Source organism: Halomonas sp. EF61, from assembly GCF_040147045.1.
Taxonomy (GTDB): Bacteria; Pseudomonadota; Gammaproteobacteria; order Pseudomonadales; family Halomonadaceae; genus Halomonas; species Halomonas litopenaei.
On record NZ_JAMSHM010000001.1, the window covers coordinates 746,563 to 803,316 of the forward strand.

57 protein-coding genes, 5 tRNA genes, 3 rRNA genes and 1 pseudogene (1 of these 66 only partly in view) are annotated in these 56,754 nt (G+C 62.1%); 14 read left to right on the forward strand and 52 right to left on the reverse strand.

All coding sequences use genetic code 11. The features are described 5' to 3' along the window. Positions 1-94: 94 nt before the first annotated feature. The 43 genes and pseudogenes from rpmJ to NFI08_RS03420 form a co-directional block, all read right to left on the reverse strand. Positions 95-208 carry a 50S ribosomal protein L36 gene (gene rpmJ, locus NFI08_RS03210; protein ID WP_031384759.1) on the reverse strand — a complete coding sequence of 38 codons (114 nt, stop codon included), beginning with the start codon at positions 206-208 and terminating at the stop codon, positions 95-97. A gap of 49 nt (positions 209-257) precedes the next feature. Then, positions 258-1,589 (reverse strand): preprotein translocase subunit SecY, encoded by a 1,332-nt coding sequence (gene secY / locus NFI08_RS03215; protein ID WP_045990842.1) that lies wholly within the window; start codon positions 1,587-1,589, stop codon positions 258-260. Then, positions 1,590-2,024, reverse strand: coding sequence for a 50S ribosomal protein L15 (gene rplO, locus NFI08_RS03220; protein WP_045990843.1), 435 nt, complete (start codon positions 2,022-2,024; stop codon positions 1,590-1,592). Positions 2,025-2,027: 3 nt separating this feature from the next. Next, on the reverse strand, positions 2,028-2,210 hold the full coding sequence (gene rpmD, locus NFI08_RS03225; protein WP_045990844.1) for a 50S ribosomal protein L30: 183 nt from the start codon (positions 2,208-2,210) through the stop codon (positions 2,028-2,030). A gap of 6 nt (positions 2,211-2,216) precedes the next feature. Further along, entirely contained in the window at positions 2,217-2,717 is a 501-nt protein-coding gene (gene rpsE, locus NFI08_RS03230) for a 30S ribosomal protein S5 (protein WP_045990845.1), read from the reverse strand. Positions 2,718-2,728: 11 nt separating this feature from the next. Continuing rightward, positions 2,729-3,079 (reverse strand): 50S ribosomal protein L18, encoded by a 351-nt coding sequence (rplR, locus tag NFI08_RS03235; protein WP_045990846.1) that lies wholly within the window; start codon positions 3,077-3,079, stop codon positions 2,729-2,731. 9 nt (positions 3,080-3,088) lie between these two features. After that, complete coding sequence (gene rplF, locus NFI08_RS03240) at positions 3,089-3,619, reverse strand: 50S ribosomal protein L6 (RefSeq protein WP_045990847.1); 531 nt, start codon at positions 3,617-3,619, stop codon at positions 3,089-3,091. 9 nt (positions 3,620-3,628) lie between these two features. Beyond that, positions 3,629-4,021, reverse strand: a complete 393-nt coding sequence (gene rpsH, locus NFI08_RS03245) for a 30S ribosomal protein S8 (protein ID WP_045990848.1) — start codon at positions 4,019-4,021, stop codon at positions 3,629-3,631. A 32-nt stretch (positions 4,022-4,053) separates the two neighbouring features. After that, positions 4,054-4,359, reverse strand: a complete 306-nt coding sequence (gene rpsN, locus NFI08_RS03250) for a 30S ribosomal protein S14 (protein ID WP_045990849.1) — start codon at positions 4,357-4,359, stop codon at positions 4,054-4,056. Between the two features lie 10 nt (positions 4,360-4,369). Next, positions 4,370-4,909 carry a 50S ribosomal protein L5 gene (gene rplE / locus NFI08_RS03255; protein WP_045990850.1) on the reverse strand — a complete coding sequence of 180 codons (540 nt, stop codon included), beginning with the start codon at positions 4,907-4,909 and terminating at the stop codon, positions 4,370-4,372. Between the two features lie 18 nt (positions 4,910-4,927). Next, positions 4,928-5,245, reverse strand: a complete 318-nt coding sequence (gene rplX, locus NFI08_RS03260) for a 50S ribosomal protein L24 (RefSeq protein ID WP_045990851.1) — start codon at positions 5,243-5,245, stop codon at positions 4,928-4,930. A gap of 14 nt (positions 5,246-5,259) precedes the next feature. Then, a complete protein-coding gene (gene rplN, locus NFI08_RS03265; RefSeq protein WP_009723896.1) occupies positions 5,260-5,631 on the reverse strand; it encodes a 50S ribosomal protein L14 in 372 nt (123 codons plus the stop codon). A 48-nt stretch (positions 5,632-5,679) separates the two neighbouring features. Then, on the reverse strand, positions 5,680-5,940 hold the full coding sequence (rpsQ, locus tag NFI08_RS03270) for a 30S ribosomal protein S17 (protein ID WP_045990852.1): 261 nt from the start codon (positions 5,938-5,940) through the stop codon (positions 5,680-5,682). Between the two features lies 1 nt (position 5,941). Next, entirely contained in the window at positions 5,942-6,133 is a 192-nt protein-coding gene (gene rpmC, locus NFI08_RS03275; protein ID WP_045990853.1) for a 50S ribosomal protein L29, read from the reverse strand. Next, positions 6,133-6,546 carry a 50S ribosomal protein L16 gene (rplP, locus tag NFI08_RS03280; protein WP_045990854.1) on the reverse strand — a complete coding sequence of 138 codons (414 nt, stop codon included), beginning with the start codon at positions 6,544-6,546 and terminating at the stop codon, positions 6,133-6,135. The genes rpmC and rplP overlap by 1 nt, the downstream gene beginning before the upstream one ends. A gap of 15 nt (positions 6,547-6,561) precedes the next feature. Further along, a complete protein-coding gene (gene rpsC, locus NFI08_RS03285) occupies positions 6,562-7,260 on the reverse strand; it encodes a 30S ribosomal protein S3 (RefSeq protein WP_045990855.1) in 699 nt (232 codons plus the stop codon). A gap of 11 nt (positions 7,261-7,271) precedes the next feature. After that, a complete protein-coding gene (gene rplV / locus NFI08_RS03290; protein ID WP_045990856.1) occupies positions 7,272-7,604 on the reverse strand; it encodes a 50S ribosomal protein L22 in 333 nt (110 codons plus the stop codon). 18 nt (positions 7,605-7,622) lie between these two features. Beyond that, on the reverse strand, positions 7,623-7,898 hold the full coding sequence (gene rpsS, locus NFI08_RS03295; protein ID WP_045990857.1) for a 30S ribosomal protein S19: 276 nt from the start codon (positions 7,896-7,898) through the stop codon (positions 7,623-7,625). 33 nt (positions 7,899-7,931) lie between these two features. After that, positions 7,932-8,762: a 50S ribosomal protein L2 gene (gene rplB / locus NFI08_RS03300; protein WP_108133879.1), complete on the reverse strand. Its 831-nt coding sequence runs from the start codon at positions 8,760-8,762 to the stop codon at positions 7,932-7,934. Positions 8,763-8,779: 17 nt separating this feature from the next. Continuing rightward, positions 8,780-9,076 (reverse strand): 50S ribosomal protein L23, encoded by a 297-nt coding sequence (gene rplW, locus NFI08_RS03305; RefSeq protein ID WP_045990859.1) that lies wholly within the window; start codon positions 9,074-9,076, stop codon positions 8,780-8,782. Further along, positions 9,073-9,681, reverse strand: a complete 609-nt coding sequence (rplD, locus tag NFI08_RS03310) for a 50S ribosomal protein L4 (protein ID WP_045990860.1) — start codon at positions 9,679-9,681, stop codon at positions 9,073-9,075. The genes rplW and rplD overlap by 4 nt, the downstream gene beginning before the upstream one ends. Positions 9,682-9,695: 14 nt before the next feature. Then, positions 9,696-10,334 (reverse strand): 50S ribosomal protein L3, encoded by a 639-nt coding sequence (rplC, locus tag NFI08_RS03315; protein WP_045990861.1) that lies wholly within the window; start codon positions 10,332-10,334, stop codon positions 9,696-9,698. Positions 10,335-10,486: 152 nt separating this feature from the next. After that, positions 10,487-10,798: a 30S ribosomal protein S10 gene (gene rpsJ, locus NFI08_RS03320; protein WP_045990862.1), complete on the reverse strand. Its 312-nt coding sequence runs from the start codon at positions 10,796-10,798 to the stop codon at positions 10,487-10,489. Positions 10,799-10,958: 160 nt separating this feature from the next. Then, a complete protein-coding gene (gene tuf, locus NFI08_RS03325) occupies positions 10,959-12,152 on the reverse strand; it encodes an elongation factor Tu (protein WP_045990863.1) in 1,194 nt (397 codons plus the stop codon). Between the two features lie 28 nt (positions 12,153-12,180). Beyond that, on the reverse strand, positions 12,181-14,301 hold the full coding sequence (gene fusA / locus NFI08_RS03330) for an elongation factor G (RefSeq protein WP_045990864.1): 2,121 nt from the start codon (positions 14,299-14,301) through the stop codon (positions 12,181-12,183). A 30-nt stretch (positions 14,302-14,331) separates the two neighbouring features. Then, positions 14,332-14,802: a 30S ribosomal protein S7 gene (rpsG, locus tag NFI08_RS03335; RefSeq protein ID WP_023007554.1), complete on the reverse strand. Its 471-nt coding sequence runs from the start codon at positions 14,800-14,802 to the stop codon at positions 14,332-14,334. A 112-nt stretch (positions 14,803-14,914) separates the two neighbouring features. Next, positions 14,915-15,289 (reverse strand): 30S ribosomal protein S12, encoded by a 375-nt coding sequence (rpsL, locus tag NFI08_RS03340; RefSeq protein ID WP_045990865.1) that lies wholly within the window; start codon positions 15,287-15,289, stop codon positions 14,915-14,917. A 148-nt stretch (positions 15,290-15,437) separates the two neighbouring features. After that, complete coding sequence (gene rpoC, locus NFI08_RS03345; protein ID WP_045990866.1) at positions 15,438-19,655, reverse strand: DNA-directed RNA polymerase subunit beta'; 4,218 nt, start codon at positions 19,653-19,655, stop codon at positions 15,438-15,440. Between the two features lie 87 nt (positions 19,656-19,742). Continuing rightward, on the reverse strand, positions 19,743-23,822 hold the full coding sequence (gene rpoB / locus NFI08_RS03350; RefSeq protein WP_108133878.1) for a DNA-directed RNA polymerase subunit beta: 4,080 nt from the start codon (positions 23,820-23,822) through the stop codon (positions 19,743-19,745). A gap of 234 nt (positions 23,823-24,056) precedes the next feature. Continuing rightward, positions 24,057-24,431, reverse strand: coding sequence for a 50S ribosomal protein L7/L12 (gene rplL / locus NFI08_RS03355; RefSeq protein ID WP_108133877.1), 375 nt, complete (start codon positions 24,429-24,431; stop codon positions 24,057-24,059). 80 nt (positions 24,432-24,511) lie between these two features. After that, a complete protein-coding gene (rplJ, locus tag NFI08_RS03360; RefSeq protein ID WP_045990869.1) occupies positions 24,512-25,015 on the reverse strand; it encodes a 50S ribosomal protein L10 in 504 nt (167 codons plus the stop codon). Positions 25,016-25,268: 253 nt separating this feature from the next. Continuing rightward, positions 25,269-25,961, reverse strand: a complete 693-nt coding sequence (gene rplA, locus NFI08_RS03365) for a 50S ribosomal protein L1 (protein WP_045990870.1) — start codon at positions 25,959-25,961, stop codon at positions 25,269-25,271. A 2-nt stretch (positions 25,962-25,963) separates the two neighbouring features. Then, the gene (gene rplK, locus NFI08_RS03370; protein ID WP_045990871.1) at positions 25,964-26,395 is read right to left on the reverse strand and encodes a 50S ribosomal protein L11; all 432 of its coding nucleotides are present in this window, start codon (positions 26,393-26,395) and stop codon (positions 25,964-25,966) included. A gap of 141 nt (positions 26,396-26,536) precedes the next feature. Next, positions 26,537-27,070, reverse strand: coding sequence for a transcription termination/antitermination protein NusG (nusG, locus tag NFI08_RS03375; protein ID WP_045990872.1), 534 nt, complete (start codon positions 27,068-27,070; stop codon positions 26,537-26,539). Positions 27,071-27,078: 8 nt separating this feature from the next. After that, entirely contained in the window at positions 27,079-27,447 is a 369-nt protein-coding gene (gene secE / locus NFI08_RS03380; RefSeq protein ID WP_349587223.1) for a preprotein translocase subunit SecE, read from the reverse strand. A 72-nt stretch (positions 27,448-27,519) separates the two neighbouring features. After that, positions 27,520-27,595, reverse strand: a tRNA-Trp gene (locus NFI08_RS03385). 143 nt (positions 27,596-27,738) lie between these two features. Then, a tRNA-Thr gene (locus NFI08_RS03390) sits at positions 27,739-27,813 on the reverse strand. Positions 27,814-27,854: 41 nt separating this feature from the next. Beyond that, positions 27,855-27,928: transfer RNA gene (locus NFI08_RS03395), tRNA-Gly, on the reverse strand. Between the two features lie 118 nt (positions 27,929-28,046). Further along, a tRNA-Tyr gene (locus NFI08_RS03400) sits at positions 28,047-28,130 on the reverse strand. Between the two features lie 210 nt (positions 28,131-28,340). Continuing rightward, positions 28,341-28,451, reverse strand: a pseudogene (locus tag NFI08_RS03405) (type III pantothenate kinase); the annotation flags it as partial. A 55-nt stretch (positions 28,452-28,506) separates the two neighbouring features. Continuing rightward, a complete protein-coding gene (locus NFI08_RS03410; RefSeq protein WP_045990874.1) occupies positions 28,507-29,346 on the reverse strand; it encodes a type III pantothenate kinase in 840 nt (279 codons plus the stop codon). Continuing rightward, a complete protein-coding gene (locus tag NFI08_RS03415) occupies positions 29,343-30,380 on the reverse strand; it encodes a biotin--[acetyl-CoA-carboxylase] ligase (RefSeq protein ID WP_349587225.1) in 1,038 nt (345 codons plus the stop codon). The genes NFI08_RS03410 and NFI08_RS03415 overlap by 4 nt, the downstream gene beginning before the upstream one ends. A gap of 368 nt (positions 30,381-30,748) precedes the next feature. Continuing rightward, a complete protein-coding gene (locus NFI08_RS03420) occupies positions 30,749-31,429 on the reverse strand; it encodes a FadR/GntR family transcriptional regulator (protein ID WP_222517136.1) in 681 nt (226 codons plus the stop codon). Between the two features lie 153 nt (positions 31,430-31,582). On the opposite strand from NFI08_RS03420, the gene NFI08_RS03425 reads away from it, so the two are divergent. Then, positions 31,583-32,722 (forward strand): trans-sulfuration enzyme family protein, encoded by a 1,140-nt coding sequence (locus NFI08_RS03425; RefSeq protein WP_349587228.1) that lies wholly within the window; start codon positions 31,583-31,585, stop codon positions 32,720-32,722. Between the two features lie 21 nt (positions 32,723-32,743). Continuing rightward, positions 32,744-34,237, forward strand: coding sequence for a Na+/H+ antiporter NhaC (gene nhaC / locus NFI08_RS03430; RefSeq protein ID WP_349587230.1), 1,494 nt, complete (start codon positions 32,744-32,746; stop codon positions 34,235-34,237). Positions 34,238-34,382: 145 nt separating this feature from the next. Here the strand turns inward: nhaC and NFI08_RS03435 are convergent, their stop codons facing one another. The 6 genes from NFI08_RS03435 to tyrS form a co-directional block, all read right to left on the reverse strand. Beyond that, a complete protein-coding gene (locus NFI08_RS03435; protein WP_124805273.1) occupies positions 34,383-34,946 on the reverse strand; it encodes a type 1 glutamine amidotransferase domain-containing protein in 564 nt (187 codons plus the stop codon). An 864-nt stretch (positions 34,947-35,810) separates the two neighbouring features. After that, positions 35,811-35,926, reverse strand: a 5S ribosomal RNA gene (gene rrf / locus NFI08_RS03440). Between the two features lie 95 nt (positions 35,927-36,021). Next, positions 36,022-38,909 (reverse strand): 23S ribosomal RNA (locus tag NFI08_RS03445). Positions 38,910-39,109: 200 nt separating this feature from the next. Then, positions 39,110-39,185, reverse strand: a tRNA-Ala gene (locus NFI08_RS03450). A gap of 113 nt (positions 39,186-39,298) precedes the next feature. Then, positions 39,299-40,836 (reverse strand): 16S ribosomal RNA (locus NFI08_RS03455). Together the 16S, 23S and 5S rRNA genes with 1 tRNA gene alongside form the textbook arrangement of a ribosomal RNA operon. 1,029 nt (positions 40,837-41,865) lie before the next feature. After that, positions 41,866-43,068 (reverse strand): tyrosine--tRNA ligase, encoded by a 1,203-nt coding sequence (gene tyrS / locus NFI08_RS03460; RefSeq protein WP_045993280.1) that lies wholly within the window; start codon positions 43,066-43,068, stop codon positions 41,866-41,868. A 178-nt stretch (positions 43,069-43,246) separates the two neighbouring features. Here tyrS and NFI08_RS03465 point away from each other — a divergent pair, with 178 nt between their 5' ends. Then, complete coding sequence (locus tag NFI08_RS03465; protein WP_349587234.1) at positions 43,247-44,380, forward strand: anhydro-N-acetylmuramic acid kinase; 1,134 nt, start codon at positions 43,247-43,249, stop codon at positions 44,378-44,380. A gap of 29 nt (positions 44,381-44,409) precedes the next feature. Here NFI08_RS03465 and NFI08_RS03470 read toward each other — a convergent pair whose 3' ends face one another. After that, on the reverse strand, positions 44,410-45,516 hold the full coding sequence (locus tag NFI08_RS03470; RefSeq protein ID WP_108448703.1) for a type IV pilus twitching motility protein PilT: 1,107 nt from the start codon (positions 45,514-45,516) through the stop codon (positions 44,410-44,412). Between the two features lie 66 nt (positions 45,517-45,582). Between NFI08_RS03470 and NFI08_RS03475 the strand changes: the two genes are divergently transcribed. The 7 genes from NFI08_RS03475 (at position 45,583) to NFI08_RS03505 (ending at position 51,522) form a co-directional block, all read left to right on the forward strand. Further along, positions 45,583-46,278 (forward strand): YggS family pyridoxal phosphate-dependent enzyme, encoded by a 696-nt coding sequence (locus tag NFI08_RS03475; RefSeq protein ID WP_108448702.1) that lies wholly within the window; start codon positions 45,583-45,585, stop codon positions 46,276-46,278. Between the two features lie 78 nt (positions 46,279-46,356). After that, entirely contained in the window at positions 46,357-47,181 is an 825-nt protein-coding gene (proC, locus tag NFI08_RS03480) for a pyrroline-5-carboxylate reductase (protein ID WP_045993283.1), read from the forward strand. A gap of 20 nt (positions 47,182-47,201) precedes the next feature. Next, on the forward strand, positions 47,202-47,795 hold the full coding sequence (locus NFI08_RS03485; protein WP_045993284.1) for a YggT family protein: 594 nt from the start codon (positions 47,202-47,204) through the stop codon (positions 47,793-47,795). A gap of 63 nt (positions 47,796-47,858) precedes the next feature. Next, the gene (metX, locus tag NFI08_RS03490) at positions 47,859-49,034 is read left to right on the forward strand and encodes a homoserine O-succinyltransferase MetX (protein ID WP_045993285.1); all 1,176 of its coding nucleotides are present in this window, start codon (positions 47,859-47,861) and stop codon (positions 49,032-49,034) included. Beyond that, positions 49,024-49,620 (forward strand): methionine biosynthesis protein MetW, encoded by a 597-nt coding sequence (gene metW / locus NFI08_RS03495; protein WP_045993286.1) that lies wholly within the window; start codon positions 49,024-49,026, stop codon positions 49,618-49,620. The genes metX and metW overlap by 11 nt, the downstream gene beginning before the upstream one ends. Before the next feature lie 107 nt (positions 49,621-49,727). Continuing rightward, complete coding sequence (locus tag NFI08_RS03500; RefSeq protein ID WP_162816430.1) at positions 49,728-50,198, forward strand: DUF4426 domain-containing protein; 471 nt, start codon at positions 49,728-49,730, stop codon at positions 50,196-50,198. After that, positions 50,188-51,522 (forward strand): RNA polymerase sigma factor, encoded by a 1,335-nt coding sequence (locus tag NFI08_RS03505; protein ID WP_349587242.1) that lies wholly within the window; start codon positions 50,188-50,190, stop codon positions 51,520-51,522. The genes NFI08_RS03500 and NFI08_RS03505 overlap by 11 nt, the downstream gene beginning before the upstream one ends. 25 nt (positions 51,523-51,547) lie before the next feature. Here NFI08_RS03505 and sfsA read toward each other — a convergent pair whose 3' ends face one another. Then, entirely contained in the window at positions 51,548-52,309 is a 762-nt protein-coding gene (sfsA, locus tag NFI08_RS03510) for a DNA/RNA nuclease SfsA (protein ID WP_349587244.1), read from the reverse strand. Continuing rightward, a complete protein-coding gene (locus NFI08_RS03515) occupies positions 52,306-53,472 on the reverse strand; it encodes an aminotransferase class I/II-fold pyridoxal phosphate-dependent enzyme (protein ID WP_349587247.1) in 1,167 nt (388 codons plus the stop codon). The genes sfsA and NFI08_RS03515 overlap by 4 nt, the downstream gene beginning before the upstream one ends. A gap of 283 nt (positions 53,473-53,755) precedes the next feature. Here NFI08_RS03515 and dksA point away from each other — a divergent pair, with 283 nt between their 5' ends. The 4 genes from dksA to NFI08_RS03535 all read left to right on the forward strand — a co-directional run. After that, complete coding sequence (gene dksA, locus NFI08_RS03520) at positions 53,756-54,193, forward strand: RNA polymerase-binding protein DksA (protein ID WP_045993290.1); 438 nt, start codon at positions 53,756-53,758, stop codon at positions 54,191-54,193. Between the two features lie 116 nt (positions 54,194-54,309). Then, complete coding sequence (gene gluQRS / locus NFI08_RS03525; RefSeq protein ID WP_349587249.1) at positions 54,310-55,227, forward strand: tRNA glutamyl-Q(34) synthetase GluQRS; 918 nt, start codon at positions 54,310-54,312, stop codon at positions 55,225-55,227. A 7-nt stretch (positions 55,228-55,234) separates the two neighbouring features. Beyond that, on the forward strand, positions 55,235-55,411 hold the full coding sequence (locus NFI08_RS03530) for a hypothetical protein (protein WP_045993292.1): 177 nt from the start codon (positions 55,235-55,237) through the stop codon (positions 55,409-55,411). Beyond that, on the forward strand, positions 55,401-56,754 hold the 5' end (the start) of the coding sequence (locus tag NFI08_RS03535; protein WP_349587253.1) for an ATP-binding protein. Its footprint extends 1,643 nt past the window's final position; only the first 1,354 of its 2,997 coding nucleotides appear in the window; it begins with the start codon at positions 55,401-55,403; the stop codon falls past the right edge of the window. Before NFI08_RS03530 ends, NFI08_RS03535 begins: the two co-directional genes overlap by 11 nt.

Sequence of the window (56,754 nt, forward strand, 5' to 3'; positions counted from 1 at the left end):
CTCGGTTAATCAACTACAAAAGGCGCAATAGCATACCCCCTTCCCGTCATTAGGGCAAGGGGTATGCCAGCACCCGGTTCAATTCAGGCCAGGATTAACCCTGGCGCTGCTTGTGCCGCGGCTCGGTGCAGATGACGCGAACAGCGCCATTGCGACGAATGATCTTGCAATTGCGGCACATTTTCTTCACGGAAGCTCGAACTTTCATCGTTCTCTCCAAAATCGGCTTGCGGCGTGCCAAATCGGCCTGCGGCGCCTTAGCGCATGATGCCGCCGCTACCGTAGCCTTTCAGGTTGGACTTCTTCATCACCGACTCATACTGGTGCGACATGAGGTGCGACTGCACCTGGGCCATGAAGTCCATGATGACCACGACCACGATCAGCAGCGAGGTACCGCCAAAGAAGAACGGCACGTTCCACGCTACGATCAGGAACTGGGGCATCAGGGAAACCGCAGTGATGTAGAGAGCGCCGAACAGGGTCAGACGAGTCATGACCTTGTCGACATAACGAGCGGTCTGCTCGCCAGGACGAATCCCCGGCAGGAAGGCACCCGACTTCTTGAGGTTGTCGGCCACATCCTTGGGGTTGAAGACCAGCGCTGTGTAAAAGAAGCAGAAGAATACCACCGCCGCCGCGAAAAGCAAGATATAAAGGGGCTGACCTGGGGCCAACGCCTGGGACGCGCGCTGCAACCATTCCATGCCGTCGCCCGCACCTACCCACTGACCGAGGGAGGCGGGGAACAACAGGATGCTCGAGGCAAAGATGGCCGGAATGACACCCGCCATGTTGACCTTGAGCGGCAGGTAGCTGCTCTGCCCTGCATACATCTTGTTGCCTACCTGGCGGCGCGGGTAGTTCACCGTGATCCGGCGCTGGCCGCGTTCGATGAACACGACGAACGCCACGGTGGCGATACCCAGAAGGCTAAGCGCCAACAGCGGCAACACATTCCACGCGCCCTCGTTGCGGGCAAGCTCGAAGGCTTGAGCCACAGCTCCGGGCAGGCCGGCGACGATACCCGCGAAGATCAGCAGCGAAATGCCGTTGCCGATGCCCTTCTCGGTGATCTGCTCACCCAGCCACATCAAGAACACCGCGCCACTCACGAAGGTGATGATCGCGGTGAAATAGAAGCTGAGATCGGCCGTATAGGCAATGCCTTGGCTGGCCAGACCCACGGACATGCCGGTGGCCTGAACCAGGGCCAGCACCACCGTGCCGTAGCGCGTGTACTGGCTGATCTTGCGGCGGCCGCTCTCGCCCTCCTTCTTCAACTGCTCGAGGTGGGGCGAGACGGCGGTCAGGAGCTGCATGATGATCGACGCCGAGATGTACGGCATGATGCCGAGGGCGAGGATACTCATGCGCTCCAGGGCACCGCCCGAGAACATGTTGAACATGCCCAGGATGGTGCCCTGCTGCTCCCTGAACAAGGCAGCAAGCTGGTCAGGATTGATACCGGGAACGGGTATGTGGGCACCGATACGGTAGACCACGATGGCGAGGAGCACGAAGCGCAGACGCGCCCACAGTTCACTCAGACCGCTGCCCATCGCCGGCATGTTTCCTGACTTGGCCATTTAGTCCTCTACCTTGCCACCGGCGGCTTCGATCGCTGCGCGGGCACCCTTGGTGACCCGCAGACCGCGAACGGTGACCGCCTTGTTCAGATCGCCGGAAAGGATCACCTTCGCATGCTGCGTGGAATCCTTCAGCACATTGGCTTCCTTGAGGCTTTCCAGGGTGACTTCGTCACCCGCGACCTTGGCCAGCTCGGCCAGGCGGACTTCCTCGGAAACCAAAGACTTGGCGGAGGTGAAACCAAACTTCGGCAGACGACGCTGCAGGGGCATCTGACCGCCCTCGAAGCCGGGCTTCACGCTGCCACCGCTGCGCGACTTCTGGCCCTTGTGGCCACGGCCGCCGGTCTTGCCCAGACCGGAACCGATGCCACGACCGACGCGCTTTTCAGCGTGCTTGGAGCCCGGTGCCGGGCTCAGGCTGTTAAGTTTCATGGATTACTCTCCCTCAACACGCACAAGGTAGTTGACCTTGTGGATCATGCCGCGAACGGCAGGGGTGTCTTCCAGTTCAACCGTGTGACCGATGCGGCGCAGGCCGAGGCCCTTCATGGTGGCCTTGTGCTTGGCCAACGTGCCGATGGTGCTGCGGGTCTGGGTAACCTTGATCGTAGCTGCCATGGTGTATTACCCCGTGATCGCTTCGACTGAGAGACCGCGCTTGGCGGCCACGTCTTCCGGCGACTGCATGGAAGCCAGGCCATTCACGGTCGCGCGGACCACGTTCACCGGATTGGTGGAGCCATAGCACTTGGCCAGGACGTTGTGCACGCCGGCCAATTCCAGCACGGAGCGCATGGCGCCGCCGGCGATGATACCAGTACCGTCAGAGGCCGGCTGCATGTACACCTTGGAGGCGCCATGACGTGCCTTGACCGGATACTGGAGGGTACCGCCGACCAGGTTCACCTTGATCATGTTGCGGCGCGCCTGGTCCATCGCCTTCTGAATCGCGACCGGCACTTCACGTGCCTTGCCACGACCGAAGCCGACGCGACCGTTACCGTCGCCCACGACAGTCAGAGCGGTGAAGCCGAAAATACGGCCACCCTTGACCACCTTGGCGACACGGTTGACCTGCACGAGCTTTTCCTGCAGATCGCCGTTTTGCTGTTCGTTCTTCGCCATCGTAAAACCCTTTAGAATTCCAGGCCGCCTTCACGTGCGGCGTCGGCCAGGGCCTTCACACGACCGTGGTACTTGAAGCCAGCGCGGTCGAAGGCCACCTGGGTGATGCCCGCTTCCTTGGCGCGTTCAGCGATCAGCGCACCAACTTTGGCTGCGGCGTCTGCATTGCCGGTCGAACCCTCGCGCAGGCTCTTGTCCAGCGTGGAAGCGCTGGCCAGGACCTTGCCACCATCCGGCGAGATAATCTGCGCGTAGATGTGACGGGGGGTACGATTGACGCACAGGCGAGACACGCCCAGCTCGCGGATCTTCGCGCGAGCGCGGCGGGCACGACGGAGACGAGATTCTTTCTTCGCGTTCATAACCCTGCCTTACTTCTTCTTGGCTTCTTTACGGCGGACCTGCTCATCCGCGTAACGCACACCCTTGCCCTTGTAGGGTTCAGGCGGACGGAAAGCGCGGATTTCCGCTGCGACCTGGCCGAGCTTCTGCTTGTCCGCGCTCTTCAGCACGATGACGGTGTTCTTCGGCGTTTCCGCCGTGACACCTTCAGGCAGTTGATAGTCGACCGGGTGAGAGAAGCCCAGTGTCAGGTTGAGCGTCTGGCCTTTCGCTTGAGCGCGATAACCGACGCCGATGATTTCGAGAGACTTGGTAAAGCCCTCGGACACGCCGGTGACCAGGTTCTGAACCAGGGCACGGGTGGTGCCGACCATGGCCCAGCTCTTAGCAGATTTGCTCGGCTGGAAGGTCAGCTGGCCATCTTCCTGCGCGACCACGACATCGTCGTGAACGGGCATGGAGAGGGTGCCCTGACCGCCTTTGGCGGTCAGCGTGGCGCCGTCGATCTTGACCTCGACGCCAGCGGGCACTTTAACCGGATATTTGGCTACGCGGGACATTCCAAACTCCTAGAATACGGTGCAGAGGACTTCGCCGCCGACACCAGCCTGACGCGCGGCACGATCGGTCATCACACCCTTGGAGGTGGTGACGATCGCGACACCCAGGCCATCGGCGACCTTCGGCAGCGCATCCTTGCCCTTGTAACTACGCAGGGACGGCTTGGAAACCCGCTGCAGATGCTCGATGACCGGCTTGCCTTCGAAGTACTTGAGGCTGACGGTCAGCTCGGGCTTGGCTGATTCGCTCACGGCGAAGTCAGTGATGTAACCCTCTTCTTTCAGCACGCGGGCCACTTCAACCTTGATCTTGGAGGACGGCATGGTGACCGTCTCCTTGGTGGCCTGCTGCGCATTGCGGATACGGGTAAACATATCCGCCAGAGTGTCTTGCATGCTCATTTAACTTGCGCTCCTGATGATTCTACGTGGCGTTACCAGCTGGACTTCTTCAGTCCGGGCACGTCGCCACGCATGGCGGCTTCACGCAGCTTGTTACGGCCAAGGCCGAACTTGTTGTAGTAGCCGTGCGGACGGCCAGTCACGCGGCAGCGGTTACGCTGACGCACGGGGCTGGAGTCACGCGGCAGCGACTGCAACTTCAGCTGCGCATCGAAGCGCTCCTCATCGGAGCTGTTCACGTCCTGGATGATCGCCTTGAGCTCAGCACGCTTGGCAGCATACTTCTCAACCAGTTGCGTGCGCTTCAGTTCACGCTCAATCATGCTCTTCTTTGCCATGATCCCACCCCTATTTCTTGAACGGGAAGTTCAGTGCACTCAAGAGCGCACGACCTTCGTCATCGGTGTTGGCAGTGGTGGTGATGGTGACATCCAGACCACGAATCCGGTCGATCTTATCATACTCGATCTCCGGGAAGATGATCTGCTCACGCACCCCCATGCTGTAGTTGCCACGACCGTCGAAGGACTTCGGGTTGAGACCACGGAAGTCACGAACGCGGGGGATCGCGATATTCACCAGGCGATCGAGGAAGTCCCACATGCGCTCACTGCGCAGTGTGACCTTCACGCCGATCGGCCAGCCTTCACGCACCTTGAAGCCCGCGATGGACTTACGTGCCTTGGTCACCATCGGCTTCTGACCGGAGAGCTTCTCCAGGTCGCCGACGGCAGCGTCGATCAGCTTTTTATCGCTGGTCGCTTCGCCGATACCCATGTTCAGAGTCACCTTGGTGATCCGGGGTACCTGCATAACGTTGGCGTAGCTGAACTGCTCTTTCAGTTGAGCCACCACCTCGTTTTGATAACGTTCTTTCAAGTTCGCCATTTTGCTACCCGACTCGCGTTAGGCGTCGATCTGCGCTTGCGTCGACTTGTAGATACGTACCTTGGTACCGTCTTCCTTGATCTGGAAGCCGACGCGATCCGCCTTACCGGTCTCCTGATTGAAGATGGCTACGTTGGACGCGTGAATCGGAGCCTCGCGCTCGACGATACCGCCCTGATTGCCGGCCATGGGGTTCGGCTTGGTGTGACGCTTGATCATGTTCACACCCGCTACCACGAACCGCTCGTCCTTGAGGACGCGCTTCACGGTACCGCGCTTACCCTTGTCCTTGCCGGCGATGACGATCACTTCATCATCACGTTTGATCTTTTGCATGTCGCCTCGCTCCCTTACAGCACTTCAGGCGCTAAGGAAATGATCTTCATGAACTTCTCGTTGCGAAGTTCACGCGTCACCGGCCCGAAGATACGGGTACCGATCGGCTGCTCGTTGGTGTTGTTCAACAAGACGGCCGCATTTCCATCGAAGCGAATCAGCGAACCGTCGCTGCGACGGACGCCACTGCGGGTCCGGACAACTACCGCCTTCAGCACCTGGCCTTTCTTGACCTTGCCGCGCGGAATAGCTTCCTTCACCGTGACCTTGATGACGTCACCAACGCGAGCGTAGCGGCGGTGTGAACCACCCAGCACCTTGATGCACTGCACCCGGCGCGCTCCGCTGTTGTCGGCGACATCCAGCATTGTCTGAGTCTGAATCATCGGTTTTCTCCAAACCTAAACTGACTGCACGAGGTTAAGGCCGTGGCCTTAACCCTTGGCCTGTTCGACAACCTCGACCAGGGTCCAGGCCTTCTTCTTGGACAGCGGACGGCATTCCTGGATGGATACCGTGTCACCGGCCTTGGCCTGGTTGGTCTCGTCGTGGGCGTGCAGCTTGGTGGAGCGCTTAACGTATTTGCCGTAGATCGGGTGGCGCTCACGACGCTCGATCATTACAACGATGGACTTGTCCATCTTGTCGCTCACCACCTTGCCGGTGAGCGTACGGGCTTTTTTCTCTTCGGCCATCTCAGACACCTGCCTTCTCGTTGAGCACAGTCTTCACGCGGGCGATATCCCGACGAACCTGCTTGAGCAGATGAGTCTGGCTCAGCTGGCCGGTGGCCTTCTGCATGCGCAGGTTGAACTGCTCGCGGAGGAGTTCGAGGAGCTGCTCGTTGAGCTGCTCGGCGGACTTTTCACGAATTTCCTGGGCTTTCATCACATCACCGTCCGTTTCACAAAGGTGGTGGAGACCGGGAATTTCTGGGCGGCCAGTGCGAAAGCTTCGCGGGCCAGTTCCTCGGAAACGCCTTCGATCTCGTAAAGGACACGACCGGGCTGGATCTGTGCGACCCAGTACTCGACGGAGCCCTTACCTTTACCCATCCGGACTTCCAGGGGCTTCTTGGAAATCGGCTTGTCCGGGAAGACACGGATCCAGATCTTGCCGCCACGCTTGACGTGACGGGTGATGGCACGACGGCCAGCTTCGATCTGACGGGCGGTGACACGACCGCGGCCGGTGGCCTTGAGGCCGAACTCGCCGAAGCTCACTTTGCTTCCGCGATGCGCCAGGCCACGGTTGCGGCCCTTCTGCACCTTACGGAATTTTGTACGCTTGGGTTGTAACATCGAATCGCTCTCCCCTTACCTGGAACCTTTCTTCTTGGAGGGCGCTGCCTGGCTCTGCTTCGCCTTGGCGCGGACCTCCTCGATGCCCCCGAGGATTTCACCCTTGAAGACCCAGACCTTGACACCGATGATGCCGTAGGTGGTCTTGGCTTCGTAGGTGGCGTAATCGATGTCCGCACGCAGGGTATGCAGCGGAACACGACCTTCGCGGTACCACTCGGTGCGGGCAATTTCCGCGCCGCCGAGGCGACCGGAGAGCTGCACCTTGATGCCGCCAGCGCCCAGACGCATGGCGTTCTGGACAGCGCGCTTCATGGCGCGACGGAACATCACACGGCGCTCGAGCTGGCCGGCAATGTTCTGTGCGACGAGCTGAGCATCCAGCTCGGGCTTGCGAACTTCCTCGATGTTGACGTGAACAGGCACGCCCATCATCTCGGTAACGTCGCGACGCAGGCGATCGACATCTTCGCCCTTCTTGCCAATCACGATACCCGGACGGGCAGTGTGAATGGTGATGCGCGCGTTGTTCGCGGGACGCTCGATGGTGATCTTGCTAACGGAGGCGTTTTTCAGACGCTCTTCCAGGAAGCTACGCACCGCGAGGTCGTTGTTGAGCTTATCGGCATAGGCGCCGCGCTCGGCGTACCAGACAGAGGTATGGTCTTTGACGATACCCAGTCGGATGCCTGTCGGATTGACTTTCTGACCCATCTGGTCGACTCCTACTTCTCGGCTACCTTGACGGTGATGTGGCAAGTGCGCTTCAAAATGCGATCCGCACGGCCTTTGGCGCGCGGACGGATGCGCTTGAGCGTCGTACCCTCATCGACACAGATGGTCGAGACGCGCAGCTCGTCGATGTCCATGCCGTTGTTTTCTTCCGCATTCGCGATGGCGGACTGCAGCACCTTCTTGACCAGCTTGGCCGCCTTCTTCGGTGAGAAGGTCAGCAGGTCGATTGCTTCGGCGACAGGCTTACCGCGCACCTGATCAGCCACCAAACGGGCCTTCTGGGCGGATAAACTGGCGCCACGCAGCTTTGCTGTGACTTCCATCTCTTAATCCTCTCTGGCTTACCGTTTGGCTTTCTTATCCGCCGCATGGCCGCGATAGGTGCGGGTAGCAGCGAATTCGCCCAGCTTGTGGCCAACCATTTCCTCGGAGACGTGCACCGGGACGTGTTGGCGACCGTTATGGACTGCAATGGTGAGCCCGACCATGTTGGGCAGGACCATTGAACGACGCGACCAGGTCTTGATCGGTTTGCGATCGTTCTTTTCCGCTGCAGTCTCAACCTTTTTCAGCAGATGAAGGTCTACAAAAGGACCTTTCTTCAGTGAACGTGGCACAGCCGTTACCTCTTAATGTCTTGGCGTGGGATCTTAACCGCGAGCCTTGCGGCGGCGGACGATCAGCTTGTCGGTGCGCTTGTTCTTGCGGGTCTTGTGGCCCTTGGTGGGCATACCCCACGGGGACACCGGATGACGACCACCGCTGGTGCGGCCTTCACCACCACCGTGCGGGTGATCCACCGGGTTCATCGCGACACCGCGAACAGTCGGGCGCACACCTCTCCAGCGCTTTGCACCGGCCTTGCCAAGTTGACGCAGGCTGTGCTCGGAATTGCTCACCTCACCCAGGGTCGCGCGGCACTCGGCCAGCACCTTGCGCATCTCGCCGGAGCGCAGACGCAGGGTGGCGTAGTTGCCTTCACGAGCCACCAGCTGGGCGCTGGTACCGGCGCTGCGTGCGATCTGAGCACCCTTGCCAGGCTTCAGTTCGATGCAGTGCACCGTGGAACCCAGCGGGATGTTGCGCAGCGGCAGTGCGTTGCCCTTCTTGATCGGCGCATTGACGCCGGACTCGAGGCGATCACCGGCACTCACGCCCTTGGGGGCGATGATGTAGCGACGCTCACCGTCGATGTACTTCAGCAGCGCGATGTGGGCGCTACGGTTCGGGTCATGCTCCAGGCGCTCGACGATGGCCGGAACGCCATCCTTGGTGCGCTTGAAGTCGATGATCCGATAGTGGTTGCGATGACCACCGCCGACGTGGCGAGTGGTGATGCGACCCTGGTTGTTACGACCACCGGACTTGGACTGCTTCTCGAGCAACGGCGCGTAAGCGCGGCCCTTGTACAGTTCCTCACCAACAATCTTGACGACGTGGCGACGACCGGCGGATGTGGGTTTTGTCTTGACGATTGCCATGATCCGTACTCCTGCCTTTACTCGGCGCCAGAGAAGTCTTCAAGCGTCTCGCCGGCGGCCAGTGTCACGTACGCCTTGCGATAACCCTTGCGCATACCAACACCATGCGCGGTGCGCTTGGTCTTGCCCTTCACGTTCAGAACAGAAACGCGATCGACCTTCTTGCCGAACAGCTCCTGGACGGCAGCCTTGATCTCGGGCTTGGTTGCGTCACTCGCCACCTTGAACACGTACTGGTTACGCTCGGCGGCCATGGCGGCCTTCTCGGTCACGTGCGGACCAAGCAGAACCTTGAATACACGCTCCTGGTTCATGCCAGCTTCTCCTCGAATTTGCGCAGTGCGGAGACGGTAGCCAGGACCTTGTCGAAGGCGACCAGGCTGACCGGGTCGGCGGCGGCGACGTCCACCACATCCACGTTGGGGATGTTGCGGGCTGCCAGGTACAGGTTCTCGTCGACTTCTTCGGTGACGATCAGCACCTTCTCCAGGCCCAGGTCGGAAAGCTTGGCGACCAGCTGCTTGGTTTTGGGTGACTCGACAGAGAAGGCATCAACGGCAACAAGACGCTCCTGACGGACCAGCTCGGACAGAATCGAGCGCATGGCCGCACGGTACATCTTGCGGTTGACCTTCTGGGAGTGATCCTGCGGACGGGCCGCGAAGGTCACACCACCGCTGCGCCAGATCGGCGAGCGAATGGTACCGGCGCGAGCGCGACCGGTGCCCTTCTGGCGCCACGGCTTCTTGCCGCCGCCACGGACGTCGGAGCGGTTCTTCTGGGCGCGGGTGCCCTGACGACCACCAGCCAGATAGGCGGTGACGACCTGGTGCACGAGCGCTTCGTTGAATTCTTTGCCAAAGGTAGCGTCGGACAGCTCAACGGTCCCGGCGCTTGCACCTGCAAGATTCAGATTCATTGGAAAGTTCCCCTTCAGCCAGCTTTGACGGCGCTGCGCACGATGACATCACTGCCGGTAGCACCAGGAACGGCGCCTTTGATCAGCAGCAGGTTGCGCTCGGCATCGACACGGACGATTTCCAGGCTCTGAACGGTGCAACGTGCGTTGCCCATCTGGCCGGCCATCTTCTTGCCCTTGAACACGCGGCCCGGGGTCTGGCACATGCCGATGGAACCCGGAGCACGGTGGGACAGAGAGTTACCGTGGCTGTTGTCCTGGGTACGGAAGTTCCAGCGCTTCACTGCGCCTTGGAAGCCCTTACCCTTGGAGGTGCCGGTCACGTCAACGCTTTGACCAGCTTCGAAGAGGGATACGGTGAGTTCGCCGCCCACTTCCGGAGCTTCGTCGCCTTCGCTCAGGCGGAACTCCATCAGGGAACGACCAGCCTCGACACCTGCCTTGGCGTACAGGCCAGCTTGGGCCTTGGACAGATGCTTGGCTTTGCGGGAGCCGGTTGTCACCTGGACCGCGGCGTAGCCGTCGGATTCGACAGACTTCACGCAGGTCACGCGGTTGGGATCAACCTCGATAACGGTTACGGGCACAGACGCGCCGTCTTCGGTGAAGACACGGGTCATGCCGGCCTTCCTACCGACCAAACCGATAGTCATGCTTAGTCTCCTTTAGTGTACGGGGCTATCACCCGCTATGGCTGCCCTTTCCAGAGCATTCCACTAGCACGTTGTGTAACGCCATCCCGGCGTGGCGGCTGCTGAACCTCTACTGGATGAGAGGGACGCTGGGCCGCGAGTGTCTAGTGATATCAGTCGAGCTTGATTTGCACGTCCACGCCAGCGGCGAGGTCGAGCTTCATCAGGGCATCAACGGTCTTCTCGGTCGGCTCGACGATGTCGAGCACACGCTTGTGGGTACGAATCTCGTACTGATCACGGGCGTCCTTGTTCACGTGCGGGGAAACCAGCACGGTGTAACGCTCGCGATTGGTCGGCAGAGGAATCGGACCACGAACCTGGGCGCCGGTACGCTTGGCGGTTTCAACAATCTCCGCGGCGGACTGGTCGATCAGGCGATGGTCGAAAGCCTTCAACCGAATGCGAATCTTCTGGTTCTGCATTTGCCCTAACTCCAATGGAACTTGACGGCGCGAGCCGTCAACCCACGCATTCAAAGGATGCGCATTATATGCGCCGCGCCATCGAGAGTCAAACCCTCAATGACGATGCGCAGAAAAGGGGGCTCCTTGCGGAGCCCCCTTCGGTGATCACCGGTCTGATTTAGACCAGGATCTTGGCCACGACGCCAGCGCCGACGGTACGGCCGCCTTCGCGGATGGCGAAGCGCAGACCTTCGTCCATGGCGATCGGAGCGATCAGGTTGACGACCATCTGGACGTTGTCGCCCGGCATGACCATCTCGACGCCTTCCGGCAGTTCACAGGTACCGGTGATGTCGGTGGTACGGAAGTAGAACTGCGGACGGTAGCCCTTGAAGAACGGAGTGTGACGACCACCCTCGTCCTTGCTCAGCACGTACACTTCCGCCTCGAACTGGGTGTGCGGAGTGATGGTGCCCGGCTTGGCCAGAACCTGACCACGCTCGACTTCGTCACGCTTGGTACCACGCAGCAGGGCACCGACGTTCTCGCCAGCACGACCTTCGTCGAGCAGCTTACGGAACATCTCGACACCGGTAACGGTAGTCTTGGTGGTGTCCTTGATACCAACGATCTCGATCTCTTCGCCCGGCTTGACGATGCCGCGCTCGACACGACCGGTCACAACGGTACCGCGACCAGAGATGGAGAACACGTCTTCGATCGGCATCAGGAACGGCTGGTCGACAGCACGCTCCGGCTCGGGGATGTAAGCATCCAGAGCCTTGATCAGGTTGGCAACGGCGGTAGTACCCATGCCGTTGTCGTCCTTGCCTTCCAGAGCCATCAGGGCAGAGCCGGTGATGATCGGAGTGTCGTCGCCCGGGAAGTCGTACTCGGACAGAAGTTCACGAACTTCCATCTCGACCAGCTCGAGCAGCTCTTCGTCGTCGACCATGTCGGCCTTGTTCAGGAACACGACGATGAACGGAACGCCAACCTGACGAGACAGCAGGATGTGCTCGCGAGTCTGCGGCATGGGGCCGTCAGCAGCGGAACAGACCAGGATAGCGCCGTCCATCTGGGCAGCACCGGTGATCATGTTCTTGACGTAGTCAGCGTGTCCCGGGCAGTCGACGTGAGCGTAGTGACGCTCCTCGGACTGATACTCGACGTGAGAGGTGGCGATGGTGATACCACGCTCACGCTCTTCCGGAGCATTGTCGATGGTGTCGAACTCACGCCAGTCACCGCCGAACACCTCGGCAGAAACGCGAGTCAGGGCCGCCGTCAGGGTAGTCTTGCCGTGGTCGACGTGACCGATGGTGCCGACGTTGACGTGCGGTTTGGAACGTTCGAATTTTTCCTTAGCCACTGCTATGACCTCTTTCGTTAGCTAACGGTTAACCGTTCTGGTTGATGACGGCTTCAACGACGCTGGACGGCGCCTCTTCGTAGTCCGCAAACTCCATGGTGTAGCTTGCGCGGCCCTGGGTCTGAGAGCGCAGGTCGGTTGCGTAACCGAACATCTCAGCCAGCGGCACGGTGGCGCGAATGACCTTGCCGGAGGAAGAGTCATCCATACCCTGGACCAGGCCCCGGCGGCGGTTCAGGTCGCCCATGACGTCACCCATGAATTCTTCAGGGGTCACGACCTCGACCTTCATCACCGGCTCGAGCAGAACTGCCTTGGCCTTGGGAGCGCCTTGCTTGATCGCCATGGAAGAGGCGACCTTGAACGCGGTCTCGTTGGAGTCCACGTCGTGGTAGGAACCGTCGAACAGCGTTACCTTGACGTCGATCATCGGGTAGCCCGCGATGACACCGTTCTGGAGCTGCTCATAGGCCCCTTTCTCGACGGCCGGCACGTATTCCTTCGGAACCACGCCGCCGACGATCTCGGAAGCGAACTTGAAGTGCATCTCTTCGTCGTCGCCCTTGTCTTCGGCCGTCAACGGCTCGATGCGCAGGTGTACGTGACCGTACTGACCGCGACCACCGGACTGACGAACGAACTTGCCTTCCTGCTCGACGCTCTGACGAATCGTCTCACGGTAGGCCACCTGCGGCTTGCCGATGTTCGCCTCGACCTTGAACTCGCGACGCATGCGGTCAACGATGATGTCGAGGTGAAGCTCGCCCATGCCGGAGATGATGGTCTGGCCAGTCTCTTCGTCGGTCTTGACCTGGAAGGACGGATCTTCCTGGGCCAGCTTGCCCAGTGCAATACCCATCTTTTCCTGGTCAGCCTTGGACTTCGGCTCCACGGCCACGGAGATAACCGGATCCGGAAACTCCATGCGCTCGAGAACGATCTTGTCGTTCAGGTCGCACAGGGTATCACCGGTGGTCACGTCCTTCAGGCCGATACAGGCGGCGATGTCGCCGGCCAGAACTTCCTTGATCTCCTCGCGCGAGTTGGAGTGCATCTGGACGATACGACCGACGCGCTCCTTCTTCTGCTTGACGGAGTTGTAGACGCTGTCGCCTGACTTCAGCACGCCGGAGTAGACGCGGATGAAGGTCAGGGTGCCAACGAAGGGGTCGGTCGCGATCTTGAACGCCAGCGCGGCGAAAGGCGCACTGTCATCGGCCTCACGGGTCGCGATGGTGCCGTCCTTGTCGTCGAGCTCACCTTCGATCGCCTTGACCTCGGTGGGTGACGGCATGTACTCGATGACGCCATCGAGAACGGCCTGAACGCCCTTGTTCTTGAACGCAGAGCCACAGGTGACCAGCACGATCTCGTTGTCGAGGGTACGACGACGCAGACCAGCCTTGATCTCGTCGTTGGTCAGCTCGCCCTCTTCGAGGTACTTGTCCATCAGCTCTTCGGACGCCTCGGCGGCGGCCTCGACCATCTGCTCGCGATACTCTTCGGCGGTCTCCTGGAGCTCCGCCGGGATATCGACGAGGTCGTAGTTCATCCCGAAGTTGTCTTCATCCCACAGGATGGCCTTCATCTGGATGAGGTCGATGACGCCCTTGAACTCGTCCTCGGAGCCCCAGTTGATCTGGATCGGCACGACGTTGGCGCCGAGACGATCCTTCAGCTGGTTGACGACCATGAAGAAGTCAGCGCCGCTGCGGTCCATCTTGTTGACGAACACCATGCGCGGAACTTCGTACTTGTTGGCCTGGCGCCAGACGGTCTCGGTCTGCGGCTGCACACCGGAGGAGCCACACAGCACGACGACGGCACCGTCAAGCACACGCAGGGAACGTTCGACTTCGATGGTGAAGTCAACGTGTCCAGGGGTGTCGATGATGTTGATGCGGTGCTCATCGAACTGCTTGTTCATGCCCTGCCAGAAGCAGGTGGTCGCCGCGGAGGTGATGGTGATACCACGCTCCTGCTCCTGCTCCATCCAGTCCATGGTGGCGGCGCCCTCATGGACCTCACCGACCTTGTGGGACAGACCGGTGTAGAACAGGACACGCTCGGTAGTAGTCGTCTTACCGGCGTCGACGTGGGCCACGATACCGATATTGCGGTAACGCTTAAGCGGAGTCTTGCGAGCCACGATGTAACTCCCGTTGGTTGGCGATGCGCTTTAGAAGCGGTAGTGAGAGAAGGCCTTGTTGGCTTCTGCCATGCGATGCACGTCTTCACGCTTCTTGACTGCCGAACCCTTGCCTTCGGCTGCATCCAGCATTTCGCCAGCCAGACGCTGCACCATGGTCTTCTCGCCACGACGGCGAGCGGCGTCCACCAGCCAGCGCATGGCAAGCGCCTGGCGGCGGGACGGACGGACTTCGACCGGCACCTGATAGGTCGCACCGCCGACGCGGCGAGACTTCACCTCGACCATGGGCTGGATGGTTTCCAGCGCCTTGTCGAAGATTTCCAGCGGCTCTTCATTGGAACGCTCGGCAACCCTGTCCAGCGCACCATAGACGATACGCTCAGCTACGGACTTCTTGCCGCTGATCATCAGGTGGTTCATGAACTTGGCCAGACGCTCGGATCCGAACTTGGGATCCGGCAGAATCTCGCGCTTGGCCGCAACTCTTCTTCTAGGCATGATAAGCCCTCGGTTGAAGGGTCCTTCAGGTAAACCCGAGACTCGCGCTTGGCGGCTCGACCTTACTCTTATCAGACCGGGTCAAACTTGGTAATGGAAAGCGACGCAGCCCTTAGGACTTCGGACGCTTGGTGCCGTACTTGGAACGGCCCTGACGACGGTTCTGGACACCGGAGGTGTCGAGAGCGCCGCGAACGGTGTGATAACGCACACCCGGAAGGTCCTTTACTCGACCGCCACGAATCAGGACCACAGAGTGCTCCTGGAGGTTGTGGCCTTCACCGCCGATGTAAGAGGACACCTCGTAGCCGTTGGTCAGGCGCACACGGCAGACCTTCCGCAGTGCGGAGTTCGGCTTCTTCGGGGTGGTGGTGTAGACGCGGGTGCAGACGCCGCGCTTCTGCGGGCAGGCCTGAAGCGCAGGCACGTCGGTCTTCGCGGCCTGACGCTTGCGCGGCTTGCGCACGAGCTGATTAATCGTTGCCATAGCTGTTAGCTGACTCCAATGGGTTGCCTAAGCCTTTTCACAGTGGCGCGGATACACCCACCCCACTGTTAAAGGCTGCGCATTCTACTGGCTGATGCCAAGGCGCGTCAAGCCCGGAGCCGCAAAGGCTCCAGGCTTTTTGCCGACATCAGATCTCGTCGTCGTCCGAGTCCAGCGCGGTGAGCTGGGCGCCCAGCTCCTGCTCGACGTCGTAGGCCGACGGCTGGAGCAGTCGCTCGGTGTCTTCACGCTTGCGACGACGCTCCTCGTGGTGGGTCAGACCGGTACCGGCCGGGATCAGACGTCCCACCACCACGTTTTCCTTCAGGCCGCGCAGGTAGTCGCGCTTGCCGGTGACCGCCGCTTCGGTCAGCACGCGGGTCGTCTCCTGGAAGGAGGCCGCAGAGATGAACGACTCGGTGGCCAGGCTGGCCTTGGTGATACCCAGCAGCAGGCGCTGGTACTTGGCCGGGAACTTGTCATTGGCCTGGAGCACGGCATTCTGCTCCAGCACACGGACCAGCTCGACCTGATCACCCGGAATGAAGTCGGAGTCACCGGCGTCGGTGATCTCGACCTTGCGCAGCATCTGACGCACGATCACTTCGATGTGCTTGTCGTTGATGCCAACGCCCTGCAGACGATAGACGTCCTGTACCTCGGCCACGATGTACTTGGCCAGCTCGGCGATGCCGAGCAGTCGCAGGATGTCGTGCGGGTTGCTCGGACCATCCGAGATCACCTCGCCCTTCTCGACCGTCTCGCCCTCGAACACCGCGATCTGACGCCACTTGGGAATCAGCATCTCGAAGGGGTCGCCTTCGGACGGGGTGATGGTCAGACGACGCTTGCCCTTGGTTTCCTTGCCGAAGCTGATCACACCGCTGATCTCGGCCAGGATGGACGGCTCCTTCGGCTTGCGCGCCTCGAACAGGTCGGCCACGCGCGGCAGACCACCGGTGATGTCCTTGTTGCCGGACGCCTCCACCGGGATACGCGCGACGATCTCACCGATGCCGATGGACGAGCCATTGTCGACGGTGACGATCGCCTTGCCGGGCAGCGGGTACTGCACCGGAGTGTCGCTGCCGGAGACGGTCACCGGCTTGCCGGCGGCGTCGTTGAGCATGATCATCGGGCGCTTGTCGCGACCGGCCATCGGCCGCGCCGCGGACTCGATGATCTCGATCGAGGACAGACCGGTCATCTCGTCGACGCTGCGGTGCATGGTCAGGCCTTCGTCCATGTCGACGTAGTGCACCTGGCCTTCCGCTTCGGCGACGATCGGGTGGGTGTGCGGATCCCACTTGGCCACGGCCTGGCCGGGATCGACCGCGTCACCGTCACGCACCGAAAGCTCGGCACCGTAAGGCAGCTTGTAGTACTCACGCTCGCGGCCATGCTCGTCGGCCACCGCCAGGGCGCTGGAGCGCGACACCACGACCAGCTTGCCGTCGGCACGTTCCACGTACTTGATGTTGTGCAGGCGCACCTTGCCGCCATGCTTGACCTGGACGCTGTCCACCGCAGAGGCCCGCGAGGCGGCACCACCGATGTGGAAGGTACGCATGGTCAGCTGGGTACCCGGCTCACCAATGGACTGGGCGGCGATGACGCCGGCCGACTCACCGATGTTGACCTGGTGGCCACGGGCCAGATCGCGCCCGTAACAGGACGAACACACACCGTGACTGGTTTCACAGGTGATGGTGCTGCGCACGATGATCTCGTCGACGCCCATGGTGTCGAGCTGCTCGCACCAGGCCTCGTCCAGCAGGGTGCCGCGCGGAATCAACACTTCGTCGGTGCTCGGGTCGATGACGTCCTGAGCGACCACACGGCCGAGTACACGCTGGGCCAGCGAGACGATGATGTCGCCGCCTTCGATGACCGGGTGCAGGGTCAGGCCACGCTCGGTGCCGCAGTCGACCTCGGTGATGACCACGTCCTGGGCGACGTCGACCAGACGACGGGTCAGGTAACCGGAGTTGGCGGTCTTCAGAGCGGTATCCGCCAGACCCTTACGCGCACCGTGGGTCGAGATGAAGTACTGGAGTACGTTCAGACCTTCGCGGAAGTTGGCGACGATCGGGGTCTCGATGATAGAGCCATCCGGCTTGGCCATCAGACCACGCATACCCGCCAGCTGGCGGATCTGGGCGGCGCTACCACGGGCACCGGAGTCGGCCATGATGAACACGCTGTTGAAGGAGTCCTGTTCGACTTCCTTGCCTTCGCGGTCGATCACGGTCTCCTTGGAGATGCCCGCCATCATCGCCTTGGCGACCTGGTCGTTGGCACGCGCCCAGATATCGATGACCTTGTTGTACTTCTCGCCCGCGGTCACCAGACCGGAGGAGAACTGGTCCTCGATTTCCTTGACCTCTTCCTCGGCCGCCTCGACGATCTCGGCCTTGGCGTCCGGGATGACGAAGTCGTTGACGCCGATGGAGGCGCCGGACCAGGTGGCCAGACGGAAGCCGGTGTACATCAGCTGGTCGGCGAAGATGACCGCGGCCTTGAGACCGGCGCGACGATACACTTCGTTGATCAGCTTGGAGATGGCCTTCTTCTTCATGGCCTGGTCGACCAGATCGAAGGGCACCCCTTGCGGCAGGATGCGGAACAGCAGCGCACGGCCGACGGTGGTGTCACGCAGACGGCGGTGCTCGGAGCGCTCGCCGGTCTCTTCGTCGATGTCGACCTCGTCCAGGCGCACCTTGACGCGGGCGTGCAGCGACACGTTCTGGGTGCCGAAGGCGCGCTCGACCTCGTTGAGGTCGGAGAACACCATGCCCTCGCCCTTGGCGTTGATGCGCTCGCGGGTCATGTAGTACAGACCCAGCACCACGTCCTGGGACGGCACGATGATCGGCTCGCCGTTGGCCGGTGACAGCACGTTGTTGGTGGCCATCATCAGCGCGCGCGCTTCGAGCTGGGCTTCCAGCGTCAGCGGCACGTGCACGGCCATCTGGTCACCGTCGAAGTCGGCGTTGTAGGCGGCACACACCAGCGGGTGCAGCTGGATCGCCTTGCCTTCGATCAACAGCGGCTCGAACGCCTGGATACCGAGACGGTGCAGGGTCGGGGCGCGGTTCAAAAGCACCGGGTGCTCGCGGATGACGTCGGCGAGGATGTCCCACACCTCCGGCAGCTCGCGCTCGACCATCTTCTTGGCGGCCTTGATGGTGGACGCCTGGCCGCTGGCCTGCAGCTTGGAGTAGATGAACGGCTTGAACAGCTCAAGCGCCATCTTCTTGGGCAGACCGCACTGGTGCAGACGCAGGGTCGGGCCCACGGTGATGACCGAGCGGCCGGAGTAGTCGACGCGCTTGCCCAGCAGGTTCTGACGGAAACGCCCCTGCTTGCCCTTGATCATGTCGGCCAGCGACTTCAACGGACGCTTGTTGGAGCCGGTGATGGCGCGACCGCGACGACCGTTGTCGAGCAGCGCATCGACGGACTCCTGCAGCATGCGCTTCTCGTTGCGCACGATGATGTCCGGCGCGTTGAGGTCGAGCAGACGCTTCAAGCGGTTGTTGCGATTGATCACGCGACGGTACAGATCGTTGAGATCCGAGGTCGCGAAGCGGCCGCCATCCAGCGGTACCAGCGGACGCAGGTCCGGCGGCAGCACGGGCAGCACTTCCATCACCATCCACGCCGGATCGTTGCCGGAGCCCTGGAAGGCTTCGAGCAGCTTCAGACGCTTGGACAGCTTCTTGATCTTGGTCTCGGAGTTGGTCTGCGGGATCTCTTCGCGCAGACGCTCGATCTCTTCCTCGAGATCGATATCCTTGAGCATCGCCTGGACGGCCTCGGCACCCATACGGGCGTCGAAGTCATCGCCGAACTCCTCGAGGGCCTCGAAGTACTGCTCGTCGTTGAGCAGCTGGCCACGCTCGAGGGTGGTCATGCCGGGATCGACGACCATGAAGCTCTCGAAATAGAGCACGCGCTCGATGTCGCGCAGGGTCATGTCCATCAGCATGCCGATGCGAGACGGCAGCGACTTCAGAAACCAGATGTGGGCGACCGGACTTGCCAGCTCGATGTGCCCCATGCGCTCGCGGCGCACGGCGGCCTTGGTGACTTCGACGCCGCACTTTTCGCAGATGATGCCGCGGTGCTTCATGCGCTTGTACTTGCCGCACAGGCACTCGTAGTCCTTCACCGGACCGAAGATCTTGGCGCAGAACAGGCCATCACGCTCGGGCTTGAAAGTCCGGTAGTTGATGGTCTCCGGCTTCTTGACCTCGCCAAAGGACCAGGAGCGGATCATGTCCGGCGACGCGAGCGTGATCTTGATCGCGTCGAACTCGTCGGACTGTGACTGCGATTTGAGGACTTTCACCAAATCTTTCATTAGGTCGGCTCCGTTGCGGAGTTGTCATGGGCGGGGAGCTATTGCTCCCCGCGGACCGTCATTCATTGAAGCGCCTTTCGGGCCGCCTCAGCTCTCCAGTTCGATATCGATGCCCAGCGAGCGGATTTCCTTCACCAATACGTTGAAGGATTCCGGCATGCCCGCCTGCATGGTGTGATCGCCATCCACGATGCTCTTGTACATCTTGGTACGACCTTCCACGTCATCGGACTTGACCGTGAGCATTTCCTGCAGAGTGTAAGCGGCGCCGTAGGCCTCCAGGGCCCAGACCTCCATCTCACCAAAGCGCTGACCACCGAACTGCGCCTTGCCGCCCAGCGGCTGCTGGGTGACCAGCGAGTAGGAGCCGGTGGAACGCGCGTGCATCTTGTCGTCGACCAGGTGGTTGAGCTTCAGCATGTACATGTAGCCCACCGTCACCGGACGATCGAACGACTCGCCGGTACGCCCGTCGTACAGGGTCATCTGGCCGGAATCCGGCAGATCGGCCAGCTTCAGCAGGTGCTTGATCTCGTGCTCCTTGGCACCGTCGAACACCGGCGTCGCCATCGGCACGCCCTTCTTCAGGTTCTTGGCCAGCGCGATGATCTCGTCATCGGACAGCGACTCGATCTCCTCGACGCGGGTACCCTGGGTGGAGTTGTAGACCTCACCGAGGAACTCGCGCAGCTGAGTGAGCTGCTGCTCGCGGGCGTCACGCAGCATGTGCTCGATCTTCACGCCGAGACCGCGGGCCGCCATGCCCAGGTGCGTCTCGAGGATCTGACCGACGTTCATCCGCGACGGTACACCCAGCGGGTTCAGCACCACGTCGATGGGCTCACCGTTGTCGTCGAACGGCATGTCCTCGATCGGCATGATGGCCGAGATGACACCCTTGTTACCGTGACGGCCGGCCATCTTGTCACCCGGCTGCAGGCGACGCTTGATCGCCAGGTAGACCTTGACGATCTTGAGCACGCCCGGCGCCAGATCGTCGCCCTGGGTGAGCTTGCGCTTCTTGTCTTCGAAACGCTCGTCCATTTCCTTGCGACGGTTCTCGAGCTGCTCGTCGGCCTGAGCCAGCAGTTCATTGAGCTTCTCGTCCTGCATGCGCAGCTTGAACCACTGCTGACGCGGCAGCTCCTCGAGATAGTCCTCGGACAGCACATCATCCTTGGACAGGCGCGGACCACCGTTGACCGGCTGACCGGACAGGGTGCGCTTGAGACGCTCGAAGGTGGCGTCCTCGGCGATGCGGTAGGTCTCTTGCAGGTCCTTGCGCACCTCGTCGAGCTGCATCTGCTCGATGGACAGAGCGCGCGAGTCCTTCTCGACGCCGTCGCGGGTGAACACCTGAACGTCGATGACGGTGCCCTTCATGCCGGTGGGGGCACGCAGGGAGGTGTCCTTCACGTCGGACGCCTTCTCACCGAAGATCGCACGCAGCAGCTTCTCTTCCGGGGTCAGCTGGGTCTCGCCCTTGGGCGTGACCTTGCCGACCAGGATGTCGCCGGCGCCGACCTCGGCACCGATGTACACCACACCGGCCTCATCCAGCTTGCCCAGTGCCGATTCACCGACGTTGGGGATATCGGAGGTGATCTCCTCCGGCCCCAGCTTGGTGTCACGGGACACACAGGTCAGTTCCTGGATGTGGATAGTAGTGAAACGGTCTTCCTGGACCACCCGCTCGGACAGCAGGATGGAGTCCTCGAAGTTGTAGCCGTTCCACGGCATGAAGGCGATGCGCATGTTCTGGCCAAGCGCCAGGTCACCCATGTCGACGGACGGACCGTCGGCCAGGATGTCACCACGCGCGACGTTGTCGCCGGGGCGAACGATCGGACGCTGGTTCTGGCAGGTGTTCTGGTTCGAACGCAGGTACTTGGTCAGGTTGTAGATGTCGACACCGGCCTCACCGCCGATGATCTCGTCTTCGTTGACCCGCACCACGATGCGCTTGGCGTCGACCGAGTCGATCACGCCGCCACGACGGGCCACGGCACAGACACCGGAGTCACGGGCGACGAAGCGCTCCATGCCGGTACCGACCAGCGGCTTGTCGGCACGCAGGGTCGGCACCGCCTGACGCTGCATGTTGGCACCCATCAGGGCGCGGTTGGCGTCATCGTGCTCGAGGAACGGAATCAGTGCGGCGGCGACGGACACCACCTGGCGCGGAGACACGTCCATCAGCGTCACCTGTTCGGGACGCATGAAGGTGGTCTCGCCGCGGTGACGCACCTGGACCAGATCGTCGACCAGCTTCTTGTCGGCGTTGACGGTGGCCGAGGCCTGGGCGATGACGAAGTCACCTTCCTCGATGGCCGACAGGTGCACCACCTCGTCGGTGACCACACCATCCACGACCTTACGGTACGGCGTCTCGAGGAAGCCGTAGCTGTTGGTGTGGCTGTAGGTCGCCAGCGAGTTGATCAGGCCGATGTTCGGACCTTCCGGCGTCTCGATCGGGCAAAGACGGCCGTAGTGGGTAGCGTGAACGTCACGCACCTCGAAACCGGCGCGCTCACGGGTCAGTCCACCCGGGCCGAGAGCGGACACACGACGCTTGTGGGTCACCTCGGACAGCGGGTTGTTCTGGTCCATGAACTGGGACAGCTGAGAGGAGCCGAAGAACTCCTTCACCGCAGCGGCCACCGGCTTGGCATTGATCAGGTCCTGAGGCATCAGGCCTTCGCTCTCGGCCATGGACAGACGCTCCTTGACCGCGCGCTCGACACGCACCAGGCCGACACGGAACTGGTTTTCTGCCATTTCGCCGACGCAGCGGATGCGGCGGTTGCCCAGGTGGTCGATGTCGTCGACATCGCCAAAGCCGTTACGAATGTTGATCAGCTCGCGCAGCACGTCGAGGATGTCGGTACGATCCAGCACACCGGAACCGGTGTCGGAATCACGACGCAGACGACGGTTGAACTTCATCCGGCCGACGCCGGACAGGTCATAGCGGTCTTCGCTGAAGAACAGGTTGTTGAACAGCGTCTCGGCGGCTTCCTTGGTGGGCGGCTCGCCGGGGCGCATCATGCGGTAGATCTCGACCAGCGCCTCGAGCTGGGAACCGGTGGTGTCCAGCTTGAGGGTGTCGGAGACGAAGGGACCGCAGTCCAGATCGTTGGTGTAGAGCGTCTCGATGGTGGTGATGCCGGCCTGACCGAGGGCCTCGAGCAGCTCCGGGGTGATCTCGGAGTTGCAGGGGCAGATCAGCTCGCCGGTGGCGGGGTTGATCTGATCCTTGGCCAGGGTCTTGCCGAACAGGTAGTCCATCGGCACTTCCAGACGCTCGAGACCCGCCTTCTCCAACTGGCGGATATGCTTCTGGGTGACACGACGCCCCTCTTCGACGATGACCTCACCGTCGGCGCCCTTGATGTCAAAGGTCGCGGTCTCGCCACGCAGGCGAGACGGCACCAGCTCCACCGAGAAGCCGGACTTCTCGATGTGGAAGGTGCTGGTGTCGAAGAACTCGTCGAGGATCTCCTCGGCGCTCATGCCCAGCGCGCGCAGCAGCACGGACGCCGGCAGTTTGCGACGACGGTCGATCCGCACGAAGACGTTGTCCTTCGGGTCGAACTCGAAGTCCAGCCAGGAGCCGCGGTAAGGAATCACGCGAGCGGAGTACAGAAGCTTACCGGAGCTGTGGCTCTTGCCCTTGTCGTGATCGAAGAACACGCCGGGACTACGGTGAAGCTGAGACACGATGACGCGCTCGGTACCGTTCACCACGAAGGTACCGTTCTCGGTCATCAGGGGGATTTCCCCCATGTAGACTTCCTGCTCCTTGATGTCCTTGATGGCCTTGTTCGACGACTCCTTGTCGTAGATGATCAGGCGAACCTTGACACGCAGAGGAGCGGAGTAGGTGACGCCGCGCAGCTGGCATTCCTTGACGTCGAAGGCCGGAGTGCCGAAACGATAGCTGACGTACTCGAGCGCAGCGTTGCCGGAGAAGCTCTCGATCGGGAACACGGACCTGAAGGCGGCGTGCAGGCCGACTTCCATGCGCTCTTCGGGAGAGCGGTCCTGCTGGAGAAAGTCGTAGTAGGAATCAAGCTGGATGGCCAGCAGGTAAGGCACATCCATCACTTGGGGCAGTTTGCCGAAATCCTTGCGGATGCGTTTTTTCTCAGTGTATGAGTAAGCCATCTGTATTCCCCAGCTTGTTCACCATGGGTGACCGATGCGTGTCGGCGCCACCCGACGGACGGTCTCCGTCAGGCGCTGACGGCAAGTCCTCGGATGAGTGACTCGCCGTCGGAATTCTGCAAGCTACAGGCCCTTGGGGGCAGGCAGCTAGTGACAACAGAAAAAGGCCGGTAGCGGGCGTCCCGCCACCAGCCGTGGAAGCTTACGCAGCGCGTAAAGCCATGGGCACAAGGATTACTTGAGCTCCACGGACGCGCCGGCTTCTTCCAGCTTCTTCTTGGCTTCTTCCGCGTCGTCCTTGCTCATCGCTTCCTTGATGGTCGCCGGCGCGCCGTCGACGGCACCCTTGGCTTCCTTCAGGCCGAGACCAGTGATCTCGCGGACGGCCTTGATGACGTTGACCTTCTTGTCGCCAGCGGAGGTCAGCACCAGGTCGAACTCGGTCTGCTCTTCGGCAGCGGCGGCTTCGCCACCAGCGCCCGGGCCAGCCACGACAGCAGCAGCGGCGCTAACGCCGAACTTCTCTTCCATGGCTTCGATCAGCTCGACGACTTCCATGACGGACATGTCGGAGACGGCGTTGATGATATCTTCTTTGGTCAGTGCCATTGTCTAGATTCCTAACTTTGCGGGCGTCTCGGTCACCCGAGAACGCGAAATGGATCGTGGTCGGTCGACAGGACGACGCCTTAAGCGGCTTCTTCCTGCTTCTGGTCGCGCAGCGCAGCGAGAGTACGAACCAGCTTGCCGGCAGAAGCTTCCTTCATGACGGACATCAGCTTGGCGATCGCCTCATCGTAGGTCGGCAGGGTCGCCAGACGGTCGATATCGCTTGCCGGGATCAGCTCACCTTCATAGGCCAGCGCCTTGACTTCGAAGTTCTTCTCATCCTTGGCGAACTCCTTGAACAGACGAGCGGCAGCGCCCGGATGTTCGTTGGAGAAGGCCAGCAGAGTCGGACCAACGAAGGTCTCTGACAGGCACTCCCAGGGAGTACCGGTCAGGGCGCGGCGTGCCAGGGTGTTGCGCACAACACGCACCTGGACGCCATTCTCGCGAGCCTGCTTACGCAGTTCGGTCATCTTGTGGACCGCGACGCCGCGAGAGTCGGCAACTACGACGGAGAGTGCATCCTTGGCGACTTCACTGACCTCGGCAACAATTGCCTTCTTGCCTTCGAGTGCTAGTGCCACTGTGATCACTCCTTCGTGCCGGAACCCGAGGGCTCCGATGGTTACCATCTCCCCTTCCGTAGAAGAGGGGCTTCAATGATGGTGCTCACCAGATGCCTGGCGGCAACACCATCTGCGCAGGTGCCCGGGGGCGATTAAGCCGCCGGCAGACCCGAAGGTCAGGCGGCGGCGCCTGCGGTCTTTGACGGTGCCCCGCCGGCCGGGTGAATCACCCGGCACGGGGACCGCAAAGTGTCTTGCCTCTTGTGTCGCATCACACCAGCGCGGAGTGATCGACGGTCAGACCCGGGCCCATGGTGGTGGACAGGGTCATCTTCTTGAAGTACACGCCCTTGGAAGTGCTCGGCTTGAGCTTCTTCAGGTCGGCGAGCAGCGCATCCAGGTTGCCCTTGATGGCGTCGGCTTCGAAATCGACCTTGCCCAGGGTGGTGTGGATGATGCCGTTCTTGTCGGTACGGAAACGCACCTGACCGGCCTTGGCGTTCTTGACGGCGGTAGCGACGTCGGGGGTCACGGTGCCGACCTTGGGGTTCGGCATCAGGCCACGCGGACCCAGGATCTGACCCAGCTGGCCGACGACACGCATGGCGTCCGGCGAGGCAATGACCACGTCGAAGTCGAGCTGGCCTTTCTTGACCTGCTCGGCCAGGTCGTCCATACCGACGATGTCGGCACCGGCTTCCTTGGCGGCTTCTTCGTTGGCACCCTGGGTAAAGACGGCAACGCGCACGTCCTTGCCGGTACCGTTGGGCATCACGGTCGCACCGCGAACCACCTGGTCGGATTTACGCGGATCGACGCCCAGGTTGATGGCGACGTCCAGCGACTCCTTGAACTTGACGGTGGACAGCTCGGAGAGCAGAGCCACGGCCTCGTCGATGGAGTAGACCTTGGTGGCGTCAACCTTGTCGCGAATCTGCTTTGCGCGCTTGGTAAGCTTTGCCATGATCAGAGACCCTCCACGTTGAGGCCCATGCTGCGGGCGCTACCGGCAATGGTACGCACCGCGGCGTCGAGATCGGCAGCCGTCATGTCCGGCTCCTTGGTCTTGGCGATCTCTTCGAGCTGCTCGCGGGTCACGGTACCGACCTTCTTCTTGTTCGGCTCACCAGAGCCGGACTTGATGCCAGCGGCCTTCTTCAGCAGCACCGCGGCGGGCGGTGTCTTGGTGACGAAGGTGAAGCTGCGGTCGGAGTAGACGGTGATGACCACGGGAGTCGGGAGACCCGGCTCGATGTTCTGCGTCTCGGCGTTGAACGCCTTGCAGAATTCCATGATGTTGACACCGTGCTGACCCAGCGCGGGACCCACGGGGGGACTCGGGTTGGCCTTACCAGCTGCAACCTGCAGCTTGATGTAAGCCTGTACTTTCTTGGCCATGATGGACTCCAGTTGGGTAGTAGCGCCTTGCGGCTCCCCGGACAAAACGGCCGCCTCTCGAGGCGACCCCTACGCACTGAAAACTTTCAGCACATGACGGCGGGCCTGCCTGAGCAGACCCACCGTAAGAAACTTGTCGACCTACTCCTTCTCGACCTGGGAAAACTCCAGCTCGACGGGAGTGGCGCGCCCGAAGATCAGCACGCTGACCTGCAGACGACTCTTGTCGTAGTTGACCTCTTCGACCACGCCGTTGAAATCGGCGAAGGGGCCATCGATGACGCGCACCGACTGACCGGGCTCGAACATGGTCTTGGGACGCGGCTTTTCGGCCCCATCCCTGACGCGACTGAGAATGGCGTCGGCCTCGCGCTGAGTGATCGCCGCCGGCTTCTCCTTGGTCCCGCCGATAAAGCCCATGACACGGGGCGTCTCGTTGACCAGGTGCCAGGTCTCGTCGACCATTTCCATCTCGACCAGCACGTAGCCGGGATAGAACTTGCGCTCACTCTTGCGGCGCTTGCCGTCACGCATCTCGACGACTTCTTCGGTCGGCACCAGAATCTCACCAAAGAGATCTTCCATGCCGTGCATCTTCACGCGCTCGATCAGCGAGCGCATGACGTGCTTCTCGAAGCCGGAGTAGGCGTGGACGACGTACCAACGCTTGGACATGAAGACTCCTAACCGATGACGCCGGACATCGCCCAGCTGAGCAGCGTGTCGACCAACCAGAGCAGCAGCCCGACCACCAGCACAGCCACCAGCACGATGGCGGTGGTCTGAATGGTCTCGGGGCGCGTCGGCCAGACGACACGTTGAATTTCCTTCCTGGCGCTCTGCGCCAGCTCCACCAATTCACGCCCCTTGGTGGTGGTCAATGCGACCAGGGCAGCAACGACAGACAGGGCAACAACGCCCAGAACACGATACAGAAGCGGCTGGTCGGCAAAGTAGGTGTTGCCAACGACGGCCAGCACCAGAAGAACGACGACAACCGCCCACTTGAGCCCGTCGTGGCGCGACTCCTGCACCTCGGCGTTATGCTTCATGAAAACGAGACTCCTCAGGGCGCGGCAATCGAAACACGAAAGTATATAAAAAACTGCCAGCCTGGGGAAGACTGGCAGGCCAGGAGGGAATCGAACCCCCAACCTGCGGTTTTGGAGACCGCTGCTCTGCCAATTGAGCTACTGGCCTGTACTCGATGCAAACCACCCTTTGCGGGCAGCCTCTGCAACAGCGGGCGCCATGATAGCGAAACGGATCTCGCCTGGCAACCCCCTCCACCCTGCAGACGCGGCGGAGAAAGAAAAAGCGAGCCTAGGCTCGCTTTTCTTAGATGGAGCTCATGGACGGATTTGAACCGTCGACCTCACCCTTACCAAGGGTGTGCTCTACCCCTGAGCTACATGAGCGCACTCTTCGGCAATCCAACTACTTCACATTGCCTAAACTCTGGAGCGGGCAGCGGGGATCGAACCCGCATCATCAGCTTGGAAGGCTGAGGTTCTACCATTGAACTATGCCCGCAAAATCGGTACTAAACCTTCTTTGCTGAAGCAAAGCCCACCGAACCCAAACCAGCCTGGCAGCGTCCGACCGCCTGCTCCACATCAACCAGAAACCACAACTCTGATCGATCAAAATCTGGTGGAGGGGGAAGGATTCGAACCTTCGAAGCTTTCGCGGCAGATTTACAGTCTGCTCCCTTTGGCCACTCGGGAACCCCTCCAACTGGCGACGTATTTTATCGCCCTGCCCCGAGAAGTCAAGTGGTTGTTTTAAAAGAATCAAGCTGTACGCAAAATTCTTACAACCTGTCTCGACGGCAGCCTGCAACCCGCGGGTCGCTGTACCTCGGAACGCGGCGCATTGTGTCAAAGCAGAATGGATAACGCAAGGCTTCCATAGGCTTTTTTTCCGGCGCGCCGGAAAACCACGGTCACAGCAGCATCGAAAACGCCAGGCCCGCACGGATCTTTTCCAGCGCCACCGGAGCCGGTGGCACCGGCGCCCCCGCCATCTTGCCGGCACGTTCTGCCGCCGTCAGAGGCCGGAAAGAGAGCCGCCTCCAGCGCGGTTATACCGTCAGTCATGTCACCAACGCATCAAAGCAGCATCGAGAAGGCCAACCCCGCCCGGATCTTTTCCAGCGCTACCGGAGCCGGCGGCACCGGCGCCCCGGCCATCTTGCCGGCACGCTCCGCCGCGGTCAGAGGGAAACACGCTTCAAGGCCGGCGTAGACCATGTCCGGCCAGATCGCGTGGGGTACGCGAATACCACGAGACACCACCCTGGCATCGCCGCCGGTGACCAGCATGGGTAGCGCCACCCCTTCACGATCACAGACCTCGCTGTAGATCCGATTGACCGCGCTGACAGCGGCCATGTAGATACCGTGATTGACCGCCTCTACCGTGCGCCGCCCAGGAGCGAGCAACTCGTCTGCCTCGCTGTCCGGGTCGATGGCCACGTTGCGGGTGCCCAGCTTCAGGCTTTCTTTCATCAGACGCAGCCCCGGCAGGATGTACCCCCCGAGATGACGCCCGCCTGGCAGCACGAAGTCGATAGTGATGGCACTGCCACAGTCCACCGTGCAGCTGGCACCGGCAAGCTGATAGCCCGCCAGCACCCCCATCCAGCGATCCACGCCCAGTCGACCCGGCTCGTGATAGCCGTTGGTGACGCCCAGCGCTTCGTGGCAGGAGCGCGCCACGTGCACCGAACGCACCCGGTCCTTGAGCAGCGACTCGGTCTGCGCCAGCACCGAACGCCTCGCTACACTGGAAATGCGCACCGTCTCGACCACGTCGAGGTCGGGAATGTCCGACCCGGGCTTCCACTCCTCCCGGGTCCACACCGCGCCCCTGGAGCGAATCTCGCTGCTGTCAGCGTCCTTCAGGCGCCACTTGGACAGGGTATTGCCGATATCCAGATCAAGAATCATGGGCGAGCCCGCACGCTGATCTCTCCTCCCACCAGGCGCTCTTGCCGCTCTCCGTCAATGCCCTTGCGCACCCAGAGATTGCCACTGCCATCCACGTCTCCTGCCTGGGCCAGCTCGCGCTGCTCCCCTCGAATGATCTCGATGTCCCAACCGGCAAAGGCGTGACGTGCGTTCCAGGCGTCGCGCCAGGCATCGAACCCCTGCTCCTCGAAACCTGCCAGCATGCCCAGCAGGCCGTCCAGCAATTCGGCCGCCAGCACGTTACGGGATAGCCCCGGAGCCTGATCATGCACACAAGCGACCGGCTGATCGATCTTCGCCCGGAAGCTCTCCGGCAGATCCACGTTGATGCCCATGCCGAGCACCACCTCGCAGGGGCCGGCGGCGTCACCGCTCATCTCGACCAGAATACCGGCCAGCTTGCCAAAGCCCTGCTGACCCGCCCCCTGCCCGGTCGCTGCCTGCTCATCCAATCCTTGCGGACCCAAGGGCAACAGCACGTCGTTGGGCCACTTCAGCCCGGGCTTGAGCCCATGGCGTTCCAGCACCTGGGCCAGCACCACACCGATGGCCAGGCTGAGGCCTTCCAGGGCAGCGACACCCGAATCGAAGCGCCAGCCCACGGAGCACATCAGCGTGCGCCCCCAGGGGGTCGTCCAGGTGCGCCCGCGCCGCCCACGGCCGGCGCTCTGCTGTTCGACCAGGCAGGCCTCAGCGTGCCCTGCTCCCTGACGAAAACGCTCGCGCAGGAACTCGTTGCTCGAGGGCAGGGTGTCTTCCACGAAGAGGCGCGAGAGGTGCCGACGCGACTCGCGTGACAACGCGGCTACCACCGAGGGCCCATCGAGCAGCTCAAGGGGTTCGGCTAGCCGATACCCCTGCCCCTTGACCGCCTCCATGGGGATGCCGAGATCCTCAAGCTTGCGCAGCTGCTTCCACACCGCCGCCCGCGACACGCCCAGCTTTTCCCCCAGCTGCTGGCCGGAGTGGAACTCGCCGTCACTCAACAGCCGAATCAGCTCACCAATGGTCATCCCTCGCCCCTTCCACGGGAAAAGGGCATAGTCTATCGAATGTCGCCTGTCGCCGGAAATCCACGCGTCTGCAACACTCCTGTGGGTGTGCCTCTGAGCAACTCCTCCAGGTGTTACGAGCACCGGCGGGCGGTGGCGAGCAAAAGGAAAATGGCACCATGCAAGCGTCCGCCACTCTGCTCGATTGTAGCCACGCGGACAATGCCGGAGCCTGGACTCGAAAGTCCTCCACAACGCCAATGCCAGCCGCCTACTGACTGGCCACTGCGTCGCTGCTTGCTGCATCGAAGCAGCAATATCTGATGGGCGAAGCCCGCCCTGTACGCTATTGCTGCAGGCGCAACGAACCAGCCACCAGGCCGGCGTCTTCACGACACCATGGCCTCGACGCTCTTGCGCGTGGCACCGACCAGGTTGTCGAAGGCGGCCAGAGCGGCCTGCTCATCACGCCGCCGCATGGCCTCGAGCAGGTCTTCGTGGTGGGCAAAACTTGCGTCAAACACTTCATGACGATCGTCCGGCGAGTCCCAGGACAGGTACAGCTCGTCGTGCATCATCTGGATCAGCCCAACCAGCACGCGATTGCCGCAGGCCTGATAGATCGCAAGGTGAAAGGCCGCGTCGGCCTCGCTGACCGCGAGGAAATCCTCCCTCGCCCGAGCACGTCGATAGTCATCCAGGTGGCCGGCCATGGCCTCGAAGGCGGCCTCTTCGGCGTGCCGCACGGCTAACAGAATGGCCTGGGCCTCCAGCGCCTGGCGAACCTCGAGCATCTCCAGCAGATGCGCCCTGGCGTCGTGGATGCCAAGACTGGCCAGCAGTTGAAAGGTCCGCTGTTCGCTGACGAAGATCCCCTTGCCGTTGACCACCTCGATGATGCCCTCGGCCTGGAGCTTCTTGAGGCCCTCCCGGAGGGTAGATCGACCTACCTCCAGGCGCTCCATCCACTCCCCCACCGAGGGTAGGCGCGCCCCCGGCGCCAACTGCTCTTTGGCGATATAGGCGCTGATCTCTCCGGCGACGGTGTCCGATAAGTAGAGTCGTTTCATGACGTTGGCATCCAGGAAGGAAAGGCGTCCAGGGGACTGATCGACGGTAACGGCAAACCTCTTCTGGATCAATTGTGGGGCCAGCAGGGCCGTGCTAGCTTAGCTATCAGACAGGCTGATAGCTAAATCCACCCTGCTTGCGGAGACCGCACCGTGGACCCACAGGATCGCCATATCTGTAGTCACGCCTTCGAACAGCGCCAGGATCATCACGGCGCCGTGGCACCTCCCGTCTACCAGACCAGCATCTTCACCTTCCCGGACCTTGATAGCTTCAGCCGCGCACAGCTGGCCGAACGCGAACGCTTCATCTATAGCCGAGGGCTCAATCCCACCGTCAAGTTGCTGGAGGACAAGCTGGCGGCGCTGGAACGTGGGCAGGCCTGCAAGGCCTTTGCCTCCGGCATGGGCGCCATCTCCGCCACGCTATTCTCGTTGCTGAAGCACGGCGACCACGTCCTGCGCATCAACCAGACCTACGGGCCGAGCGTCGAGTTGCTCGACCATATGGCCCGCTACGGCGTCAGCCACGACGGTATCGCCGGTGACCAGCAATTGAGCGACCACCTGCGGCCCGAGACCCGCCTGATCTACATCGAGAGTCCGTCATCGCTGCGCATGGAGCTGGCAGACCTCGAGGCTATCTCCGCCATCGCCCGGAAACGCGGCATCCTCACGCTGATCGACAACACCTGGGCCACCCCGCTGTTCCAGAAGCCGCTTACCCACGGCATCGATATGGTGGTGCACTCGCTGTCGAAGTACATCGGCGGGCACAGCGACGTGGTCGGCGGCGCAGTTATCGCCGACGCCGAGCTGATCGACAGGCTCTTCGCCAACGGTCACCAGTTGCTGGGCGCCGCCCTGTCGCCCCACAGCGCCTCGCTGATCCTGCGCGGTCTACGCACCCTGCCGGTGCGCATGGCCGAGCATCAGCGCAACGCCTTGGCGGTCGCCCGTTTTCTCGCTGACCACCCGCAGGTCGCAGCGGTGCATCACCCGAGCCTCACCAAAGGCGCCGCCGCCGACTGGGCCGCCCGCCAGCTGCACGGCCATTCTGGCCTGCTCAGCCTTGCGCTTCACCACCCCAGCTACTCGCGCATCGCGAATTTCATCGACGCCCTCGAACTGATGCGTATCGGCGTCAGCTGGGGCGGCTACGAAAGTCTTGCGCTGTCTCCCATGCGCCCCGACGGCAGCGGCCAGCCGCTGATTCGCCTGGCCATCGGGCTTGAACACATCGACGACATCATCGACGACCTCGAGCGGGGGTTCGCCGCGCTCGACCGCTGATCACCACGAGGAGGACATCCCATGCCAGCTACACAACGACAACCTGGTCTTGTTCCATCCCTGATGCTGCTGACCGCCATCGCCTTCGCCATCGTCTACGGCATCGTGGTAGCGGGCCTACCCACCGAACTGGTGCTGATCACCCTGGGCGCCGCCGCCACCCTGTTCAGTCTGCTGCACGGCGGGACCTGGGAAGGCGTCATGGACATCATGGGCAACAAGGTACGCACCGCCCTGTCCGCGCTACTGGTGCTCTACAGCATCGGTATCATCATCGGCACCTGGATGATCTCGGGCACCATTCCCTACTTCATCTACCATGGCCTGGAGCTGATCGACCCCCGCTACCTGTACGTCATGGCGTTCTTCGGCACCGCCATCGTCTCCACCTTCACCGGCACCTCCTGGGGCTCCGCCGGGACCCTGGGGGTGGCCATCATGGGCATCGCCGCGGCCATGGACATCAACCTGGCGATCACCGCCGGCGCGGTGCTCTCGGGCGCCTACTTCGGCGACAAGCTGTCGCCGCTGTCGGACACCACCATCATGGCTTCCATGGTGGTAGGCGAAGACCTGTACCGACACATCCGCCACCTGATGTACACCTCACTGCCCGCCAGCGTGGTGGCCGCTGTGGTCTACCTGATACTCGGCCTCAACATGGACCTGGCAGAGGGCACCCCGGAGGCCATCGCCGCCAGCGCCGAGACCATCGGCGGGCTCTATCAGCTGAACCTCCTGTTGCTGCTGCCGGTGGCCATCGTGCTGTTCGGCTCGGTGCGCAAGAAGCCGACCCTGGTGGTACTGTTCCTGGCCTCGGCCTGCGCCGCCCTGCTGGCGATACTGCTCCAGGGCGCCAGCCCCGAGGCGGTGGCCAAGTCCGCAGTCTCGGGCTTCAACGTCAGCCTGCTGGCCGGCTTCAACCCGGGCCTGGACGTCGCCACCCTGCCCCCGGCACTGGTCAGCCTGCTGAACCGTGGCGGGCTCTACAGCATGCACGGAGCAGTGCTGTTCGCGCTGTGCGCCTTCTTCTTTGCCTCGGCGCTGGAGGCAGCCGGCATCCTCAAGGTCGTGCTCGATCGCAGCCTGGCCTACGTGCGCTCCGCCCGCGGCACCATCCTGGCCTCGCTGGCGGCCAGCAGTACCATCATCCTGGCCACCGGCAACAGCTATGTGACCTTCTTTTTGACCCGTGAGCTGTTCGCCGAGCAATATCGCAAGCGAGGCCTCCACCAGCTCAATCTGTCGCGCAGCATGGAAGACGGCGGCATGATTCCCGAGCCGCTGGCCCCCTGGACCGTCTCCGCCGTCTACATGGCAGGTACCTTGGGTGTTGCCACACTGGACTACGCTCCCTGGGCGCTGTTCAACTACCTGGGTATCGTCTTCTCGATCCTGCTTGCCATGATCGGGCCCTGGACCGGCTGGTTCGGCGTAAAGCGCATCGAGCCCACTGGCGAGGAACAGACCGATTCGGTCACTCCATCAATGAACGCTTCTTCCACCGTCAAATAGGCCCGTCGAACCAGCCCTTCGAACTAGCCCGTCGAACTGGCTCGGCTACATCACCAGCCAACACCACCTCGACACGCAACAGGCCCCCGGCGACCAAGTCGCCGGGGGCCTGTTGCGTTCCGCCAGGTTGCTGTATCGAACAGCGTCAGGCGTGCTGCTTCTCGTGACGCCCTTCGTGGATTTCCTCGACCAGCTTGTGGCAGAAGATATCCAGATCATCGGGCTTACGGCTGGTCACCAGGCCGTTATCCACCACTACCTGCTCGTCGACCCAATCGGCGCCTGCATTGCGCAGATCCTGTTCGACACTCGGGTAGGAGGTCAGCCTGCGACCTTCGACCACCCCGGCGTTGATCAGGATCCAGGGGGCGTGGCAGATCGCTGCCACCGGCTTGTGGGCCTGGAAGAAAGCCTTGACGAAGCTCAAGGCCTTCTCGTCCTGGCGCAGGGCGTCGGGATTGAACAGGCCGCCGGGCAACACCAGGGCGTGATAGTCATGTTCGCTGACATCATCCAAGGCCACGTCGACGTCGTAGGTATCACCCCAGTCGTTTTCTGCCCAGGCCTTGATGCCCTTGGCCTCCGGGGAGACCACGTGCACCACGATGCCCTGCTGCTGAAGCTTCGCCTTGGGTACCGCCAGCTCCGACTCCTCGAAACCGTGGGTGGCGAGAATCGCGACACGTTTGCCTTCCACTTGCTGCGTCATGACATCCTCCATGGATCGATAAATTAGACAATCGACTCTATCTGTCACGTGCTTGTACAAGATGGAGGTCCAGCCGCCGTGCTTCAACCCGCGTATCGCACAAGCCTAAATCAAGTTTGTCGGTCGCCACTCTCCCCTTCTGGTGGAAGATTCTGGTTATAGCGCTGGCTCAGCTGCTCGATGACCTGACATGCTGCTGGCCACCCCACACTGCCCTGGTCCTCGCCACCAAACAGCACGAACTGGGAAGACAGGCCTGTACAAGTCGTGCCTGATAGTCGTTGATGCACCGCTCAATCCGCGGCGGCAGTTAGCCGTCGCCCCCTCACAGCTAGGGGCTGATGGCGAACAGGCTATCGAGGTAGCCCTGTGCCGGGCGCAGCGCGTCCGGCACGCAAACCTCCAGGCGATAGCGCTCACCGGTGGCGCGGGTACGACTCTTTACACAAAAGAAGGCCCAACTCCTCTCGGAATTGGGCCTTCTTTTGAATCGATACCTGACGGACGGGCCGACCTTCTGATCTACAGCGCCCGCCCAAGGCGCCGCTCTGCCCCTGAAGACTGCCGGATGACGCCACCAAGGTAACAATGTTTCTACTCGTCTCATCCCCGAGACTCGCCCTTCGTTCCTCAAGGCCCGCCTGCGGCGGTTCTCCCCTGTTCCCGACAGGGTAGTCGCATGGGGGTGAGTCACCCCAGGGTTTGCAGCGAAGCTGCAAGGGGGGACGAACGACGCGAGCTTGCGAGCGGCCGGACCGCGCCGAGGGGGTTATCGGCGCGGCCCCACATATAAAGAGAGGGGTCTTCCCATGCATATGAAAAAGCCCGATTATCTCTCGATAACCGGGCTTCTTCTGAATAAATGCCTGACGATGACCTACTCTCGCATGGGGAGACCCCACACTACCATCGGCGCTGAGCGGTTTCACTTCTGAGTTCGGCAAGGGATCAGGTGGTTCCCACTCGCTATGGTCGTCAGGCGGAAAAAAGACAACGTACACCATGCTGACGATACGTTTCATTGTATCCGTCAATTGATTCGAGACATCATCGACCAAAACCCTTTGGGTGTTATATGGTCAAGCCTCACGGACCATTAGTACCGGTTAGCTCAACGCCTTGCAGCGCTTCCACACCCGGCCTATCAACCAGCTGGTCTTGCTGGGTCCTTTAGGAGGCTCAAGGCCTCAGGGAGATCTCATCTTGAAGGGGGCTTCCCGCTTAGATGCTTTCAGCGGTTATCCCGTCCGTACATAGCTACCCGGCAATGCCACTGGCGTGACAACCGGAACACCAGAGGTACGTCCACTCCGGTCCTCTCGTACTAGGAGCAGCGCTTCTCAAATCTCCAACGCCCACGGCAGATAGGGACCGAACTGTCTCACGACGTTCTAAACCCAGCTCGCGTACCACTTTAAATGGCGAACAGCCATACCCTTGGGACCGACTTCAGCCCCAGGATGTGATGAGCCGACATCGAGGTGCCAAACACCGCCGTCGATGTGAACTCTTGGGCGGTATCAGCCTGTTATCCCCGGAGTACCTTTTATCCGTTGAGCGATGGCCCTTCCATACAGAACCACCGGATCACTAGAACCTACTTTCGTATCTGCTCGACGTGTCTGTCTCGCAGTTAAGCACCCTTATGCTCTTGCACTCACTGCACGATTTCCAACCGTGCTGAGGGTACCTTCGTGCTCCTCCGTTACTCTTTGGGAGGAGACCGCCCCAGTCAAACTACCCACCACACACGGTCCTCGAACCGGATTACGGTCCTGAGTTAGAACGCCAATGATGCCAGGCTGGTATTTCAAGGTTGGCTCCACCCCATCTGGCGACAGGGTTTCAAAGCCTCCCAGCTATCCTACACAAGCAACATCAGCGTCCAGTGTGAAGCTGTAGTAAAGGTTCACGGGGTCTTTCCGTCTAGCCGCGGGTACACAGCATCTTCACTGCGATTTCAATTTCACTGAGTCTCGGGTGGAGACAGCGTGGCCATCATTACGCCATTCGTGCAGGTCGGAACTTACCCGACAAGGAATTTCGCTACCTTAGGACCGTTATAGTTACGGCCGCCGTTTACCGGGGCTTCGATCAGGAGCTTCGCGTGAGCTAACACCATCACTTAACCTTCCGGCACCGGGCAGGCGTCACACCCTATACGTCCGCTTGCGCGTTTGCAGAGTGCTGTGTTTTTAATAAACAGTTGCAGCCACCTGGTATCTTCGACCGCGTCAGGCTCCGGTCGCGAGGACCTTCACCCTAATGCGGCGTGCCTTCTCCCGAAGTTACGGCACCATTTTGCCTAGTTCCTTCACCCGAGTTCTCTCAAGCGCCTTGGTATTCTCTACCTGACCACCTGTGTCGGTTTGGGGTACGGTCTCACAGTATCTGAAGCTTAGAGGCTTTTCCTGGAAGCGTGGCATCGATGACTTCCTGACCGTAGTCAGTTCGTCTCGCCTCTCGGCCTTGAGGATCCGGATTTACCTGAATCCTCAGCCTACCGGCTTTCACCAGGACAACCAACGCCTGGCTCACCTAGCCTTCTTCGTCCCCCCATCGCAATACTGTGAGGTACGGGAATATTGACCCGTTTCCCATCGACTACGCCTTTCGGCCTCGCCTTAGGGGCCGACTCACTCTGCTCCGATTAGCGTCGAACAGAAACCCTTGGTCTTCCGGCGGGGGAGTTTTTCACTCCCCTTGTCGTTACTCATGTCAGCATTCGCACTCGTGATACCTCCAGCATGCTTCTCAACACACCTTCATCGGCTTACACGACGCTCCTCTACCGCTCGTCATTCGACGAACCCGTAGCTTCGGTACCTGGTTTGAGCCCCGTTACATCTTCCGCGCAGGCCGACTCGACTAGTGAGCTATTACGCTTTCTTTAAAGGATGGCTGCTTCTAAGCCAACCTCCTAGCTGTCTAAGCCTTCCCACATCGTTTCCCACTTAACCAGGATTTCGGGACCTTAGCTGACGGTCTGGGTTGTTTCCCTTTTCACAACGGACGTTAGCACCCGCTGTGTGTCTCCCACGCTTGCACTCACCGGTATTCGGAGTTTGCCTCGGGTTGGTAAGTCGGGATGACCCCCTAGCCGAAACAGTGCTCTACCCCCGGCGGTGATACGTGAGGCGCTACCTAAATAGCTTTCGAGGAGAACCAGCTATCTCCGGGCTTGATTAGCCTTTCACTCCGATCCACAAGTCATCCAAATCTTTTTCAACAGATCCTGGTTCGGTCCTCCAGTTGATGTTACTCAACCTTCAACCTGCTCATGGATAGATCGCCCGGTTTCGGGTCTATTTCCAGCGACTGGTCGCCCAGTTAAGACTCGATTTCTCTACGCCTCCCCTATACGGTTAAGCTCGCCACTGAAAATAAGTCGCTGACCCATTATACAAAAGGTACGCGGTCACCAAACAAGTTGGCTCCCACTGCTTGTACGCATACGGTTTCAGGATCTATTTCACTCCCCTCTCCGGGGTTCTTTTCGCCTTTCCCTCACGGTACTGGTTCACTATCGGTCAGTCAGGAGTATTTAGCCTTGGAGGATGGTCCCCCCGTCTTCAGTCAAGGTTTCACGTGCCTCGACCTACTCGATTTCACAACACTCAGGTTTCGGTTACGGGGCTATCACCCACTATGGCCAGACTTCCCAGTCTGTTCACCTACCAGTTGTGTTGCTTAAGGGCTGGTCCCCGTTCGCTCGCCGCTACTAGGGGAATCTCGGTTGATTTCTTTTCCTCGGGGTACTTAGATGTTTCAGTTCCCCCGGTTCGCCTCTCATGTCTATATATTCAACATGAGATACCCAAGTTACCTTGGGTGGGTTTCCCCATTCAGAGATGTCCGGGTCGCAGGTCGTTTGCCACCTCGCCGAACCTTATCGCAGGCTTCCACGTCTTTCATCGCCTCTGACTGCCTAGGCATCCACCGTATGCGCTTCATCGCTTGACCATATAACCCCAAAGGGTCTGTCAATCGATGATGTCACGACAATTGCCGGATACGCTTGAAACGTATCTTACTTTGTCAGCATGATATACATTGTTAAAGAGCGTTAGAGCAAAAGCTCTAAGCGAGAGACTTGATGTCGCCTGATGGCGAACAAGCCTCTTGCTTAGAACTTGACGACTGTTTTACTCGAGATCGAGAAATGGTGGAGCCAAGCGGGATCGAACCGCTGACCTCCTGCGTGCAAGGCAGGCGCTCTCCCAGCTGAGCTATGGCCCCATACTACAAGGGTCCAGCTACTCTAGCCTCGAGCGTTGACCCTTCAGTCGCTACTCTTGCTTGATCAGGTAATTCATTGTGAGCACTTACCGACAGTCAGATGACGTGTCGTTTAAGGAGGTGATCCAGCCGCAGGTTCCCCTACGGCTACCTTGTTACGACTTCACCCCAGTCATGAACCACACCGTGGTGATCGCCCTCCGAAGTTAGGCTAACCACTTCTGGTGCAGTCCACTCCCATGGTGTGACGGGCGGTGTGTACAAGGCCCGGGAACGTATTCACCGTGACATTCTGATTCACGATTACTAGCGATTCCGACTTCACGGAGTCGAGTTGCAGACTCCGATCCGGACTGAGACCGGCTTTATGGGATTAGCTCCACCTCGCGGATTCGCAACCCATTGTACCGGCCATTGTAGCACGTGTGTAGCCCTACCCGTAAGGGCCATGATGACTTGACGTCGTCCCCACCTTCCTCCGGTTTGTCACCGGCAGTCTCCCTAGAGTTCCCGACCGAATCGCTGGCAAATAGGGACAAGGGTTGCGCTCGTTACGGGACTTAACCCAACATTTCACAACACGAGCTGACGACAGCCATGCAGCACCTGTCTGAGAGTTCCCGAAGGCACCAATCCATCTCTGGAAAGTTCTCTCGATGTCAAGGGTAGGTAAGGTTCTTCGCGTTGCATCGAATTAAACCACATGCTCCACCGCTTGTGCGGGCCCCCGTCAATTCATTTGAGTTTTAACCTTGCGGCCGTACTCCCCAGGCGGTCGACTTATCGCGTTAACTGCGCCACAAAGCTCTCAAGGAGCCCAACGGCTAGTCGACATCGTTTACGGCGTGGACTACCAGGGTATCTAATCCTGTTTGCTACCCACGCTTTCGCACCTCAGCGTCAGTGTCAGTCCAGAAGGCCGCCTTCGCCACTGGTATTCCTCCCGATCTCTACGCATTTCACCGCTACACCGGGAATTCTACCTTCCTCTCCTGCACTCTAGCCTGACAGTTCCGGATGCCGTTCCCAGGTTGAGCCCGGGGCTTTCACAACCGGCTTATCAAGCCGCCTACGCGCGCTTTACGCCCAGTAATTCCGATTAACGCTCGCACCCTCCGTATTACCGCGGCTGCTGGCACGGAGTTAGCCGGTGCTTCTTCTGTGAGTGATGTCCTCCCTCGAGGGTATTAACCTCAAGGCTTTCTTCCTCACTGAAAGTGCTTTACAACCCGAAGGCCTTCTTCACACACGCGGCATGGCTGGATCAGGCTTTCGCCCATTGTCCAATATTCCCCACTGCTGCCTCCCGTAGGAGTTCGGGCCGTGTCTCAGTCCCGATGTGGCTGATCATCCTCTCAGACCAGCTACGGATCGCAGCCTTGGTGAGCCGTTACCTCACCAACTAGCTAATCCGACATAGGCTCATCCGATAGCGCAAGGTCCGAAGATCCCCTGCTTTCCCCCGTAGGGCGTATGCGGTATTAGCCTGGGTTTCCCCAGGTTATCCCCCACTACCGGGCAGATTCCTATGCATTACTCACCCGTCCGCCGCTCGACGCCTCCTAGCAAGCTAGGATCGTTTCCGCTCGACTTGCATGTGTTAGGCCTGCCGCCAGCGTTCAATCTGAGCCATGATCAAACTCTTCAGTTTAAAGTCTGATAGTCCGTTAAGCGGACCAAACTTGGCTCAAGGTTCAAACGTCTCGTTTGACGAGTCGCTTGCCTTGATATTTCAGTGACAGTGTCACTGACTCATCGGCAAGCGCCCACATGAATTACCTGATCAAATTATTAAAGAGCGTGCTCTTGGCTCTATAGAGAGCTTAAAGAGCTGCTCTTGCGGCACCTGGCCGGAAGAGCGTCTCGCTTTGCAGCGCCTGTTGGCGCAGCGCCCTGCGAGGAAGGCGTATTCTACAGAATCGAAGTGTTTCGTCAAGGCTTTCTTTTTTCGCCGTGCAAGCGATGCCTGCAGGACCCAAGAGAAAGCGAAGCGAGCCTGACGCGCATCCTGCGATGCCGTCTTGGCGACTCCGATCGAGTGGCGAGCATTTTACCGATTTCTCGTTGCCCGTCAAGTGGAGAATTTCTCGAAGACTTGAAAAAGCCTTTTCAAAACAATCACTTTTACCACCCCTCACCGCCTGTGACGTTTGCTCGTCGCCGGCAGCGGATGCGTACTTTACGGATCGGGGCCGGCCTTGGCAAGCACTTCGTGTAAAAAAATTTCACGCCGGCGTCATCACATCGTCATGAGCCAGAAGCCTCCAACACCCACCCCCTACTTCACGTCTCTACTGCGCTATTTCTACTGCGCTATTCCACACCATTGCTCAATAGCTGATTGGTGCAGCGAGCCGGCCTGTCCTTTCACTTCCCGCTGAGCCCCCGGGAGCCGCACCTGTCGTTACCAAGCCACCCTTGCTGCGTCTCTTCCTTGCTGCGCCGTGCTTGATGCACCTTGCCTGCTGCACCTTGCTTGATGCACCTTCCTTGCTGCGCCAGCTTTCCTTGCTGCGCCAGCCTTGGCCCTGGCCTTCGCCTGCCCCACGACTCGCGCCTTCATGTTACCCACAGCCATCTTCTCGCACCCGCCTGTGGACAGGTCGCAGGCAGGCGGGTGGCAAAACGAAGGACGCCCGCCAGTGGCGAGCGTCCCGGAAGCGATGGTCACACCGGCGGATCAGCCGCGCAGCGTCACTCTGGCGTAACGCTTCTTGCCGGCCTGGATGACATAGCTCTGGCCGAGCGCCAGCATCAGATCCTTGGCCACCACTTCGCCATCGACGCGCACACGTCCATTACCCAGCATGTCCTTGGCCTGGGCGCTGTTGTTGGCAAGTCCCGAGCGATTGAGCACTGCCGCAATCGGCGCCTGATCGCTGCCTTCAAAGACCACCTCGACCTCGGGCAGGTCTTCGGGCAGCTCACCTTCCGCCAACTGGTTACCGGCGCTTCGGTGTGCGTTCGCCGCCGCTTCATCACCGTGATAGCGGGCAATCAGCTCGCGCGCCAGCTCCATCTTGATGTCACGAGGGTTGTCACCGCGCTCGATCCGCGCGCGCAGATCCTCGATGGCGGCATTGTCCTTGAGCGACAAGAGTTCGAAATAGCGCCACATCAGGCTGTCGGGCATCGATACCAGCTTGTTGAACATCGCCCCCGGCGCTTCGTCGACGCCGACATAGTTGCCCAGCGACTTGGACATCTTCTGCACGCCGTCGAGGCCTTCCAGCAGCGGCATGGTAATGACGACCTGGGGCTCGAGACCGAAGTGCTTCTGCACCTCGCGGCCCATCAGAAGGTTGAACTTCTGGTCGGTTCCACCCAGCTCGATGTCAGCCTTCAAGGCGACGGAGTCATAGCCCTGCACCAGCGGGTAGAGGAACTCGTGTACCGAGATGGCCTGGCCACCCTTGTAGCGCTTTTCGAAGTCATCGCGCTCGAGCATCCGCGCCACGGTGGTCTGACCGGCGAGTTCGATCATGTCAGCGGCGCTCATTTCGGAGAACCACTCGGCGTTGAAGCGAACCTCGGTCTTGTCGGGATCGAGGATCTTGAACACCTGCTCCTTGTAGGTCTGGGCGTTGGCCTTGACCTCGGCCTCGGTCAGCGGCTTGCGGGTGACGTTCTTGCCGGTGGGGTCACCGATGCGTCCGGTGAAATCGCCGATCAGAAAGATGACCTCGTGGCCGAGATCCTGAAACTGGCGCATCTTGGTCAACAGTACGCTGTGGCCCAGGTGCAGGTCCGGCGCGGTCGGATCGAAGCCCGCCTTGATTCTCAGCTTGCGCCCGGAAGCGAGCTTTTTCTTCAGCTCATCCTCCAGCAGAATCTCGTGCGTGCCGCGCTGAATCAGCGCAAGGGCCTCGTCCACATCGCTCATGGTATTCACTCCACTTATCAATTCGGCTTTCCAGCTCGGCTTGGCTTGGTCAATCGGCCCTTGCGCGGACATCGACGCCCCCGTCAGCAGGGGCACGTCGTCACGGCGCCGGCGCCAGGTATAGACAGTGGCGGGGATGTTACCATGAACCTTTCCACCGGTTGAGATGACAAGGCCCATGCAACGCTTCATTGGACTGATGTCGGGCACCAGCATGGACGGGATCGACGCCGCCCTGGTGCGCTTTGACGCCACAGGCACGGCAGCTCTGGAGGCCAGCGTCGGCATTCCCATGCCGCAGGCTCTGCGTGAGCGGCTGTGGCAACTGGCCCACGCCGATCAGGTCAGCTTTGCTGACCTGGCCTGGGCCGAGGAGGCTTTCTGCCAGTGCCAGGCCGAGGCAGTCCAGCGATTGCTCGAGCAACAGGGACTTGAACCCGAGGACATCGCTGCCATCGGCAGCCATGGGCAGACCATCGAGCATGCCCCCTACGGCCACCAGCCAGGCTCGCCCCCCTATACATTGCAACTGGACAATCCCAGCCGGCTGGCCGAGCTGACTCGCTGTGCCGTGGTCGCCGACTTCCGCCGCCGCGACCTGGCCGCCGGTGGTCAGGCCGCACCACTGGCACCGATCTTCCACCAGCAGGTATTTCGCCACCCCGAACGCTGGCGGCTGGTGCTGAACCTTGGCGGCATCGCCAACCTGACGCTGCTGCCGCCGACCTCGGACCCGCGTGCCCCGCTGGGCTTCGACACCGGGCCTGCCAATGCCCTGCTCGACGCCTGGCACCAACGCCATCGCGGCACCCACTTCGACGCCAACGGCGATTGGGCTGCCGGCGGCCAGGTGGATACCGCGCTGCTCGAGCGTTGGCTGGCAGAGCCCTACTTTCACCGCCCACCGCCTCGCAGCACCGGGCGTGAGCTGTTCTCTCTCGACTGGGCAGAGGCGAAGTTGAACGGTTCAGAGTCACCACAGGACGTCCAGGCCACCCTGGCGGAACTGACCGCCACCAGCGTCGCCCTGGGCATCGAGATGGCGCGGGAGCACTTTACCGCCCCTGCCTCCCTCGACCTGGTGCCCTGCGGCGGCGGTTCACGCAACCTGGACCTGCTGGCACGCCTTGCGCGCCAGCTGCCGGAGGCCACTCTACTGGACAGCGAATCCCTGGGCTGGCCGGCCGACTGGCTGGAAGCCGCCGCCTTTGCCTGGCTGGCCCATGCCCGACTGAATCTGCAACCCGGCAACCTGCCGTCGGTCACCGGCGCCAGCGCAGAGCGCGTGCTCGGCGGGCTCTACGCCCGCTAAAGGGTCACGACTGGCTCTGAACCACCGCCTCACCCCCAGCCTTCGCCCTGGGGGCTCACCCAGCCCTCGTTCTGCCCGCCGCTCCAGCCGGCGCTCGGCGCGCTATCGACCAGAGATTCACGCGTCAGGCGCCGGGCATCCTCCGGCGCCACCTCGCCACACGCCACCAGTCTCGCCAAGTCGGCGTCAAGGGTCTGCATGCCGGCCTGGCCGCCGGTCTGCATCGATGAGTAGATCTGGGCCAACTTGTCCTCGCGGATCAGATGACGGATCGCCTGATTGATCAAGAGGATCTCGCGTGCCGCCACTCGCCCGCCCCGGCTGCTGGGCAGCAGCGCCTGGGAGACGACCGCCTGCAACGACTCCGACAGCATGGTCCGCACCGCATTCTTTTCATCACCCGGGAAGGCATCGATGATCCGATCGATGGTCTTGACCGCGGAGGCGGTATGCAGGGTGGCAAATACCAGATGCCCGGTCTCGGCCGCGGTCATGGCCAGGCGGGCCGTTTCCAGGTCGCGAATCTCTCCGACCAGAATGACGTCGGGATCCTCGCGCAGGGCGCTGCGCAGGGCGACGGCAAAGCCCTCGGTGTGGCGGTGTACCTCACGCTGGGACACCAGCGCCTGCTGGCTGTGGTGGATGAACTCGATGGGATCCTCGATGGTGAGGATATGGTCGCGACGGTGGCGGTTGATATGGTCGATCATCGCCGCAAGCGTTGTGCTCTTGCCGGACCCGGTGGGCCCGGTCACCAGCACCAGGCCCCGCGGCAGGGCGACAAGACGTTCGAAGATCTCGCCCATCCCCAGCTCTGAAAGCGTCGGGATGCGATCGGGGATGGTACGCAGGACCGCCGCCGCCCCGCGCTGCTGGACGAAAGCATTGACGCGATAACGCGACAGACCCGGTATCTGGTGGGAAAAGTCGGCCTCGTGGGTGCGCGAATACTGCTCGCGCAGCTCCTCGTCCATCAACGACTCGAGCAACAATCTGACCTGACTGTCGGCCATCGGCGGGCCAGGCAGACGCTCCAGTTCACCATTGACGCGCATCACCGGTGGCAGTCCCGCCGACAGGTGCAGATCCGAGGCGCCCTGCTTTGCCGAGAGTGCCAGCAGTTCGGTAATATCCATGGGCTTACCAGGCTTGAACCCCCGACTCGGGGGCAGGGAGCCCCACGATAGGACAGACCCAGGCCGATGACCACGACGATTGCCGAATCCTTGACCCAAGCCCGAACACGCCTGATTCAGGCACTTGCAACGGCGGGAAGAGCGCCCGACGCGGCCCTGCTGCTGGCGGTCAGCAAGACCAAGCCAGCCGACATGATCCGGGATGCCTATGCCTTGGGCCAGCGCGACTTCGGCGAGAACTATCTACAGGAAGCGCTGGATAAACAGGCCCAACTGGGCGACTGCCCTGGCATACACTGGCACTTCATCGGACCGCTGCAATCCAACAAGACACGTGACGTGGCCAGCCATTTCGACTGGGTCCATGGTGTCGATCGTGCCAAGATCGCTCAGCGCCTGAGCGATCAGCGCCCGGATGGCCTTCCCGCACTGAATATCTGTCTGCAGGTCAACGTCAGCGGCGAAGCAACCAAATCAGGCGTCAGCCTGGAGGAGCTGCCTGAGCTGGCGAGCCTGGCGGCGGCGCTGCCTCGCGTGCGTCTGCGCGGATTGATGGCCATCCCGGCCCCCAGCGAAGACCCAGAAGCGCAGCGCGAGCCCTTCCGGCTACTGGCCGAGGCCTTGTCATCGCTGCGTCGAGAGCTGCCGGACGCACCGCTGGACACCTTGTCCATGGGCATGAGTGCCGACCTCGAGGCCGCCGTCGCCGAGGGCGCCACCATCGTGCGCCTGGGCACCGCGATCTTTGGCTCGCGCCAGTGAGCCCGTCGCCACGACAGGCCTGGTGACGCTACCCTGTTTGTCCGAATATCCAATGCCCTACCCTTCAAGGAGCCCCGCATGGCCAGCAACGTGACCTTTATCGGCGCCGGCAACATGGCCAGCGCCATCTTCGGCGGCATGGTGCACAGCGGCTACCCTGCCGATGCCATCACCGCCACCGCCACCCGTGACGCCACCCTGGCGCCGCTCGCCGAGCGCCTGGGCATCCATACCACCACCGACAATCTGGCGGCGATCGAGCACGCCGACGTGGTCGTACTGTCGGTCAAGCCACAGATCATGCGCCAGGTGTGCGAGACTCTACGGGAGTCGGTGCAAAAGCGTCGGCCGCTGATCGTGTCGGTGGCGGCTGGCCTCAGCGCCGAGACCTTGGAACAATGGCTGGGTGGCGGCCTGGCGGTGGTCCGCTGCATGCCCAACACTCCGTCGCTGGTCGGTGCCGGTGCCTCCGGGCTGTATGCCAACCCGCGCGTCAGCGACGAGCAGCGCGCCCTGGTCGGCGAGCTGATGACGTCCGTCGGCATCATCGAATGGGTCGAAGACGAAGCCCTGCTGGAAGCGGTCACCGCCGTCTCGGGTAGTGCACCGGCCTACTTCTTCCTGATGTTCGAGGCCATGGAGGAGGCCGCCGTCAAACTCGGGCTAAGCGCAGAAAGCGCTCGCCGACTGGCGATGCAGACCGCCTACGGGGCCGCCTCGATGGCGATGCAGAGCGACCGTGATCCCGGTGAACTGAAACGCAATGTGATGTCCCCAGGGGGTACCACCGAGAGGGCCATCGAATATCTGGAGCAGGCAGGACTGCGGCAGGCGCTCGACGGCGCCATGCAAGCCTGTGCCAAGCGTGCCCAGGAAATGTCTGCCGAACTCGGCAAGGGTTAATCAAAGACGGAGGAGCCCACATGGGCAGTCAACTGGGAAACGCTGGCCTGCTGCTGGTCAACACCCTGATCAACATCTTCTTGTTCCTGCTGATGCTGCGCTTTCTGCTGCAGGCCTCGAAGGCGGACTACTACAACCCCTTGAGCCAGTCGGTGGTCAAGATTACCCAGCCGGTGGTGCGTCCCTTCCAGAGCGTGCTTGGCCCGGTGATGGGCCGCTTTGACCTGGCCACCCTGGCCGCGGGCTTTCTGGTCAAGGTGATCAGCATCATCATCCTGCTGCAGCTGGCCGGTGTCGGCATGCCGAGGCTCGATGGCCTGGCCATCGCCGGCGTCGCGGCCCTGGCCAGCGCGATCCTGAAGATCTACTTCTTTGCGCTGATCGTGATGATCATCCTCAGCTGGGTCGCCCCCAACGCCAGCCATCCCGGCGCGCTGCTGGTGATGCAACTGGTGGAGCCGATCATGGCGCCGGTACGCCGGGTGATTCCGCCGCTGGGAATGCTCGACCTGTCACCCATCGTGGTGTTCATCGGCATCAACCTGATCGATGGCATCGTGGTGGGTTCGCTGGTCCGGGCCGCCGGTATCTCCGGGATGCTGGTCGGGCTCTAGGCTCAACCAACGCTCGCGTACACGGCCACGACAACACCAACTTTCACTGGACACACACGACTGATGCCCGAGACGACTCGCGATTCGGTCGGACTGGTGACGCCGCAGGTGGCGCACTTCGACGACCCTCTGCCCCTGGTCTGCGGCAAGACGCTGCCGGCCTACGACCTGGTCTACGAGACCTACGGCACCCTCAATCAGGACCGCAGCAATGCGGTCCTCATCTGCCATGCCCTGTCCGGCCACCACCACGCCGCGGGTTATCATGACGAGGCCGATCGCAAGCCAGGCTGGTGGGACGCCCACATCGGTCCCGGCAAGTCCATCGACACCGATCGTTTCTTCGTCATCTCGCTGAATAACCTCGGCGGCTGCCACGGCTCCACCGGGCCTTCCAGCATCAACCCGGACACCGGCCGCCGCTGGGGGCCGGACTTCCCCATGGTCACCGTCTGCGACTGGGTCGACAGCCAGGTTCGCCTGGCCGATCGCCTGGGCATCAGCCGCTTCGCCGCCGTCGTCGGCGGCAGCCTGGGCGGCATGCAGGTGCTGCAGTGGTCACTGGCCTATCCGGAACGCATCGCCAACGCGGTGGTCATCGCCGCCACGCCCAAGCTGTCGGCGCAGAACATCGCCTTCAACGAGGTCGCTCGTCAGGCCATTCGCTCGGACACCGACTTCCACGACGGCCACTACGCCGATCACGAGACCCTGCCCCGTCGCGGACTGAAGCTGGCGCGCATGGTCGGCCACATTACCTATCTGTCCGAAGACGCCATGGGTTCGAAGTTCGGACGCGATCTGCGCAGCGAAGACCTCAACTTCGGCTTCGACGTGGAGTTCCAGGTGGAGTCCTACCTGCGCTACCAGGGCGACGCCTTTTCCACCTCCTTCGACGCCAACACCTATCTGCTGATGACCAAGGCGCTGGACTACTTCGACCCGGCCTCGTCCCACCAGGGCGACCTGGCCAAGGCCCTGGCCCCGGCTGAGTGTCCGTTCCTGGTGGTCAGCTTCAGCACCGACTGGCGCTTCCCGCCGTCACGCTCCAAGGAGCTGGTCAACGCCTTGATTCGTGCCGGCAAGTCGGTCAGCTACGCCAATATCGACTCGCCCCACGGCCATGATGCCTTCCTGATGCCGGAGCCGCGCTATCAAGCGATCTTCGCCGGCTTCATGAGACGCGTCGCCGATGACCTCAAGCTGCCATCACGCCAGGAGGCCGACCATGCGCTCTGACCTCACCCTGATTCACGGCTGGATTCCCGAGGGTGCTCATGTGCTCGACCTGGCCTGCGGTGACGGCACCCTGCTGCACGCTCTGGCGCGTGACAAGGGCGTCACCGGTTACGGCCTCGAGATCGATCCTGACGGCATTACCGCCTGCATCGAGAAGGGCGTCAGCGTCATCGAGCAGAACCTCGACGAAGGACTCGCCAACTTCGAGGATGATGCCTGCGATCTGGTGATCATGACCCAGGCATTGCAGGCGCTGCGCCGCCCCGACCGCATGCTCGACGAAATGCTGCGGGTGGCCCGGGAATGCATCATCACCTTCCCCAACTTCGCCTACTGGCGCCACCGGGTCCATCTTGGGCTACGCGGCTACATGCCGGTGTCCAAGTCGCTGCCCCACGCCTGGTACGATACCCCCAACATCCACCTGTCGACGTTCAATGACTTCGAGGCGCTGTGTCGTGACAAGGGGGTGACCATCGTCGACCGCGCGGTGGGCATCAAGGACCACGAAGGTAGACGGCTGTCACGGCTGTGGCCCAACCTGTTTGGCGAGATCGCGATCTTTCGCGTGAGCCGCGACGGCTGACACCTGGCGCGGGCGCGCCACAGGCCTCGGCGCGACAGGATGGGCCGAGGGTCAAGGCAGCAATGAGTCGGACGTCAGCAGGCAAGCCTGCTGCCAAGGAGCATGAGATGAACGTCAATCGAGCCAGCCACCGACGCTACGCGCTCGCCTTGTCTCTGCTGGTGCTGCTGGCGCTGCAGGCATTGCCGACGGCGCCAGCCCAGGCCCAGCAGTTCGAGCGCTTCGGCGATATCGAGGCGCACTACAGCGCCATCACCACCGACTTTCTCCCCGAGGAGATGGCCCGCCGTCTGGATATCCAGCGCAGCCCGCACCAGGGTCTGGTCAGCCTCAGCGTTCGCGACGCCGATGGCCAGGCCCTCAACGTCGCCACCGAAGGCAGCGTCTCGGTGGTGGGCAAGCCCGGCGAGACACCTCTGGCCTTTCGCACCCTGCGGGAAGGCGATGGCATCTCGCGCTACGCCACTTTTGCCATCGACACCAGTGCGCCGATGCGCTTTCGGCTCTCGCTGCAGCTTGACCGCAACGCTTCCCCCGAGGCAGTCAGCTTCTTGAAACGGTTCTATCGTGACCAGTGATACCCTTTTCTCTTCGGCGCCACCCGTCACCTCGGCGGTCGGCGACGCCCTGAAAGAATGCGCTCAGGGCGCCACCGGCGGCCTCGAGACCCTTGCCAGGCTGACGGTGCCTCACCTGACCGCCATCGCCCGCCACTTTCTCGACGCGCCAAGGGATGTCGAGGACGTGATCCACGACACCCTGGTGCTGGCATGGCACAACATCTGGCGCTTCGACCCCGCCGCCGAGTCCCCCCATGCGTGGCTGATGCAGGTGTTCGCCTCGCGCCTGGCGAGCCAGCGCCTGGCGTTGGCCACACCGGCCGATGCCACGCCCTGGCGGCTCGATGTCGACCGCGTCGTTCTGCCGCCTCCGCTGACGGATGCCCAGCGCCCGACGCTGGACGCCTTGATGGCGCTGTACCAGCAGTTGCCTCCGGCGTCGGTGGATGATGCCCTGAAGGCACGGCTGTGCTGTGCCATCAGCCTGCTGGATGCCAGCCGCGACATGCCGCTGACGCCCGGCGGCGAACCCGCCGACCCCAGCCTGTACGATCCCAGCCTGGGCCCGCGCATGAGCCTGTCACGGCTGGCCCAGCGGGCCAAGGGACTGATCAATCGCTCGCTGACACTGCCGCTGGAGCACCTGGCCCTGCGCCTGTGGCTGTCCGAGGCCCCGGGCAGCCGGCCCCTCGAGGCCCGCGGCCTGCCCCGACGCGGCATCGAATCACGCTACGGCGAGGCCCTGGACGTCAGCGTCGACCCGCGTCGGCTGCTCAAGCAGATCCACTATCCACGCTCCTTCCCGGATCGGCGCGAGCGTCACCGAATCAGCGATCGCCTGTTATGGGACGGCGACTGGGATCTGTCGACGACCCACGCCCTGTCGAGCCGTCGCATGCACTTCATCGCCGACATCTGGGCACACCGTCGCGACCCAAGCCAGAGCCGCAGCTACCACCAGCTGGCCGAACGCCTGGCCAGAGGCAAGCCGGTGGCCTCGCACTCCGACGGCATGGTGCTGGATCGTCCCGAACGCATCCTCGCCTATCTGCGCCGTTACCTCCTGTACATGGAGGCCATGGCCTGTTTCGGATTCGACAATGGCCTCGGCAAGGACCGTCTGGGCGCGGCGGTGGATCGGCACGGCGAGCTGGTCAAGATCAACAAGGGGCTGCACCGCATGGCCATGGCCCAGGTGATCGGCATACCACGGGTCGAGGTGCGCGTCCGCGGCATCCATCGTCAGTGGTGGGACCAGGTCAGCGAGGAAGCCAAGGGCGACACCGCCATGCTGCGCGTCCTCGCGGCCCTGCCCGACTGCCGTCCGTCCGCAGCAGACTGAACCCACCCCTCACAGAAGCGCCGATTCAGGCCTCGACGAACTGCGCCATCGGCCGCACCGGCAAGGCTGCATCCAGGGTCAGCGCCAGTGGCCTGCCCTGGTCGTCTCGCCGGGCGCGGATGCGGTAGGCCAGCACCTCGACGCCCTCGGCCATCACCCGTCTCAGGGTATCGCCGTACCCCGGATCCAGGTGCATCGCCGGGGCCACATCGTCGATGCCCTCGTGGGCGACCAGGAACAGCAACACCGCTCGCTTCCCCTCGGCCACCAGCTGCGCCAGGCTTTCCAGGTGCTTGCGCCCACGTTCGCTGACCGCGTCGGGAAAGTAACCGTGGCCATCGCTTTCCTTGAGGGTGACCTGCTTGACCTCGACGAAGCAGCTCGGGCGCTCGTCGTCATCCAGGCGAAAGTCCAGCCGGGCGTTGGCCACCTTGGCCTCGCGCTTGATCGCCGAATAACCCGTGAGTTCGGCCACCGTCCCCGAGCGCAAAGCGTCCTCGACGATCCGGTTGGCTCGTCCGGTATGCACCGAGGCCAACGCCGACGCAGCACCGGCCTGGGCGTCGCCAGACGGCAGTTCGATCAATTCCCAGGTCCAGGCCAGCTTGCGCGCCGGATTGTCGCTGGGGGACAGCCAGACCCGGGCGCCGGGGACATTGACCGCGCGCATCGAGCCGGTGTTGGGGCAGTGGGCGACCACCTCGCGCCCGTCGTCGAGGCGCACATCGGCCAGAAATCGCTTGTAGCGGCGCAGCAATACGCCGCCGACCAGGGTGGGGTAGTTCATGAGCCCTGCCGTGCCAGAAAACGTTCCAGACGCGCCAGGGCGTCCTGCAGACGCGGCACCCCGGTGGTGAAGGCGATGCGCACGTGGTGCTCGCCGCCCTGCAGGGCAAAGTCGGTCCCCGGGGTAATCGCCACGTTCTCCTCTTCGAGCAGGCGCAGGCAGAACGCCTGGCTGTCGTTGCTGTAGGCGGAGATGTCGAGCCAAAGATAGAAGGCCCCCTGGGGCGGCAGCGACGGTGCCAGGCCGAGCCGCGACAGCCCTTCCAGCAAGGCGTCCCGGCGTGTCTGGAGCTCTCGCCGGCGCTCCTCGAACAACGCCTGACACTCCGGGCTGAAAGCGGCCAGCGCCGCGTGCTGGGCCGGCGTGGAGGCGGCCAGAAAGACGTTCTGAGCCAGCCGTGTCAGCGGCTCTACGGCGTCCTCGGGCGCCACCAGCCAGCCCAGGCGCCAGCCGGTCATGCCGAAGTACTTCGAGAAGCTGTTGACGATAAAGGCCCGATCGCTGAGTGACGCCACCGACAGCGGCGCCATGCCGTAGTTGAGCCCCTGGTAGATCTCGTCCACCAAGAGCTCACCGCCGCGCTCGGTCACCGCGTCCACCACCGCGCCGAGCGCCGCGCGCTCGAGCACATGGCCGGTGGGGTTGGACGGCGAGGCCAGCATCGCCAGGCGCGTATCGTCGCGCCAATGCCGCTCGATCAGCTCGGCGTTCAGCTGCCAGCCGCTGTCGGGCCCTACCGGCACCGCGTCTACCCGGGCGCCGGCCAGCGCCATGAAGTGGCGATTGCAGGGGTAGTTCGGGTCGGCCATCAGCACGCCGTCTCCGGGCCCCGCCAGCAATTGACTCGCCAGCAGCAGCGCCCCGGACGCACCGGGGGTGACGATAATCCGCTCCGGCGCCACCTCGGCATCGAAGTGCTCACGATAGTGGCCGGCAATCGCCTCGCGAAGCGCAGGAATCCCGGTGGCAGGGGTATAGCGGGTGCGTCCCTCGTCCAGGGCACGGTGGCCGGCCTCGCGCACCGCAGGTGGGGTCGAGAAGTCCGGCTCGCCGACCTCCAGATGGATCACGTCCTCGCCGGCCGCCTCGCGCTGCTGAGCGAGTTCCAGCAGATGCATCACACGGAAAGGGGCGACCCCTTCGACCCTGGCGTTAAAGCTCATGGCTTCCTCTCTTGATCGCGGCCCGCAGCGAACCCGAGCCCTGCTTGATGGTCCAATGGAGGTATTGAAACATGGAACCTGGTCGCCGTCCGTCACCGTCCAGGACGCCAATCATTGATCCGGGCGATGAAGGCTACGACTTTCGGGGATAAAACTGGTAGTTATCGCGCAAAACTATTGCACTACGGCCAAATATCCGCTAAACAACCTTCCCTTTGGCGTGAGATACCTTAGCCTAGCGTGGGGTATTGATCAGCAGTCACTAAAGTAATGAGGCAATCCCATGCCAGTTGCACAGAAAAAACCGGAAGCGCCCAAGAAGTTCATCCCGTACGAGCCGGCGGCGGGTGAAGAATACATGAACGAGAAGCAGCTCGAGCACTTCCGCCAGATTCTGCTTGGCTGGAAGCAGGAGCTGATGGAAGAAGTCGACCGTACTGTTCGCCATCTGCAGGAAGAGGCCAACAACTACGCCGACCCGGCTGACCGTGCCACCCAGGAAGAGGGCTTCAGCCTGGAGCTGCGGACCCGCGATCGCGAGCGCAAGCTGCTCAAGAAGATCAACGAGACCCTCGAGATGATCGATGAGGACGACTACGGCTTCTGCGATGCCTGCGGCGTGGAGATCGGCATCCGTCGCCTGGAAGCGCGTCCCACCGCCACCCTCTGTGTCGACTGCAAGACCCTGGCCGAACTGAAGGAAAAGCAGCTCGGCGGCTGATCCCCCCTCGCCGGACCTTCGACAACGGGCACCTCAGGGTGCCCGTTTGCGTGATCACCTGCCCCGCGGCTGCCTGTTCACGAGGGTTGCCTATTCCCGATAGCGCTGGAGCCCCCATGCACCACGTCCATGGTCGCTTTGCCCCCACCCCCTCAGGACCGCTTCACGCCGGCTCGCTGGTGGCCGCGGTGGCGAGCTATCTGGATGCACGTAGCCAGCAAGGCCGCTGGAGCCTGCGCATCGAGGATGTCGATCCCCCCCGCTGCCCTCCTGGCAGCGTCGATACCATCCTGCGCCAGCTCGAGACCTTTGGCCTCGCCTGGGACGGCGAGGTGCGCTACCAGAGTCATCGCCATGACGCCTATGCACGTGCCCTTGCGCGACTGACCGAGCAGGGCATGGCCTACCCCTGCAGCTGCTCGCGCAAGCAGTGGCGGGACCACGGCATCTATCCAGGCTGGTGCCGCGACGGCGTATGCCAGCCCGAGGCCCCTCAGGCCTGGCGCCTGCGCAGCGACCTGGGGCAGCGCCCGGTCAGCTGGCACGATCGGCTGCAGGGTCTGCAGCGCTTCGACCCTGCCGCCCAGGGTGACGTCGTGCTCAAGCGCAAGGACGGTCTCTGGGCCTACCAGCTGGCGGTGGTGGTGGATGATATCGACCAGAACATCACCGACGTGGTGCGCGGCGCCGATCTTCTCGACAACACCCCCTGGCAGCTGCAGCTGCTCGAAGCCCTCGGTGCCGAGCCGCCGCGCTACCTTCACCTGCCGCTGGTGATAGGGCAGGATGGGCAGAAGCTGTCCAAGCAGAACCTGGCCCGACCACTGCCCGAAGATCCCCGTGACGTACGCCGGCTGCTGCATGCCACCCTGGCACTGCTGGGGCAGTCCCCCGACCCGGCGGCGAGCGAGGCGCCGGTGGCCGAGCAGCTCGAGGCCGCCTGCCGCCGCTGGCGCCCTCGCCAGATCCCCCGCGCAGACATCGCCTCGCAGGGGCTGCAAGTGGACGGCGACGACGCTGACACCAACGAGTGAGCCTGCCATGTACGTCTACCGCATCATGCTGCTGCTTGTGTTTTGCGGGTATCTGCTCTCGCCGCTGCTGATGACCGGCTGGGGCCAGCCCGGCAACGCCTGGTACCGCCCGTTCCTGATCTGGGGCGCACTGATCGCCCTGACGCTGTGGCTCGAGCAGAAGCGAGCGCTGGATGAGCGCTGAGCTCGTCTCCCTTGTACTGCTGGGGCTTGGCTACCTGTCGGCACTGTTCGCCACCGCCAGCGCGGTGGAGCGCGGCTGGATTCCGCGGCGGCTGGTCCACCACCCACTGATCGGCATCCTGGCCCTGGGCGTCTACGCCAACGCCTGGGCGGTGATCGGCAGCCTTGGCGTGGCCCACCAGCGGGGATTTGGTTATCTCGCCTACTACCTGGGTGCCGCCGGCGCCTTTGTGCTGGCACCGGTCCTGCTGCTGCCACTGCAGCGCATGACGCGAACCCACCAGCTGTCTTCCCTGGCGGACCTGTTCGCCTTTCGTTTTCGCTCCCGCTGGGTCGGCACCTGCGTCACCCTGCTGAGCCTGGTGGCGGTCATGCCGCTGCTGGCGATGCAGGTGGAGGCCATGAGGCATGCCATCCATCGCTACACCGACGCTGCCTCTCCAGGCCTGCTGTCGCTGTTGCTGTGTGCCTTGATCGCACTGTTCGCGATACTGTTCGGCGCCCGTCATACCCACGTCCATCGGCGCTACGACGGCTTGACCGCCGCCATCGGCCTGGAGTCGCTGATCAAGTTGGCCGCCTTTCTCGGGCTGGGCGCCTTTGCGCTCTACGCCATCTTCGACGGCCCCGGCGACCTGCAGCGCTGGCTGGACGGGCCCGGCAGCGTCCACCAGGCGCAGGCGAGCCAGTTCGATGCCGCCCAATGGAGAACCCTGCTGCTGCTGTTCTTCGCCGCTGCGCTGCTGATGCCTCACATGTTTCACGTGACCTTCGCCCGCCCGCTCAGTCGCCGAACCCTGCTCAGCGCGGGCTGGGGACTGCCGCTGGTGCTGCTGCTGATGGCACTGCCGGTGCCGCTGGTGCTGTGGGCCGGTCAGCGCATGGGGGTGGCCGATGATATCCAGGGGGCCGCCTACGTCATCTTCGCGCTGTCCGATAGCCCCGCCGTCACCGCCCTGGCCTTTGTCGCGGTACTGGCCGCCACCTGCGGCACCCTGATCCTGAGCGCGCTGGCGCTCGCCGGGATGGTGCTGAACCATCTGGTGCTGGTCGCCCATCCCCCGGTGGAGCACCCCGACCTCTATCGCTGGCTACGCTGGCTACGGCGCGGCCTGATCGGCGCCATCATTCTCGCCGGCTGGCTGTTCGCCCAGGCCGTCGACGCCAATACCGAGCTAACCCGACTGGGGCTGGTGGCGGTGGTTGGCATGGCTCAGTGTCTGCCGGGTCTGCTGGCCCTGCTGTACTGGCCCGGTGCCAACCGCAAGGGGGTGATGACCGGCCTCGGACTGGGTGTGGCGATCTGGTGTGCCGGCCTGTGGCTGCCGCTGCTCAGCGATCTGC

Coding starts and splice junctions, on each gene's coding strand:
- rpmJ (WP_031384759.1), bottom strand. CDS start 208: ATGAAAGTTCGAGCTTCCGTGAAGAAAATGTGCCGCAATTGCAAGATC.
- secY (WP_045990842.1), bottom strand. CDS start 1,589: ATGGCCAAGTCAGGAAACATGCCGGCGATGGGCAGCGGTCTGAGTGAA.
- rplO (WP_045990843.1), bottom strand. CDS start 2,024: ATGAAACTTAACAGCCTGAGCCCGGCACCGGGCTCCAAGCACGCTGAA.
- rpmD (WP_045990844.1), bottom strand. CDS start 2,210: ATGGCAGCTACGATCAAGGTTACCCAGACCCGCAGCACCATCGGCACG.
- rpsE (WP_045990845.1), bottom strand. CDS start 2,717: ATGGCGAAGAACGAACAGCAAAACGGCGATCTGCAGGAAAAGCTCGTG.
- rplR (WP_045990846.1), bottom strand. CDS start 3,079: ATGAACGCGAAGAAAGAATCTCGTCTCCGTCGTGCCCGCCGCGCTCGC.
- rplF (WP_045990847.1), bottom strand. CDS start 3,619: ATGTCCCGCGTAGCCAAATATCCGGTTAAAGTGCCCGCTGGCGTCGAG.
- rpsH (WP_045990848.1), bottom strand. CDS start 4,021: ATGAGCATGCAAGACACTCTGGCGGATATGTTTACCCGTATCCGCAAT.
- rpsN (WP_045990849.1), bottom strand. CDS start 4,359: ATGGCAAAGAAGAGCATGATTGAGCGTGAACTGAAGCGCACGCAACTG.
- rplE (WP_045990850.1), bottom strand. CDS start 4,909: ATGGCGAACTTGAAAGAACGTTATCAAAACGAGGTGGTGGCTCAACTG.
- rplX (WP_045990851.1), bottom strand. CDS start 5,245: ATGCAAAAGATCAAACGTGATGATGAAGTGATCGTCATCGCCGGCAAG.
- rplN (WP_009723896.1), bottom strand. CDS start 5,631: ATGATTCAGACTCAGACAATGCTGGATGTCGCCGACAACAGCGGAGCG.
- rpsQ (WP_045990852.1), bottom strand. CDS start 5,940: ATGGCCGAAGAGAAAAAAGCCCGTACGCTCACCGGCAAGGTGGTGAGC.
- rpmC (WP_045990853.1), bottom strand. CDS start 6,133: ATGAAAGCCCAGGAAATTCGTGAAAAGTCCGCCGAGCAGCTCAACGAG.
- rplP (WP_045990854.1), bottom strand. CDS start 6,546: ATGTTACAACCCAAGCGTACAAAATTCCGTAAGGTGCAGAAGGGCCGC.
- rpsC (WP_045990855.1), bottom strand. CDS start 7,260: ATGGGTCAGAAAGTCAATCCGACAGGCATCCGACTGGGTATCGTCAAA.
- rplV (WP_045990856.1), bottom strand. CDS start 7,604: ATGGAAGTCACAGCAAAGCTGCGTGGCGCCAGTTTATCCGCCCAGAAG.
- rplB (WP_108133879.1), bottom strand. CDS start 8,762: ATGGCAATCGTCAAGACAAAACCCACATCCGCCGGTCGTCGCCACGTC.
- rplW (WP_045990859.1), bottom strand. CDS start 9,076: ATGAACCAGGAGCGTGTATTCAAGGTTCTGCTTGGTCCGCACGTGACC.
- rplD (WP_045990860.1), bottom strand. CDS start 9,681: ATGAATCTGAATCTTGCAGGTGCAAGCGCCGGGACCGTTGAGCTGTCC.
- rplC (WP_045990861.1), bottom strand. CDS start 10,334: ATGACTATCGGTTTGGTCGGTAGGAAGGCCGGCATGACCCGTGTCTTC.
- rpsJ (WP_045990862.1), bottom strand. CDS start 10,798: ATGCAGAACCAGAAGATTCGCATTCGGTTGAAGGCTTTCGACCATCGC.
- rpsG (WP_023007554.1), bottom strand. CDS start 14,802: ATGCCTAGAAGAAGAGTTGCGGCCAAGCGCGAGATTCTGCCGGATCCC.
- rpsL (WP_045990865.1), bottom strand. CDS start 15,289: ATGGCAACGATTAATCAGCTCGTGCGCAAGCCGCGCAAGCGTCAGGCC.
- rpoC (WP_045990866.1), bottom strand. CDS start 19,655: ATGAAAGATTTGGTGAAAGTCCTCAAATCGCAGTCACAGTCCGACGAG.
- rpoB (WP_108133878.1), bottom strand. CDS start 23,822: ATGGCTTACTCATACACTGAGAAAAAACGCATCCGCAAGGATTTCGGC.
- rplL (WP_108133877.1), bottom strand. CDS start 24,431: ATGGCACTGACCAAAGAAGATATCATCAACGCCGTCTCCGACATGTCC.
- rplA (WP_045990870.1), bottom strand. CDS start 25,961: ATGGCAAAGCTTACCAAGCGCGCAAAGCAGATTCGCGACAAGGTTGAC.
- rplK (WP_045990871.1), bottom strand. CDS start 26,395: ATGGCCAAGAAAGTACAGGCTTACATCAAGCTGCAGGTTGCAGCTGGT.
- nusG (WP_045990872.1), bottom strand. CDS start 27,070: ATGTCCAAGCGTTGGTACGTCGTCCACGCCTACTCCGGCTTCGAGAAG.
- secE (WP_349587223.1), bottom strand. CDS start 27,447: ATGAAGCATAACGCCGAGGTGCAGGAGTCGCGCCACGACGGGCTCAAG.
- NFI08_RS03410 (WP_045990874.1), bottom strand. CDS start 29,346: ATGATTCTTGATCTGGATATCGGCAATACCCTGTCCAAGTGGCGCCTG.
- NFI08_RS03415 (WP_349587225.1), bottom strand. CDS start 30,380: ATGACCATTGGTGAGCTGATTCGGCTGTTGAGTGACGGCGAGTTCCAC.
- NFI08_RS03420 (WP_222517136.1), bottom strand. CDS start 31,429: ATGAAACGACTCTACTTATCGGACACCGTCGCCGGAGAGATCAGCGCC.
- nhaC (WP_349587230.1), top strand. CDS start 32,744: ATGCCAGCTACACAACGACAACCTGGTCTTGTTCCATCCCTGATGCTG.
- NFI08_RS03435 (WP_124805273.1), bottom strand. CDS start 34,946: ATGACGCAGCAAGTGGAAGGCAAACGTGTCGCGATTCTCGCCACCCAC.
- tyrS (WP_045993280.1), bottom strand. CDS start 43,068: ATGAGCGATGTGGACGAGGCCCTTGCGCTGATTCAGCGCGGCACGCAC.
- NFI08_RS03465 (WP_349587234.1), top strand. CDS start 43,247: ATGCAACGCTTCATTGGACTGATGTCGGGCACCAGCATGGACGGGATC.
- NFI08_RS03470 (WP_108448703.1), bottom strand. CDS start 45,516: ATGGATATTACCGAACTGCTGGCACTCTCGGCAAAGCAGGGCGCCTCG.
- NFI08_RS03475 (WP_108448702.1), top strand. CDS start 45,583: ATGACCACGACGATTGCCGAATCCTTGACCCAAGCCCGAACACGCCTG.
- proC (WP_045993283.1), top strand. CDS start 46,357: ATGGCCAGCAACGTGACCTTTATCGGCGCCGGCAACATGGCCAGCGCC.
- NFI08_RS03485 (WP_045993284.1), top strand. CDS start 47,202: ATGGGCAGTCAACTGGGAAACGCTGGCCTGCTGCTGGTCAACACCCTG.
- metX (WP_045993285.1), top strand. CDS start 47,859: ATGCCCGAGACGACTCGCGATTCGGTCGGACTGGTGACGCCGCAGGTG.
- metW (WP_045993286.1), top strand. CDS start 49,024: ATGCGCTCTGACCTCACCCTGATTCACGGCTGGATTCCCGAGGGTGCT.
- NFI08_RS03500 (WP_162816430.1), top strand. CDS start 49,728: ATGAACGTCAATCGAGCCAGCCACCGACGCTACGCGCTCGCCTTGTCT.
- sfsA (WP_349587244.1), bottom strand. CDS start 52,309: ATGAACTACCCCACCCTGGTCGGCGGCGTATTGCTGCGCCGCTACAAG.
- NFI08_RS03515 (WP_349587247.1), bottom strand. CDS start 53,472: ATGAGCTTTAACGCCAGGGTCGAAGGGGTCGCCCCTTTCCGTGTGATG.
- dksA (WP_045993290.1), top strand. CDS start 53,756: ATGCCAGTTGCACAGAAAAAACCGGAAGCGCCCAAGAAGTTCATCCCG.
- gluQRS (WP_349587249.1), top strand. CDS start 54,310: ATGCACCACGTCCATGGTCGCTTTGCCCCCACCCCCTCAGGACCGCTT.
- NFI08_RS03530 (WP_045993292.1), top strand. CDS start 55,235: ATGTACGTCTACCGCATCATGCTGCTGCTTGTGTTTTGCGGGTATCTG.